The organism is Chengkuizengella sediminis (assembly GCF_010078385.1).
Lineage (GTDB): Bacteria > Bacillota > Bacilli > Paenibacillales > KCTC-33759 > Chengkuizengella > Chengkuizengella sediminis.
Map to the genome: position 1 here is coordinate 1 of NZ_SIJC01000014.1, position 57,671 is coordinate 57,671.

The 57,671-nt window shown below is 33.8% G+C and carries 57 protein-coding genes and 1 riboswitch (1 of these 58 running past the window's edge); of the genes, 10 read left to right on the forward strand and 47 right to left on the reverse strand.

Going from position 1 to position 57,671, the window contains the following annotated elements:
- Positions 1-352 precede the first annotated feature (352 nt).
- The 36 genes from EPK97_RS18940 to spoIIR all read right to left on the reverse strand — a co-directional run bounded on the left by EPK97_RS18940 (position 353) and on the right by spoIIR (position 32,680).
- Complete coding sequence (locus tag EPK97_RS18940; protein ID WP_162038203.1) at positions 353-610, reverse strand: pro-sigmaK processing inhibitor BofA family protein; 258 nt, start codon at positions 608-610, stop codon at positions 353-355.
- A gap of 12 nt (positions 611-622) precedes the next feature.
- The gene (locus EPK97_RS18945; RefSeq protein ID WP_162038204.1) at positions 623-877 is read right to left on the reverse strand and encodes a DUF2508 family protein; all 255 of its coding nucleotides are present in this window, start codon (positions 875-877) and stop codon (positions 623-625) included.
- Positions 878-1,089: 212 nt separating this feature from the next.
- The gene (murA, locus tag EPK97_RS18950; protein WP_162038205.1) at positions 1,090-2,421 is read right to left on the reverse strand and encodes a UDP-N-acetylglucosamine 1-carboxyvinyltransferase; all 1,332 of its coding nucleotides are present in this window, start codon (positions 2,419-2,421) and stop codon (positions 1,090-1,092) included.
- Between the two features lie 156 nt (positions 2,422-2,577).
- Positions 2,578-2,814, reverse strand: coding sequence for a DUF1146 domain-containing protein (locus EPK97_RS18955; RefSeq protein ID WP_162038206.1), 237 nt, complete (start codon positions 2,812-2,814; stop codon positions 2,578-2,580).
- Positions 2,815-2,829: 15 nt separating this feature from the next.
- Positions 2,830-5,601, reverse strand: coding sequence for a S8 family serine peptidase (locus EPK97_RS18960; protein WP_162038207.1), 2,772 nt, complete (start codon positions 5,599-5,601; stop codon positions 2,830-2,832).
- A 341-nt stretch (positions 5,602-5,942) separates the two neighbouring features.
- The gene (locus tag EPK97_RS18965; protein ID WP_162038208.1) at positions 5,943-7,481 is read right to left on the reverse strand and encodes an NADH-quinone oxidoreductase subunit N; all 1,539 of its coding nucleotides are present in this window, start codon (positions 7,479-7,481) and stop codon (positions 5,943-5,945) included.
- A gap of 3 nt (positions 7,482-7,484) precedes the next feature.
- The gene (locus EPK97_RS18970) at positions 7,485-9,083 is read right to left on the reverse strand and encodes a complex I subunit 4 family protein (RefSeq protein ID WP_162038209.1); all 1,599 of its coding nucleotides are present in this window, start codon (positions 9,081-9,083) and stop codon (positions 7,485-7,487) included.
- Positions 9,084-10,949, reverse strand: coding sequence for an NADH-quinone oxidoreductase subunit L (gene nuoL / locus EPK97_RS18975; protein ID WP_162038210.1), 1,866 nt, complete (start codon positions 10,947-10,949; stop codon positions 9,084-9,086). It abuts the gene before it with no gap.
- 277 nt (positions 10,950-11,226) lie between these two features.
- On the reverse strand, positions 11,227-11,529 hold the full coding sequence (nuoK, locus tag EPK97_RS18980; protein ID WP_162038211.1) for an NADH-quinone oxidoreductase subunit NuoK: 303 nt from the start codon (positions 11,527-11,529) through the stop codon (positions 11,227-11,229).
- A 5-nt stretch (positions 11,530-11,534) separates the two neighbouring features.
- Complete coding sequence (locus tag EPK97_RS18985) at positions 11,535-12,059, reverse strand: NADH-quinone oxidoreductase subunit J (protein WP_162038212.1); 525 nt, start codon at positions 12,057-12,059, stop codon at positions 11,535-11,537.
- A gap of 2 nt (positions 12,060-12,061) precedes the next feature.
- Positions 12,062-12,529 (reverse strand): NADH-quinone oxidoreductase subunit NuoI, encoded by a 468-nt coding sequence (gene nuoI, locus EPK97_RS18990; protein ID WP_162038213.1) that lies wholly within the window; start codon positions 12,527-12,529, stop codon positions 12,062-12,064.
- Between the two features lie 26 nt (positions 12,530-12,555).
- Positions 12,556-13,557 carry an NADH-quinone oxidoreductase subunit NuoH gene (nuoH, locus tag EPK97_RS18995; protein WP_162038214.1) on the reverse strand — a complete coding sequence of 334 codons (1,002 nt, stop codon included), beginning with the start codon at positions 13,555-13,557 and terminating at the stop codon, positions 12,556-12,558.
- Positions 13,557-14,657: an NADH-quinone oxidoreductase subunit D gene (locus EPK97_RS19000; protein ID WP_162038215.1), complete on the reverse strand. Its 1,101-nt coding sequence runs from the start codon at positions 14,655-14,657 to the stop codon at positions 13,557-13,559. Before EPK97_RS19000 ends, nuoH begins: the two co-directional genes overlap by 1 nt.
- Positions 14,658-14,665: 8 nt before the next feature.
- Positions 14,666-15,241 carry an NADH-quinone oxidoreductase subunit C gene (locus EPK97_RS19005; RefSeq protein WP_162038216.1) on the reverse strand — a complete coding sequence of 192 codons (576 nt, stop codon included), beginning with the start codon at positions 15,239-15,241 and terminating at the stop codon, positions 14,666-14,668.
- Positions 15,238-15,756: a NuoB/complex I 20 kDa subunit family protein gene (locus EPK97_RS19010; protein ID WP_162038217.1), complete on the reverse strand. Its 519-nt coding sequence runs from the start codon at positions 15,754-15,756 to the stop codon at positions 15,238-15,240. The genes EPK97_RS19005 and EPK97_RS19010 overlap by 4 nt, the downstream gene beginning before the upstream one ends.
- Positions 15,741-16,112, reverse strand: a complete 372-nt coding sequence (locus tag EPK97_RS19015) for an NADH-quinone oxidoreductase subunit A (RefSeq protein ID WP_162038218.1) — start codon at positions 16,110-16,112, stop codon at positions 15,741-15,743. Before EPK97_RS19015 ends, EPK97_RS19010 begins: the two co-directional genes overlap by 16 nt.
- 504 nt (positions 16,113-16,616) lie before the next feature.
- Positions 16,617-17,021 (reverse strand): F0F1 ATP synthase subunit epsilon, encoded by a 405-nt coding sequence (locus EPK97_RS19020; RefSeq protein WP_162038219.1) that lies wholly within the window; start codon positions 17,019-17,021, stop codon positions 16,617-16,619.
- Positions 17,022-17,076: 55 nt separating this feature from the next.
- Positions 17,077-18,483: a F0F1 ATP synthase subunit beta gene (gene atpD, locus EPK97_RS19025; RefSeq protein ID WP_162038220.1), complete on the reverse strand. Its 1,407-nt coding sequence runs from the start codon at positions 18,481-18,483 to the stop codon at positions 17,077-17,079.
- Between the two features lie 45 nt (positions 18,484-18,528).
- The gene (gene atpG, locus EPK97_RS19030; protein ID WP_162038221.1) at positions 18,529-19,392 is read right to left on the reverse strand and encodes an ATP synthase F1 subunit gamma; all 864 of its coding nucleotides are present in this window, start codon (positions 19,390-19,392) and stop codon (positions 18,529-18,531) included.
- Positions 19,393-19,446: 54 nt separating this feature from the next.
- A complete protein-coding gene (gene atpA / locus EPK97_RS19035; RefSeq protein WP_162038222.1) occupies positions 19,447-20,961 on the reverse strand; it encodes a F0F1 ATP synthase subunit alpha in 1,515 nt (504 codons plus the stop codon).
- 16 nt (positions 20,962-20,977) lie between these two features.
- Entirely contained in the window at positions 20,978-21,526 is a 549-nt protein-coding gene (locus EPK97_RS19040; protein ID WP_162038223.1) for a F0F1 ATP synthase subunit delta, read from the reverse strand.
- A complete protein-coding gene (atpF, locus tag EPK97_RS19045; RefSeq protein ID WP_162038224.1) occupies positions 21,523-22,005 on the reverse strand; it encodes a F0F1 ATP synthase subunit B in 483 nt (160 codons plus the stop codon). Before atpF ends, EPK97_RS19040 begins: the two co-directional genes overlap by 4 nt.
- Positions 22,006-22,099: 94 nt before the next feature.
- The gene (atpE, locus tag EPK97_RS19050) at positions 22,100-22,321 is read right to left on the reverse strand and encodes a F0F1 ATP synthase subunit C (protein WP_162038225.1); all 222 of its coding nucleotides are present in this window, start codon (positions 22,319-22,321) and stop codon (positions 22,100-22,102) included.
- 89 nt (positions 22,322-22,410) lie between these two features.
- Entirely contained in the window at positions 22,411-23,196 is a 786-nt protein-coding gene (gene atpB / locus EPK97_RS19055; RefSeq protein WP_162038226.1) for a F0F1 ATP synthase subunit A, read from the reverse strand.
- A 33-nt stretch (positions 23,197-23,229) separates the two neighbouring features.
- Positions 23,230-23,607 (reverse strand): ATP synthase subunit I, encoded by a 378-nt coding sequence (locus EPK97_RS19060; RefSeq protein WP_162038227.1) that lies wholly within the window; start codon positions 23,605-23,607, stop codon positions 23,230-23,232.
- A complete protein-coding gene (locus EPK97_RS19065) occupies positions 23,600-23,833 on the reverse strand; it encodes an AtpZ/AtpI family protein (protein ID WP_162038228.1) in 234 nt (77 codons plus the stop codon). The genes EPK97_RS19060 and EPK97_RS19065 overlap by 8 nt, the downstream gene beginning before the upstream one ends.
- A 163-nt stretch (positions 23,834-23,996) precedes the next feature.
- The gene (gene wecB, locus EPK97_RS19070; RefSeq protein WP_162038229.1) at positions 23,997-25,139 is read right to left on the reverse strand and encodes a non-hydrolyzing UDP-N-acetylglucosamine 2-epimerase; all 1,143 of its coding nucleotides are present in this window, start codon (positions 25,137-25,139) and stop codon (positions 23,997-23,999) included.
- A 20-nt stretch (positions 25,140-25,159) separates the two neighbouring features.
- Positions 25,160-25,789 carry a uracil phosphoribosyltransferase gene (gene upp, locus EPK97_RS19075; protein ID WP_162038230.1) on the reverse strand — a complete coding sequence of 210 codons (630 nt, stop codon included), beginning with the start codon at positions 25,787-25,789 and terminating at the stop codon, positions 25,160-25,162.
- A gap of 271 nt (positions 25,790-26,060) precedes the next feature.
- Entirely contained in the window at positions 26,061-26,462 is a 402-nt protein-coding gene (locus EPK97_RS19080) for a hypothetical protein (RefSeq protein WP_162038231.1), read from the reverse strand.
- A gap of 358 nt (positions 26,463-26,820) precedes the next feature.
- Positions 26,821-28,068 carry a serine hydroxymethyltransferase gene (gene glyA, locus EPK97_RS19085; RefSeq protein ID WP_162038232.1) on the reverse strand — a complete coding sequence of 416 codons (1,248 nt, stop codon included), beginning with the start codon at positions 28,066-28,068 and terminating at the stop codon, positions 26,821-26,823.
- A gap of 23 nt (positions 28,069-28,091) precedes the next feature.
- A complete protein-coding gene (locus tag EPK97_RS19090; protein WP_162038268.1) occupies positions 28,092-28,664 on the reverse strand; it encodes a TIGR01440 family protein in 573 nt (190 codons plus the stop codon).
- A 61-nt stretch (positions 28,665-28,725) separates the two neighbouring features.
- A complete protein-coding gene (gene rpiB, locus EPK97_RS19095; RefSeq protein WP_162038233.1) occupies positions 28,726-29,184 on the reverse strand; it encodes a ribose 5-phosphate isomerase B in 459 nt (152 codons plus the stop codon).
- Between the two features lie 90 nt (positions 29,185-29,274).
- Positions 29,275-29,356, reverse strand: a riboswitch (ZMP/ZTP riboswitch).
- Positions 29,357-29,472: 116 nt separating this feature from the next.
- Positions 29,473-30,051, reverse strand: a complete 579-nt coding sequence (locus EPK97_RS19100; protein ID WP_162038234.1) for a low molecular weight protein arginine phosphatase — start codon at positions 30,049-30,051, stop codon at positions 29,473-29,475.
- Positions 30,052-30,085: 34 nt separating this feature from the next.
- A complete protein-coding gene (locus EPK97_RS19105; protein WP_162038235.1) occupies positions 30,086-30,646 on the reverse strand; it encodes a manganese efflux pump MntP in 561 nt (186 codons plus the stop codon).
- A gap of 242 nt (positions 30,647-30,888) precedes the next feature.
- Entirely contained in the window at positions 30,889-31,968 is a 1,080-nt protein-coding gene (locus EPK97_RS19110) for an L-threonylcarbamoyladenylate synthase (protein ID WP_162038236.1), read from the reverse strand.
- Between the two features lie 61 nt (positions 31,969-32,029).
- A complete protein-coding gene (spoIIR, locus tag EPK97_RS19115) occupies positions 32,030-32,680 on the reverse strand; it encodes a stage II sporulation protein R (RefSeq protein WP_162038237.1) in 651 nt (216 codons plus the stop codon).
- Positions 32,681-32,858: 178 nt separating this feature from the next.
- Here spoIIR and EPK97_RS19120 point away from each other — a divergent pair, with 178 nt between their 5' ends.
- Together EPK97_RS19120 and EPK97_RS19125 are read left to right on the forward strand one after the other, a co-directional pair.
- Positions 32,859-33,545 (forward strand): GntR family transcriptional regulator, encoded by a 687-nt coding sequence (locus tag EPK97_RS19120; protein ID WP_162038238.1) that lies wholly within the window; start codon positions 32,859-32,861, stop codon positions 33,543-33,545.
- A gap of 52 nt (positions 33,546-33,597) precedes the next feature.
- Entirely contained in the window at positions 33,598-34,290 is a 693-nt protein-coding gene (locus EPK97_RS19125) for an aspartate/glutamate racemase family protein (protein ID WP_162038239.1), read from the forward strand.
- A gap of 104 nt (positions 34,291-34,394) precedes the next feature.
- Here EPK97_RS19125 and prmC read toward each other — a convergent pair whose 3' ends face one another.
- The 4 genes from prmC to sda form a co-directional block, all read right to left on the reverse strand.
- A complete protein-coding gene (prmC, locus tag EPK97_RS19130; RefSeq protein WP_240903890.1) occupies positions 34,395-35,282 on the reverse strand; it encodes a peptide chain release factor N(5)-glutamine methyltransferase in 888 nt (295 codons plus the stop codon).
- Position 35,283: 1 nt separating this feature from the next.
- Positions 35,284-36,354 carry a peptide chain release factor 1 gene (gene prfA, locus EPK97_RS19135; protein WP_162038241.1) on the reverse strand — a complete coding sequence of 357 codons (1,071 nt, stop codon included), beginning with the start codon at positions 36,352-36,354 and terminating at the stop codon, positions 35,284-35,286.
- A gap of 117 nt (positions 36,355-36,471) precedes the next feature.
- Positions 36,472-37,569 (reverse strand): redox-regulated ATPase YchF, encoded by a 1,098-nt coding sequence (gene ychF / locus EPK97_RS19140; protein WP_162038242.1) that lies wholly within the window; start codon positions 37,567-37,569, stop codon positions 36,472-36,474.
- Positions 37,570-37,789: 220 nt separating this feature from the next.
- Positions 37,790-37,930 carry a sporulation histidine kinase inhibitor Sda gene (sda, locus tag EPK97_RS19145; protein ID WP_162038243.1) on the reverse strand — a complete coding sequence of 47 codons (141 nt, stop codon included), beginning with the start codon at positions 37,928-37,930 and terminating at the stop codon, positions 37,790-37,792.
- A gap of 288 nt (positions 37,931-38,218) precedes the next feature.
- Here sda and EPK97_RS19150 point away from each other — a divergent pair, with 288 nt between their 5' ends.
- From EPK97_RS19150 to EPK97_RS21440, 7 genes are all read left to right on the forward strand, one after another.
- Positions 38,219-40,471 carry a sensor histidine kinase gene (locus tag EPK97_RS19150; protein ID WP_162038244.1) on the forward strand — a complete coding sequence of 751 codons (2,253 nt, stop codon included), beginning with the start codon at positions 38,219-38,221 and terminating at the stop codon, positions 40,469-40,471.
- The gene (locus EPK97_RS19155) at positions 40,468-42,702 is read left to right on the forward strand and encodes a sensor histidine kinase (RefSeq protein ID WP_162038245.1); all 2,235 of its coding nucleotides are present in this window, start codon (positions 40,468-40,470) and stop codon (positions 42,700-42,702) included. The genes EPK97_RS19150 and EPK97_RS19155 overlap by 4 nt, the downstream gene beginning before the upstream one ends.
- Before the next feature lie 335 nt (positions 42,703-43,037).
- Positions 43,038-45,356, forward strand: a complete 2,319-nt coding sequence (locus EPK97_RS19160; RefSeq protein ID WP_162038246.1) for a sensor histidine kinase — start codon at positions 43,038-43,040, stop codon at positions 45,354-45,356.
- Positions 45,353-45,994: a response regulator transcription factor gene (locus tag EPK97_RS19165; protein ID WP_162038247.1), complete on the forward strand. Its 642-nt coding sequence runs from the start codon at positions 45,353-45,355 to the stop codon at positions 45,992-45,994. The genes EPK97_RS19160 and EPK97_RS19165 overlap by 4 nt, the downstream gene beginning before the upstream one ends.
- A 22-nt stretch (positions 45,995-46,016) precedes the next feature.
- Positions 46,017-46,937 (forward strand): polyprenyl synthetase family protein, encoded by a 921-nt coding sequence (locus tag EPK97_RS19170; protein WP_162038248.1) that lies wholly within the window; start codon positions 46,017-46,019, stop codon positions 46,935-46,937.
- Positions 46,938-47,116: 179 nt separating this feature from the next.
- Positions 47,117-47,581, forward strand: a complete 465-nt coding sequence (gene tadA, locus EPK97_RS19175) for a tRNA adenosine(34) deaminase TadA (protein WP_162038249.1) — start codon at positions 47,117-47,119, stop codon at positions 47,579-47,581.
- A gap of 72 nt (positions 47,582-47,653) precedes the next feature.
- A complete protein-coding gene (locus EPK97_RS21440) occupies positions 47,654-47,830 on the forward strand; it encodes a hypothetical protein (RefSeq protein ID WP_338075738.1) in 177 nt (58 codons plus the stop codon).
- A gap of 73 nt (positions 47,831-47,903) precedes the next feature.
- On the opposite strand, the gene EPK97_RS19180 is transcribed toward EPK97_RS21440, so the two are convergent.
- The 3 genes from EPK97_RS19180 to EPK97_RS19190 form a co-directional block, all read right to left on the reverse strand.
- Positions 47,904-48,869: an aldo/keto reductase gene (locus tag EPK97_RS19180; RefSeq protein WP_162038250.1), complete on the reverse strand. Its 966-nt coding sequence runs from the start codon at positions 48,867-48,869 to the stop codon at positions 47,904-47,906.
- Positions 48,870-48,888: 19 nt separating this feature from the next.
- Positions 48,889-49,962 (reverse strand): SAM-dependent methyltransferase, encoded by a 1,074-nt coding sequence (locus tag EPK97_RS19185; protein WP_162038251.1) that lies wholly within the window; start codon positions 49,960-49,962, stop codon positions 48,889-48,891.
- A gap of 859 nt (positions 49,963-50,821) precedes the next feature.
- Positions 50,822-51,994 (reverse strand): hypothetical protein, encoded by a 1,173-nt coding sequence (locus EPK97_RS19190; protein ID WP_162038252.1) that lies wholly within the window; start codon positions 51,992-51,994, stop codon positions 50,822-50,824.
- Between the two features lie 190 nt (positions 51,995-52,184).
- Here EPK97_RS19190 and EPK97_RS19195 point away from each other — a divergent pair, with 190 nt between their 5' ends.
- Positions 52,185-53,294 carry an LCP family protein gene (locus EPK97_RS19195; protein ID WP_162038253.1) on the forward strand — a complete coding sequence of 370 codons (1,110 nt, stop codon included), beginning with the start codon at positions 52,185-52,187 and terminating at the stop codon, positions 53,292-53,294.
- A 133-nt stretch (positions 53,295-53,427) separates the two neighbouring features.
- Here the strand turns inward: EPK97_RS19195 and EPK97_RS19200 are convergent, their stop codons facing one another.
- The 4 genes from EPK97_RS19200 to EPK97_RS19215 all read right to left on the reverse strand — a co-directional run.
- A complete protein-coding gene (locus EPK97_RS19200; protein WP_162038254.1) occupies positions 53,428-55,308 on the reverse strand; it encodes an HBL/NHE enterotoxin family protein in 1,881 nt (626 codons plus the stop codon).
- A 24-nt stretch (positions 55,309-55,332) separates the two neighbouring features.
- Positions 55,333-55,608 (reverse strand): hypothetical protein, encoded by a 276-nt coding sequence (locus EPK97_RS19205; protein WP_162038255.1) that lies wholly within the window; start codon positions 55,606-55,608, stop codon positions 55,333-55,335.
- Between the two features lie 87 nt (positions 55,609-55,695).
- Positions 55,696-57,204 (reverse strand): HBL/NHE enterotoxin family protein, encoded by a 1,509-nt coding sequence (locus EPK97_RS19210; RefSeq protein WP_162038256.1) that lies wholly within the window; start codon positions 57,202-57,204, stop codon positions 55,696-55,698.
- Between the two features lie 44 nt (positions 57,205-57,248).
- Positions 57,249-57,671: the 3' end of an HBL/NHE enterotoxin family protein gene (locus EPK97_RS19215; protein WP_162038257.1), read on the reverse strand. 777 nt of this gene lie beyond the right edge of the window; only the last 423 of its 1,200 coding nucleotides appear in the window; the start codon falls outside the window, past its right edge; it ends in the stop codon at positions 57,249-57,251.

The window sequence follows — 57,671 nt, forward strand, 5'->3', positions numbered from 1 at the left end:
CTTTGTTACATGTTATATCCGGGTTCCCAAAAGTTTAAAACTTTTGAGCTATTTGTTTGGATTCCTGAAAATCTTTCAGGTCTCCTTAAGTTCACTCGTTATTCAGTTTTCAAGGTGCAAAGAATGCCTTATTATCAAGCATTTTCTTTTGTTTTTGTCGTCCGTCTCAGCGGCGACTTGATAAATATAACACATATAAAACTATCATGTCAACACTTTTTATTTTTTTCTTTCAGAACATAAAAAACCTTTCTAGTCACTGAGCTCAGCTACGATTATGACAAATTTAAAGTTCATTTTAAATACTATAATATAGTATAATTTTGTTTCTAAAGAAGAGAGGTAACTATTTTCATATGATTAAGAACTTTACACCTATTACTCCTAACAATCCAGGAACCCCCAACAGACTACTTGTAATAATAACTACATAATTAATCGATAAAAAATCACCTTCTACTATTAAATTAACTATATAAATAAAAATAGCAGAAGTAATAATATTTATTAATACATAATTCATCCATTTTGAAACTTTCTGATAGTTTATAACTCCCAAAATTAGTAAAAAAACAACAAATACAATAATTAGGTACGATATAAATCCCATTTTAATCCCCCGTTATTTTTTCTTTTCTTCCAACTTAGTAATCTGTAACTCCTTAGCCTGTCTTAATAACATTTCATACCTTTTTTCCGCTGCCTCCAATGAAAATATAGCAAAATCAATCTCGTCCTTATCAACAGCGTAATTAAACTTTTTACCTGCTGCAATCCAATCCTGTTTAGCTTGTTCTATTTCCTCATAAATTGATATCACACTATTATCTACTACATTGGTGCTACGTTTGCTTAGATACTGCTGTAAACTCGTCATAAAAAACCTCCTTAGGTTATCATTCTCTCGGGAAGCATAGTTAATATAATATATAAATTAAAACTATAAATTAGAACTTCATAGTCCAAATTAAATCAACTCCAAATCAAAAAACGATATTAAAACATTAGTGAAAAGTTGAAATTGTACGCAAAAAAAGCCACCTAATGGTGACTTTTATAAATATAAGTAGTGATATTATGAATATATGATTATGCCAATGTAGGTTGAATAGGCAGTACACGTTCAATCTTTGTATTTAGATCGTGTACTTCCACATTTTCCTGATATTGAACCCTGCCAATATCTGCACCTAACTGTTTTAATTTTTCAGTTACACTTACATACCCACGATCTATATGATGAATATCAGAAATTATTGTCTCCCCTTCAGCTGCTAACCCTGCTAAAATCAATGCTGCACCTGCTCTTAAATCTGTGGCATTAACTTTAGCACCAATTAATTTAGTATTCCCATTTACTACCGCTGTTTGTCCCTCTACTTTAATTTTCGCATTCATTCGTTCAAATTCAGATACATGCATGAAACGATTTTCAAATAAAGACTCAGAGACAATACTTGTTCCATCTGAAATCATTAATAAGCTCATCATTTGAGATTGCATATCCGTAGGAAATCCTGGATAAGGTAATGTTTTCAAGTCTACAGCCTTTAATGTAGCTGGGGCAGAGACTTTTATTCCTTTTTCGGTAATAAGAATAGTGGTTCCCATTTCTTCCAACTTTGAAATGACAGGTGTTAAATGATCTTCAATTGCACCTTCTATAAAAATGTTTCCTCTGGTAATAGCTGCTGCAATCATATATGTACCTGCTTCAATACGATCAGGGATCACTGTATGATCCACACCTGATAACTGTTGCACACCTTCTATTCTAATCATTCCTGTACCTGCACCTCGAACCTTCGCTCCCATTCCATTTAAGAAGTTTGCTAAATCAACAATCTCTGGTTCTTTGGCAGCATTTTCAATGATTGTAGTACCATCAGCTAGTGTAGCAGCCATCATGATATTCTCAGTTGCTCCGACACTAGGAACATCTAAATATATTTTAGCACCTTTTAATCTCCCGTTAGATCTAGCCTCAATAAAACCTTGCCCAAATTCAATCTGAGCACCCATGGCTTCAAAACCCTTTAAATGCTGATCTATGGGACGCGTGCCTATTGCACATCCTCCAGGTAAGGATATTTTAGCATAACCTTCACGACCTAATAATGAGCCAGCAACTAAAAAGGAGGCTCTCATTTTGCGTACCAATTCGTAAGGTGCTTCATGTGCTTTTACTTGTTTAGCATCAACTGTTAAAACTTCATTCTCATACTGAATATTTATCCCCATTGCCTCTAATACTTTAGCTATGGTAAAAACATCATCAAGAGGAGGAACATCGCGAATTACACTTACTCCATCTTTTGCTAAAATTGAGGCAGCTATAATAGGTAATACAGCGTTTTTGGCACCGCTTATTTTGACTTTACCAGATAATGGTATGCCTCCGCGGACGATTATTTTTTCCATTGTTTGGCCTCCGCGCATCAATAATATAGTCTGCAATCTTTACAATTTTACACTACTATCCAATTTGTTACAACTAACTTTTATTTCCTTTTTTGTTGTCGAGTAATCATTTATTTTACATTGTTCGCATTTGTAGCTAATGTTATTCTGTTACACTCATTGAAATAAATATTTTATTGCAAGGGACCAGTTATAATACTGAATGATAAAATTTCCTAGCTGATTACCAATCACAATTGTAATGATGACCTTTAACAATTTGGCTTCAAAGCTTTCCGGGTTTTTCATGAAAATATCAAATCGAAAAGATTGCAGCACTTTCCAGCACAATAAAATACTTAACAATACAATAACTATATTCGTAATATTGTTTACAACTGCTTCCATCAACATGAAGCATTACATCTCCTAATCTAATAACAAATTATATATTAATGTAGCAAATTCAGCACGACTTGTCTCATTTTCAGGTCTAAATGTACCATCATTATAACCACTTATAATTCCATTCAATTTTAATTGCGTTAAAATACCCGATGCCCAATACCCTTGAGGTATATCACTAAAAGGAATTTCACCTTCAACACCTTCTATATCAAGAGCATTTGCAATAATTTTTGCTGCTTCAACTCTGTTTAAATTATCGTTAGGAGCAAACGTTCCATCAGTATAACCACTGATTAAACCAGCTTGATTAGCTAATAATATAGGTTCATATGCCCAATATTTATTAGTTATATCTATAAATGGTGATGAAGTCGGTTCTACTCCAGTTAGCTCCATCGCCCTTACGACCATAGTGATTGCTTCGGCACGTGTAATATTCTCATTTGGAAGAAACCTTCCATCAACTCCGTTGACTACCCCCTGCTCCCAAAGTTCTTTAATTTCTTCTTTAGCCCAGTGTGTTTCAATATCTGTAAAAATGGTGTCAATATTTCTCTCTGTAACTTTTAATGAATACATTTGATAGTCAAAAGCCTGATCTGATGCAAGTTTGACATAATAAGTACCCGCATTTAAACCCTCTAATTGTTTATTGATGTTCGTTTGTCCTTCGTTTGTAGTAAGAAATACTAAGCTCTGTGTCGAATTTAACACACTTAATGTAACATTTCTATCTTGTGGCAATTGACCTAAATCAATACTTATGTCACTTGTTTCATCAATGCTAAATGAAAACCAGTCTTCGTCTGTTCCATGATCAAAAACTCCATTAAGTTCTATATTCAAATCTAGTTTTGTAGTTTGATATGCTTTATCATTAGGTTCATTTGCATCAACGAATGTAGGAAGATAAGTCACTTGAAAAAGATAATTACCTATAATGGGTAAGGACTCCATACCTTCTTCCTCATAGTTCTGTACTTGAAAATAATATTTCCCAGGTAATACAGAACCAGAATAAAATTCAGCTTCTCCAGCATTTCCTCTATCTATAAAAAGAGAGGTGCCATCCGGCTTTTGCAGTATTAATTGTGGATCCATACGATTCGTATCTGTAGATAATTCGATTCTTAAGTTCCCTTCTTGTACAACCTCTAGTACATACCAATCTTTATCGCTATCTTGATGAAATGTACCTAAAATATTTTCTCCCGTTTCCGGTAAAACAAATGCTGTAGCTTGAGTATCATTATCTTCATATAAATCCGCCTCGATTACAAATTGCGAAGTAAATTCATATGGCAACAAGTCATGATTTGTTTGATCTTTATACCTTAATTGAATATAACCCTTTTGATCTTTTTTTACTGGTAATGATATAGGCTGTGATAAATCATAAACGGAAACTTCCTCATTAAAATGATAGATCAATTCAACATCCACTACATCAACTTCCCCTGTTAAAGTTGATTCAAATTCAAATTTTAAATTTCCATCGTATAAACTATCTAAATAAAACCAATCCTCATCACTTTCTCCTGTTAAAGCACCAGTCATCATCGCGTCCATTTGAAGCGGCTTCGCCTCATCTTTACTATTATTATCTTCATAAATATCTTCAATAGCTGGTTCAACTAAAGCTGAATCAACTCTTAACAATCCATACCCAGTGTGTTCATCCCATCCACTGTTGTATACATCTTCCGCAGTTTGTCTAATTAAGTTCCTAATTTGAGCAGGCTCCAATTCAGGATATTGAGACCAGATTAGCGCTGCTGCTGCTGCAACCTGAGGAGCAGCCATAGAAGTTCCAACATTATAAGTGTAACTTCCACCAAGCCCTGTGGTATAAACCTTCCAAGGTGCTACTACATCAATCTCTTGTCCAAAATTTGATTTCTCAGGGATGGTCTTATCATTATATAAGCCACCCACTGCTAAAACTGTAGGATAGGCAGCTGGATATTGAATTGAGTGCTGCCCATCATTACCAGATGCAGCTACAACTAATACTCCATGATTCTCTGCATATTGAACGATTTCTTGTAAATAAGGTGAAGCACTATGTAATCCCAACGATAATACTACAATTTGTGCTCCATTCTCTACCGCATATTGAATACCTTCTCCAAGATCAGTTTCATTACCTTTCCCTTGTTCATCCAATGCTTTAATCGGCATGATTTGAGCATTCCAAAGTATACCTGACACTCCAATTACATTATTTCCAGAAGCTCCAACAATTCCAGCCACGTTTGTTCCATGTCCGTTATCATCTTGTGGAGGAACACTTTCATCTAGAATATTTATACCTTCTACTAAATTATCTATTAAATCGGGATGATGCAAGTCAATCCCTGTATCAACAATTGCTATTTTTATTGCAGTATTTTCATTCGTAATATCCCATGCTTCAACAGCACCAATATTCGCTAAATAAGACTGTTGTGATATAAATTCATCATTTGGCGCAGAGGAAACTTCAACTGTATGGTTTACCTGAAAATACTGAACATGCGAAGATGCATTTAAACTAGACAACCATAAATGTATATTTTCACCTTGATTTGGTCTCAATACACTAATGTTAAAGTCAGCATACTCTTCAATCACTTCACTTTTTGATAAAATTTGCTCATCCTTTTCATCAATCCATCTAATAATCCAGCTTTGATCAGCATGATATTCAGATGATTGCGCATAAATATAGCTCTGCGTATATATAGTTTGTACAACTAATGTTGCAAATAGAAAAGAGACTATTACAAATGCATTTGTTATATATTTTTTCATGATTGTCCCTATCCTTTGTTTTATATTTATAATCTATAAACTAAATCTATCATTTTTTATATCATTAATAAAGTAAATCTTTCTATATTTTTTATTTAACTTAAATGGAAAATAATTCTGGATGGCCAATGGAAGAGTTTTTTTATAGAAATAAAAAAAATCACCCCTACATCATCAAGTTATACTTTAAACTTTCAAAATCATAACTTGATATTATGAGAGGTGAAAATAATATGAGAAATGTAAGAAAATCACTTATTGACGACACATATGATTCCCGTCAAATTCTCCACTATTTCAAAATTTGTTTATGGAAGATATATGACAAAACTTACACCTTACTATCTGATAAAAAAGTCTATCCCGATTGAAAAGATGTTGTTGATGTAGCTTAAAACATATTGAGGGAAGAACCCAAGAATAATCGTAACCACAGTGCTAATCCATATTGTAATAGATATAGGAGCTGTTAGTTTTAACTTATTCGAACCTGCTTCAAAATTTGTTCGCATAAACATTTGACGAATAATAGAAAAATAATAATAAAAGGATATAACACTGGTAAGAATCATAACGATCGCTAACCAATAAACTTTGACTTGCAATGCAGCTAATAAAATAAATATCTTACCGATAAATCCTCCTGTAACAGGTAATCCAGCAAGTGACAAAAGAAGGATCACAACCGCAAATGCTGTATATGGAGCTCGATAATATAAACCTGCAAATCCTTTTAGCTCATCATTCCCAGTAGTCCTTTCAATTGCCATCAACACTGCAAATGCGCCAAGGTTCATAAACAAATAAGCAATTAAATAAAAATACAGTTCAGAAAAATTAGATGAATGTGGAACTTGACTATGTAATCCAATTCCAATAGGAACTAATAAGTATCCTGCATTCGCTACACCAGAATAAGCTAAAAGACGTTTCACATTTCGTTGTTTTAATGCTAATGCATTTCCTAAAATCATTGCAGTAGCAGCAATGATTAAAATGATCATAAACAGGTCAATAAAGATTGGACTCTGCTCTTGTCCCCCAACTCCGTAATAAACTAAATATACCAATCTAAATAACATCGCAAAACCAGCCGCTTTGGAAACGGTAGCTAAATATGCGGTTACAGGTGTTGCTGCTCCTTGATATACATCTGCTGCCCACGTATGAAAAGGAGCTGCAGCAATTTTAGTCCCTAATCCTGCAATGATTAACATGAAACTAACAAAGATCATCAACTCAAAGGAACTATCGCTGAATTGCAATGCTTGATTAATTTCAGTTAAATTTGTACTACCTGACAGACCATATAAAAATGACATTCCGTATAGTATGAACGCTGAAGCTATACCTCCAACGACTATATATTTAAATGCGGCTTCATTTGTCTTCGTATTCCCTTTCCTTATCCCTACCATAATATAAGAAGTGATACTAAGTAACTCAAGACCAACGTATAAAGTAATTAAGTCTCCTGAGGATGCCATAATCATAGCACCTAATGTCGCAGGTAAAAATAAATAATAATATTCTCCTCTGTGATGAATGTCTTCCTTTTTAATGGAGCCAATACTCATGAAGAGAATGAAGATCGTTCCGACAAGGAATATCAGTTTAAATAAATTTGCAAAATCGTCTACTCGATAACTTAGATTTAATAATTGTACAGGAACTAATGGATCCTCTGAAAGATTCAACAATCGCATATAATAAATGACAAATGCGGTTGAAATCATAAGAGATACAATCGATAACCACCCTAATATCGTACGATTTACCTTGTTAGGTAATATCAAATCTAAAACCGATATGATGACTGCAGCGATGACTAACGTGAGCTCTGGTGATAAATATACTAAATCAGATAATTGAAGACGCATTGGTTAACCCCCCATCTTCGTGATTATACTTAGAATCGTTTCTTGCATCGGTTCAATTAAAACAGCAGGATATATTCCTAGAAGAAGAATAAAAGCAACCAAAGCAATCATTGGAACAGCTTCAACTAATCTTGCTTCATTCATCTTGGTATATTGTGCTGGCAATGACCCAAATGTCATTCTCAATACCCCTCGCAACACATAAACGGCTGTTAACACAATTCCAAGTGTACCTATGACAGTAACAATTGGCATCGTATCAAACAATCCTACAAAAGCTAAAAACTCACTGATGAAACCTGATAAACCTGGCAAACCTAGGGAAGCCATACCGGCAATTAACAAAATTCCACTTATAAATGGAATGGATTTGGCTAAACCGCCCAATTCATCAAGCTTTGTAGTTTGTGTGCGTTCGTAAATACTACCGACAATTAAGAACATTAATGCCGATATAAAACCATGTGAAACTAATTGATATACCGCTCCTTGCATTCCAGCCACATTAAATGCCGCAATACCAAGAAGCACAATGCCCATATGACTTATACTTGAATAGGCCAAAATCAGCTTGAATTCATTTTGTACAAATGCCAATATGGCACCGTACAATATATTTATTATTCCTAGTATTGCTAAAACATAAGCCCATTCTTTAGCTTGCTCTGGAAATAATACAACGCCAAAACGAATGAGACCATATGCACCCATTTTAAGCAGTAAGCCAGAGTGAATCATAACAATGGATGGAGGTGCTTCTGTATGTACCCTTAACATCCAAGTATGGAACGGGAATATCGGTAGTTTAATTCCAAATGCCACAAGCAACATAATGAATATAAACCATCTCATGTTTTCACTTAAATAAAATATAGTACCTTCAAGATTAACTAGAGACTGTGTGTTGTTTAACTGATCTGATATGACACCAACATCAGATGTATATCTCAATAAATTAGAAGCTTCATCAAAATAAAAACCTGCAGTATTAATTAATATCAATATCGCTATCAACATGATAGCAGAACCAACACCATTGTAAATTAAAAACTTATTTGCAGCTCGCTCTCGATCCTTGTAACCCCATATCCCAATTAAGAAAAACATCGGGATTAAAGTAATTTCAAAGAAGATAAAAAATAACATTAAATCTTTTGCAAAGAAAACACCCAATATACCTACTTCAAGAAGTAAGAACAAAATATAAAAGGTCTTCCATCTTTTTTTAATATATACAGAAGCGAGTGCTGCCATTAAACAAACTAAAGCAGTTAAAAATGCTAATGCTAACGATAAACCATCTACACCCATTAAATAATTAAATTCGTAAGCATAGTCAATATTTGCTGTACCAGATGGTGATATTAATTCACTATTTAATGGTATTTCTAAAAACTTCATTTCTTCTGTAAACTGCATGCCAGAAGAGGTGTTATCAAACTGTATATATAATAAAGCTGACAATATCAATGTTAATATCGTTGTAGCTATAGCAACCCATCTAATCGCTTTCCCATTTTGACCTGGAATAAACAACATAATCAATATACCTATCAAAGGAGAAAATGTGATTAAGGAGAGTAAAGGTAAGTTTTCTAACATTTAAAAATACCTCCTTCCTAGCATAGCTGCGATAATAATGATAAATCCAATCAATGTAACTAAACCATAAGTTTGTACTTGTCCATTCTGTACCTTAGTACTCGTTCTACCTGTCTCCAAAACAATATTGGCAGTTAATTTAACTAATCCATCCACGATAAATCGATCAATTGTATTTAGAATCAGACCCAATACACGTAATGGTTTCACAATGGTCCATTCATATATCTCGTCTATATAATATCGATTGGCTAGTAAATGATAAGCCCAGTTTCTTGAATTTCCGTTTTGAGAAACTGATTTTTCACCAAACATGATCCAACCTGATACAATACCTGCGACAGCTACTAAGGTGGATAAAATCATGACAATCCAATTCGTATGTTCTTCGACTACATCACCTGTTAACCATTCACCTAACCAAGGACTTAATGGTGTAAACACAAAACCTGAAATGACAGCTAGTATGCATAAAACAATGAGTGGTAACGTCATCACTATAGGTGATTCTTTTGGAGCATCCGATGAACGATTATTTCCCATAAAAGCAATCTTAAACAATCTCGTCATATAAAATGCAGTGAAAAATGCTGCAGTGATACCAATGACAAACAAGACAATGTTGTCATGATACGCTTCTGTTAAGATCGCATCCTTAGACCAAAAACCTGATAACGGGAAAATACCAGACAATGCTAAAGCCCCGATAGCAAAAGTTATTGTCGTAATCTTCATCGTTTTCCAAATGCCGCCCATTTCTCTAATATCTTGTTTATGCAATGCATGTATTACACTACCTGCTCCTAGGAAGAGAAGCGCTTTGAAAAATGCATGTGTAAATAAATGAAAAACTCCTGCTGTGTAAGCTCCGATTCCAAGTGCCATCATCATATATCCTAATTGGCTGACAGTAGAATAAGCCAAAATACGTTTAAAATCATTTTGAGCAATCGCAATCGTTGCTGCAAATATCGCAGTAAAGCCACCTACATAAGCTACAACCTCCATTGCTATGGAAGAAGCTAGGAAGATATCATAAGTACGTGCTACTAAATACACACCTGCAGCAACCATTGTAGCTGCATGGATCAAAGCACTAATTGGCGTAGGACCTTCCATCGCATCTGGCAACCAAGTATGTAATGGAAATTGACCTGATTTCCCCATTGCCCCAACAAATATTAAAATTGCGATTGTGGTGATAACCCACGCTTCAATTGGAATGCTGTTTGTACTAAACGCATTATGTATATCTGTAAAATCTAGAGAATGATTTGGCATATACCAGAATAACATTAAGATCGCGATAAATAACCCTACATCCCCAACTCTGGTAACAATAAAAGCTTTTTTCGCCGCAGCTTTAGCTGATTCTTTTTCATACCAAAATCCAATAAGTAAAAAGGAACAAACACCTACCAGTTCCCAGAAAATATACAACTCAAGTAAGTTTACAGATATAACAAGCCCTAACATAGAGAATGTAAATAATGATATATAACTATAAAATACCGTTATTCTATTATCATCCTTCATATATGCTTTTGAATATAAATTGACTAATAAACTAACGAGGGTGACAACGATTAACATCATCGCGTTTAAATTATTTATTTCAAACCCTAATCGAATAGAGATATTACCAAATGACAGCCAATCAAACTCATTCCAAGTGTAAGCATCCATGGTCCCATTCAGACGTTCAAGTAAAACTAGAAATGCAAATATAAATGAGAGTAGTGCAAATCCAATGCTGATGTAAGCACTCCATTTATTTCCTTGCTTACCAATTGCAATCAGTATAACAAAAGCAATCAGTGGAAAGAGTGGTATAAGCCAAGCTAATTGAGAGAATACCGATTCCATAGTACCCTTCCTTTCCTTTAATATTAATTCCTGTTCAAAAAGTTCAGTTTTCAGCACCAAGAAGGTGACATGAACCTGCAGAAGCTGGAGCGGAGTGTAGAGTATTTCTACATGAGCACCGGACTTCAAAGGTGAATGTCAAATTCGACGTCGAGTAGACCTCCTCGAGATACTTCGTGATCACTACTTAAAACCAGTCACTTCCATGTGACTAATGTAGTACCAGCACGTCCTATGCTGGCAAAAGGGGACTTTTTGAACAACCTTTATATCCTAGTTATTTTTTCAATGAATTCATTTCAGTAACATTTGCCGTTGCTTTATTCCGATACAATGCAATTAAAATGGCTATACCAACTGCCGCTTCAGCTGCAGCAATCGTGATATTAAACAATGAAAAAATTTGCCCGTTTAAGGAAGGATTTATTCCAAATTTCGCAAAAGCAATCAAATTCAGATTTACTGCGTTTAACATCAATTCAATACATAATAATACGATAACCGCATTCTTTTTTGACAATGCACCATAGAGGCCGATCACAAACAACACAGCAGCTAATGTAAGATAAGAAGAAATCATGTTGTTTAATCCTCCTCCCTTTTAGCCACAACGATGGCTCCGATGAAAGCTACCGTTAATAACACAGATACCAATTCAAAAGGAATGACATGCTTAGTAAAAAGCTCAATTCCTATCATTTTTGTATTGTCTTCAGTAGAAGTAAATTCTTGAATCGGAAAAACTGCATCTTGAATCGCTAAATATAAAATGACAAAAAAACCAATGCTTCCCACGAGCAATAATACGTTATGCAAAGGTCTTTTCGGCTCATCATTTTGTTTTTCATGTTTCGTCATCATAATTCCAAAAATCATTAATATCGTCATTGCACCTGCATAAATTAAAATTTGTACAAAGGCTAAAAACTCCGCATCAAGCATAACGTATAAACCTGCAAGGCTGATAAAAGTAGTAGCAAGAGCAATAACCATATGGACAACTCTTTGGAGATTTATTAAAAAAACTGCGCCTATAATAATGAGCATGGAAAAAATGATAAATAATAAGTTTTCTCCATTCAATAAAAAATCTATAAAATTCTCCAGCATAACTACTTCTCCTCCTTCTTCGCCTTGGATGGGATGGATTTTGGTTGTAAATTAATACTGTTTTCTTTTCTGACATTAGTATTGTTATCATTTAACCATTCCATATTTTTAAACAGATCATCCCGACTATAAGTTGCTAATTCAAAATTATTAGTCATAACAATGGCTTCTGTGGGACAGACCTCTGTACATAAATCACATAAAATACAAATTTCAAAGTTGATATCGTAGGTGTCAATTACCTTCCCTTTTTTCTCGGGGTCAGGATTTTTCTTACCTATAAGATCAATACAATCTGTTGGGCATATATTCATACACTGATTACACACGATACATTTTTCAGGATCAAAATGCTGCACACCACGAAAACGATCGGGCATCTGTAAAGGAACATCAGGATATTGATGAGTTATTTTTTTCTTCGTGAGATTTTTTAAGGTAACACCCATTCCTTTAACTATACCTTTCAACGGTTTCACCTCATTTCAAAGTTGCATTATTTAAATATTTCTATAAAAATTGTCGTTACAAATATATTAACCAAAGCCAAAGGTAATAAAACCTTCCAACCTAATGCCATTAAGTGATCCACTCTTATTCTTGGCAACGTTGCCCGAATCCAAAATAGGAAAAAAACGATGGATGAAAATTTTAAAATAAACCATATTATTCCTGGGATAAAATCAAGAAATGGCAGTGGAGAATGCCAACCACCTAAGAATAAAATTGTTGTTAGTGCTGCAATAGCATACACATATACATATTCAGCTAGCATAAAAAAAGCAAATCTAAAACCACTGTATTCTACATGATAACCTGCGACTAATTCTGATTCTGCCTCAGGCAAATCAAATGGAGTACGATTTAGCTCTGAAACCGCAGCAATAATAAATATAATAAACCCTACGATTTGTGGAAGAATATTCCAATTCCAAAAACCGCCAGCTTGACCTTCTACGATGGTATTCAAGCTTAAACTTCCACTTAAAAGAATAACCCCAACTACGGACATGACTAAAGGGACTTCATAACTAATCATCTGAGCAGCTGAACGCATACCGCCCAACAATGAATATTTGTTATTTGAAGCCCACCCACCCAGTAGTATCCCGATTGTTGAAATACTGGATAAAGCAAAATAGTATAATAACCCTACATTTAAATCTGCAAATTGCAATTTTGCTGTGTAAGGAATCGTAGCCAACACTACAAACGCTGGTACAAACGTAATGACAGGGGCTATGATAAAAAGAAACCGATCTGCCTTTTTCGGAATTGTATCCTCTTTGATCAACAACTTTAATACATCCGCAACCGTTTGAAATAAACCCAGTGGTCCAACACGGTTAGGTCCTTTTCTCAATTGAATCCAACCTATCACTTTACGTTCAAAATAAATGGCATAGGTTACAAAACCAAGTACAACTAAAAGAAGAACAGCAGACCATAATAAAAACCAACTAAAACTAGACAATGTTAGTTCCTGGAGCAGATCCATTAGCCATCTACCTCCCCTAATACAATATCAATACCACCTAGTATCGTGACTAAGTTTGTCATGGTTTCACCAACTAGTAATTTAGGTAAAATTTGCAGGTTTACAAATGAAGGTCTTCTAAACTTTAAACGATAAGGTTGTGGTTTTTTCTTAGATACAATATGACAACCAATTTCTCCTCTAGGAGATTCAATACGTGTATAAACTTCTCCTTCTGGAGGTCTGATTACTCTTGGTACCTTCGCCATAATTTTCCCATCTTCAGGAAACTGTTCTACAGCTTGTTCCAAAATACGCAAGCTTTGTTTGATTTCTTCAAATCGAACTAAGTACCTAGCATAGCAGTCCCCTTCTGTTTGAACAGGAACATCAAACTCAAAACGATCATATATACTGTATGGCTGGTTTTTACGAAGATCAAACTTTACCCCAGTTGATCTTAAATTAGCACCACTTAGGCCATACTCTATTGCGGTTTGCGCGTCGTATGTCCCAACACCTTTAACTCTAGCTAGAAATATTTCATTTCCACTTACTAACTGCTCATATTCATCTAACTTTTCTCTCATATATGGTATGAAATCACGAACTTTGTCAATCCATCCTTCAGGAGCATCCCATTTCACTCCGCCTACTCTCATATAGAAATAAGTAAGTCTGGCACCACATAATTCATTAAACATATTTACGATCAGTTCTCTTTCTCTAAAAGCATAAAGAAATGGACTCATAGCACCGATGTCTAATAAATAAGTTCCCCACCATACTAAATGGCTAGCAATGCGCTGCAACTCCATAACAATTAAACGCAAAAATTCTGCTCTTTCTGGGATTTCAAGATCCATCAAGGTTTCAACTGCATGACATAACACGTAATTGTTTGTCATTGCAGAAACATAGTCCATTCTATCTGTATAAGGGATAACCTGAGTGTATGTTAAATTTTCAGCTAGTTTCTCAGTACCTCTATGTAAATATCCGATAACAGGTGTTGCTTCAGTAATAACTTCTCCATCTAACTTTACGATAATTCTAAAAACACCATGTGTACTCGGATGTTGTGGTCCTACATTTAAAAGTAATTCTTCTGTACGTATCATCTGGTTTGTTACACCTCCGGATCTATTGGTTCATAGTCTTTTCTTAAAGGATGCCCTTCCCAATCATCAGGCATCATGATCCTTGTTAAATTAGGATGACCCGGAAATTGAATACCTAACAAATCATAGATTTCTCTTTCATTCCAGTTCGCCGTATTCCATACAGGTGTGACTGATGGGATAGAAGGATTTTCTCTATCTGCTTTGACTTTAATACAAGCATCGTGTTGGTTGTCTGTTGACATCGATAGTAAATAATAAACAACCTCAAAATATGTCTCATAATCTATACCTGTTACATTACGTAAATAATTTAGTTTTAATGCTTCTGATTCTTTTAGCAACATGGCAGTTTTAACCCAATACGGACTTCGAATCACAATGCACGGCAAGTCCCTATCTAACTCATTAATATAAGCTTCCTCCACAGCATCTTCAGATACATTTGTTTTTATTAACTCAACCAAACGATCTAATCTATCTTGATTTGGTGATGGTTCTACAACTTCTACTGTTTCAGTTTCTTGTAGTTCCTTTTTTGCTTCTTTAGGGTCCATTTCAGTAACTTGTTTTTGATCACTCATACCTCTGTCACCCTTTTCCCCGTTTTTGCTTCGTATTGTATCTTTTCTTGTAATTTATTAATACCATAAATTAAAGCAGCTGGATTAGGAGGGCATCCTGGGATGTATACATCTACAGGAACAATTTGATCTACCCCTTTGACTACAGAGTAGGACTTAATGTATGGACCCCCAGCAGTAGCGCATGAACCCATTGCAATGACCCATTTTGGTTCAGGCATTTGATCATATAAACGTCTTAATAAAGGAGCCATTTTTTTAGTTACTGTACCCGATACAATCATGACATCTGATTGTCTTGGTGAGGTACGGAATATAACTCCAAAACGGTCTAAATCGTAATGAGATGCACCTGTTCCCATCATTTCAATGGCACAACAAGCTAAGCCAAAAGTTAGTGGCCATAAGGAATTACTCCTTGCCCATGCCTTTAACTGCTCTAAGGTACCCATAAACACGTTACGTTGTAATTCTTCTTGTTCCTCTGGTGAGATCTTTGCTAAATCGAGTTCCATTGTAACACCTTCTTTTTCCAAGCGTAAGCTAATCCTACAACTAATAATGATACGAAAATCAACATTTCGACTAAAGCAAAAAGTCCTAGTTTGTCATAAGCAACTGCCCATGGATATAAAAAGACAGTTTCAACATCAAAGATAACGAACATTAAAGCAAATAAATAATAGCGAATGTTGAATCGAACTTGACCTGCACCAACAGGTTCATTCCCACTCTCATATGTGGTGTATTTCTCTTCCGTTGGTTTGTTAGGTCTTAATAACTTACCAAACGTAAGCGCTGCCACAGGCAAGAAAATACCGAGCGCAATAAAAATAGCGACGATAACATAGTTATTGATGTATGTTTCCATCGACTTATGCCCCTCCATTCAATGAAGTCCAATTTATAAGTTTTTCTTATGGACAATTTTATATTCAATAATAAATGTCGTGAACATTATAACAAAAGCTTACATCGAAGTCTATTGTACAATTAATGTATTTTCAAGGAAAACTAATGTTGTTAATCGATAATGCTTCATTACAGATCATGGACATTCATCAATCCAAAAGCTGTTATCTATTTATCATGTACAAACAGTGTGTTTTCAAACAAAAACATCTGTTGAAAAGCATAGATAATACATTACTGCTCTTGTTTTTTTAAAATATATTGATTATTATATTTTCTTATAACGACTATAAAATGTGATGTTTTTCACAATCAACTATGATATAAAAGAGTGAATTTCTCTATACACTATGATGCTTTCGAATATTTTGTGCTTAATCATATAAAATATCACACAAAAATATTCTTCTGATCTTATAGAAAAAACTGCCGACATATGATGTGCGACAGTTTTTACAACATTTTAAAATTGTTTATCAGTAGAACTGATTCGATTGATCGCTTTCTGCAATGCCATCTCTGCACGACGGAAATCATAATCAGCTTTTTTATCAGCCATTCTTCTTTCCGCGCGTTCCTTTGCAGCTTGGGCACGTTCAACATCAATTTCTCCTGCACGTTCTGCAACATCAGCAAGAATAACCACTTTTTCTTTACTTACTTCCATGAAGCCACCATGTACTGCGATGGTTTCTTCATCTTTTCCGGTTTTTACTTTCATTGGTGCAACTTTTAAAGCTGTAACTAACGGAATGTGATTAGGTAAAATCCCTAGCTCACCTTCCACACCTGTGACAACAATCATATTCACGTCCTGAGAATAAACTTTTCTCTCGGGAGTAACGATTTCTAATGTAAAAGTACTCATAACTTCCTCCTACAAGTTTCATTTTTAGAAACTTAGGATTTTTGATTCAACCCTATTATAAAGTTTTGGCTTTTTCCACAGCTTCTTCAATTGTACCAACATACATGAAAGCTGCTTCTGGTAATTCATCATGTTTACCATCTAAAATTTCCTTAAAGCTGCGAACTGTTTCTTTAACTGGTACATAGATACCTTTTATACCTGTAAACTGCTCAGCAACATGGAATGGTTGTGATAAAAATCTTTGAATCTTTCTTGCACGTTGTACTGTTACTTTATCATCTTCAGATAACTCATCCATACCTAAGATGGCAATGATATCTTGAAGTTCTTTATAACGTTGTAAAATTTGTTTAACACCTTGAGCAACTTCATAATGCTCTTGTCCTACAATTTCAGGATTTAGAATACGCGAGCTTGATGCTAGAGGATCTACTGCTGGGAAAATCCCTAACTCAGCAATTTTACGCTCCAAGTTTGTTGTTGCATCCAAGTGAGCAAACGTTGTTGCTGGTGCTGGATCTGTATAATCATCCGCTGGCACATAAATCGCTTGAATGGAAGTTACAGAACCTTTTTTCGTTGAAGTTATACGCTCTTGCAACTGACCCATTTCAGTGGCTAATGTTGGTTGGTAACCTACCGCTGAAGGCATACGCCCAAGTAATGCAGATACCTCAGATCCTGCTTGGGTGAAACGGAAAATATTATCAACAAACAACAATACATCCTTACCTTCTTGGTCACGGTAATGCTCTGCCATTGTCAATCCTGTAAGTGCTACACGTTGACGAGCACCAGGAGGTTCGTTCATCTGTCCAAATACCATTGAAGTTTTTGGAAGAACGCCAGAATCTTTCATTTCGTGATAAAGGTCATTCCCTTCACGCGTACGCTCACCAACACCGGCGAATACAGAGATACCACCGTGTTCCTGTGCGATATTATTGATTAATTCCTGGATCGTAACCGTTTTACCAACACCGGCTCCACCAAACAATCCAATTTTTCCACCTTTTGCGTAAGGAGCTATTAAATCAATAACTTTAATTCCTGTTTCCAAAATTTCTTCTTCAACAGATAGTTCTGTAAACTCAGGTGCTTGTCTGTGAATTGGACTTGAATTTTTGGTTTTAATTGCCCCAGCATTATCAATAGGTTCACCTAATACATTTAACACTCGACCTAATACAGCATCGCCCACTGGAACAGTAATCGGATTACCTGTGTCAACAGCTTCAGTTCCACGAACTAAACCGTCTGTAGAAGACATTGCAACACAACGTGCTACGTTATCACCTAGATGAAGAGATACTTCTACTGTAAGGTTAATATCCTTTTCTCCAGAGGACTCCGCTTTTTTTTCTATTTTAACTGCATTTAGAATTTCAGGTAGGTTGCCACGTTCAAATTCAATATCAACTACGGGACCTGTAACCTGTAAAACGCGCCCTTTGTTCATGCTTTTACCTCCTTAAGGTTTTCAAAGTTAGTGCATATATTTCAACTATCCCTGAGCATTGGCTCCAGCAATAATTTCTGATATTTCTTGTGTAATTGCAGCTTGACGAGCACGGTTGTATACAAGCGTAAGACCAGAGATTAAATCAGTCGCATTATTCGTTGCATTACCCATTGCCGTCATTCTTGCACCAAATTCACTAGCTTTACCTTCTAATACTGCACTATAAATTAAAGTCTCAGCATATTTAGGTAATAATACATCTAATACATCTTCTGCAGAAGGCTCATATTCATACAAAGCCGTATTACCATTAGATTCGGAAATATCACTTAATGGTAATAGACGTTTTTCTACAGGGATCTGTGTAATTGGGTTAATAAATTCGTTATACGCTAAATATAACTCATCATATATACCATCACTAAAGTTCTGCACTGCGGCTTTAGCAATTTCTTGAATGTCTAAGTACTGAGGATTATCAGGCAATCCCGTTACTTGAGATACAATCGGCATATTTCTTCTTTTGAAAAAATCCCGACCTTTCCTTCCGATAACAAATATAGAATAGTCATCAGTGGAATTATGTTTTTCTTGAATCGTGTTCATTACCATGCGCAAAAGGTTTGCATTGTAACCTCCTGCCAATCCACGATCCGAAGTAATCACTAGATAACCCGTTTTTTTCACTTCTCGGTTTTCTAACATCGGATGTTTTAAATTCTTTGTAGCAGAAGCAATGTTTGAAATTACTTCTTTTATTTTATCTGAATAGGGTCTGGCAGCCTCAGCATTTTCTTGTGCTTTCCTTAATCCTGAAGCAGCTACCATTTCCATTGCTTTTGTAATCTGTTTTGTATTTTGAAACCCACTGATTTGGCGTTTTATATCGCGCATACCTTTAGCCATTTAGTTCACCACCTTATAGGCTATTTGAAAAAACACTCTATTTTTATCAAAAGATTATACAGATGTAGCAAACCCTTTTTTAAAGCTTTCAATGGCTTTATTAAGTGCTTCTTCTGTATCCTTAGATATTTCACCTGTTGTTTTAATCGCGTTTAGAATATCTGATTGATTCGCATCCATATAGGATAGGAATTCTTCTTCAAATCTTGTAATATCCTTCACTGCAATCTCATCTAGATGACCTTTAACTGCTGCAAAAATGCTTACAACTTGTTTTTCAACTGGTAATGGTTTATTTACACCTTGTTTTAAAATTTCAACTGTACGTTCTCCTCGGTTCAATCGAGCTTGAGTTGATTTATCAAGGTCTGAACCAAACTGAGCGAAAGCAGCTAGTTCTCTATATTGTGCAAGATCTAGACGTAAAGTTCCTGCAACCTTTCTCATGGCTTTGACTTGCGCAGCACCACCAACACGAGATACGGATATACCAACGTTAATCGCTGGACGCTGTCCTGCATTAAATAAATCAGCTTCTAGGAAGATCTGTCCATCTGTAATGGAAATTACGTTTGTTGGAATGTATGCTGATACATCACTTGCTTGTGTTTCGATAAATGGAAGAGCGGTTAAGGAGCCTCCACCAAGATCATCGTTCAATTTCGCAGCTCTTTCTAATAAACGAGAGTGTAAGTAGAATACATCCCCTGGGAAAGCTTCACGACCTGGAGGTCTTTTTAATAACAAGGATAACTCACGATAAGCTGATGCTTGTTTAGTTAAGTCATCATAAATAACTAATACGTGTTTCCCTTGATACATAAAGTGCTCACCCATTGTACAACCTGTGTAAGGTGCTAAGAACAATAAAGGAGCTGGTTCAGACGCACCTGCAGTAACAACAATGGTATAATCTAAAGCGCCATTTTTACGAAGTGTTTCAACAACACCTGCAACAGTGGACTGTTTTTGACCAATCGCTACGTAAATACAAATCATATCATTATCTTTTTGGTTAATGATCGTGTCTATAGCAATCGTCGTTTTACCTGTTTGACGGTCACCGATAATTAACTCACGCTGACCACGACCGATAGGAACCATAGAATCAATGGCTTTAATTCCCGTTTGCATCGGTTCATGTACTGATTTACGATCAATAACACCCGGTGCTGGGGATTCTATAGCTCTAGTTTCTTTTGTTTCAATAGGACCTTTACCATCAATCGGTTGTCCCAATGGATTCACAACACGTCCAAGTAATGCTTCACCTACAGGAACTTCCATGATACGTCCTGTACGTTTTACTTGATCTCCTTCACGGATATCCGTGTAAGGCCCTAGGATTACGATACCCACATTATCTTCTTCAAGGTTAAGAGCCATACCCATAACGCCGTTAGAGAATTCTAATAATTCACCAGCCATGACGTTTTCAAGACCGTGGGCACGAGCTATACCATCACCCACTTGGATAACAGTACCTACATCAACCACTTGAAGTTCAGATTTATAATTTTCAATTTGTTTTTTTATCAACGTACTGATTTCTTCAGGTCTGATACTCAATGAACCTCACCCCTAACTATATTGCTTGCTGTTTTAATTCTTGTTCAAGTGCAGCTAATTTTCCTGATAAGCTGCCATCATATAAACGATCACCAATGCGAACTTTTAATCCACCTAAAAGGCTTGGATCAACTTTATTTGAAGCCTTGATCTGTGTGCCTGTTAATTTCCCAAAACGTTCTTCAACTTCTTTTAATTCATTATCAGATAACTTAGATGGTGTAAATACCACCGCATCCGCTTGGCCTAAAAATTCATTGGCAACCCCAACATAATATTCATAAATCGCTGCTAAGATTGAACCTCTTCCTCTTTCAATAAGAAGCTGAACTGTATGAAGCACAATGTCAGATACTTTACCTTCAAATACTTTGCTTAGAAGTTCTTTTTTTGTGTCCACTCCAATGTTTGGATGAGAGATAAATTTATTAAAATCCTTATCTACTTCTATGAAATGAACAATTGCTTTTAATTCTCTCTCAACTTCTGTAATCACTTCTTGCTCTCGAGCAACTTCAAAAAGTGCCTTTGCGTATCTTTTTCCTGCTAGTGTGTCGGTGCTCATAGTTTTCCTCCTACCTCTTTCAGGTATTTGTCAACTAATTTTTGTTGTGATTGTTCATCAAGTTTTTGCTCAATAATTTTGGAAGCAATCATAATGGACATTGCTCCTACTTGCGCACGCAACGTTTGAGCTGCTTTTGATCTTTCGTTCTCAATATCTTTAAGCGCATCCTCTTTTAACTTCGTTGCTGTTGCTTTCGCATCTTCAACGATTTCTTCAGCTTGTCTCGCACTCGTTTGTTTGGCTTGCTCAATAATTTGATAAGCTTCCTGACGAGTTTCTTGCATGGACGCCTCTTGTTCTTTTAAAAGTTTGTCTGCTTCTACACGGTTGCTTTCAGCCGTACGCATTTCATCTAATACGTGCTCTTTACGCTTTTCCATAACACCCATCAAAGGTCCAAAGGCGAACTTGTGTAACAATAAATACAAAATGAAAAATGCTGCGATCTGAAATACTATTGATCCATCTATACTCAACTTTTAGTCACTCCCTTCTCAGAGATTAATACGTTATAATCTGACAAAACGAAGGCGTGGTGGCTTGAACCATCCGCGCCGAACTTAAATAATATTATTCTCCTAGTACAAAAACAAACAATAACGCAAATACAAGTGAGATAACTGGTAACGCCTCAACTAGACCAATACCGATAAACATTGTCGTTTGTAAAGTTCCGCGAAGTTCTGGTTGACGAGAAATCCCTTCTATTGTACGTCCAACGATTAAACCGTTACCAATACCTGCACCTAGTGCACCTAAACCAATCGCAATTGCTGCTGCTAAAAAACTCATTGAGAAATCCTCCTTAGATAATAAATAAATTATTTTTAATTCATGTTAAAATTTATAATCTCATCTCAGTGATAACTGAGTTAGATTCATTAATGATCTTTGGCAATACTTTGTGAAATATACACCATTGTTAAAATGGTAAATACAAAAGCTTGGATTGAACCAACAAATATACTAAATGCCTGCCATGCAATTAATGGAATCATCCCACCAATACCTGCTAACACACCTGCAGAGGCAGTCATTAAAATAACCCCAATCAATACCTCACCCGCATAAATGTTACCGAACAAACGTAGTCCAAGTGTTAAAAATTGTGATACTTTTTCGATTACGTGAAGCGGAAAGAACGCTGGAACTGGATCAATATAATGTTTAAAGTAATTTTTAGTGTTTCTAGTAATCCCTAAATAATGTACCATTACAATTATAATTAAAGCTAATCCCATCGTAGCACTCATACTTGCTGTAGGTGACTTCCAAAAAAGCAAAGATACATCATCTGCATGTGCTGCTTGTGCGTATAAATCTGGAGAAATTGGAATTCCGAAAAAAGTCGGTGCTTCGTGGAAATGAAAGGACAAAGCAAACGGAAGACCTAACATGTTAGCTACAAAAATATACATAATTAAAGTGATCCCTAGCATAATGAAGCTTTTTCCCTGTTTCATATCCATCGTGCTGGAAATCATATTATGTATGAATTCAACCACCCACTCAAGAAAATTCTGCATTTTCCCTGGGTTTTCGACAGACAATTTCCGAGTTCCTAATACAGCAATAAGGAATACAATCAAACAAGTGATCGTAATCATAATCAAGTTGGATAAATCAAATGGAATTCCAAACAATTCAATCATTGGTGATTCATGCATATCGTCATTTTCCCTCCCTTCTGTTAATCCATATTATTTACTGTTTTTAATAGAAATAATGCCGAGTATAAATGTTAGTGATTGTACAAAAAACAATCCAGCTAATGTTGTAGAAAACGCGATGTGTTGTTCAAACTTGATTGAAATGACTACTGCAATTAAAGAAAGTGATGCTCTAGTCATAAATCCGTCATTTACTCTGCGTTTCAATTTCTTGATGGCAACTTCAGACATCAGTTCAATTTTCCACTGTAAATACCTTGCATTGATTAAGCTAACTAAAATACCCAAGATCAAACCTGCACTATAAACTCTGTAATGAGGTAGCAGTGCCCACGTTACAAAACAAGCTACTAAAACATATATTGTTATTTTGTAAGCGTTTTTTGTAAGGGCCGACAAATTATTCATTCGAGTCCCCCGTGTACTTTTTAATGATCATCATGATGCTTAAGACCCCTACAACAAATCCCACCATTATACCAACAACAATCCATATAGGATTATCGTCTAAATATTTTGTTGCTAGAGTTCCTAGACCATATCCGGCAAACATACAGATAACCATATCTAATCCAATTGCACTGACCAACGCAACGGCTTTCCATGGATTATCTTTAGGATTTGAATTACTCATTATACATTTCCCCTATTTAAATCCCCATTTATTTTAACGAAGCGAAGCATTGTTTGTCAATTGGGTAAAATTCAAACATTTCGTGAACAAAATGGTGAAACCCTTGATATTAAAGGTTTTTTTGATTTAAAAACTATACAGTACAACTGTATGCTGTAAACTTTTATGTTGAGAATGGTTTGGGTTTTTCTAGCGTTTTTCCAAAATGATGCAAGATAGACTCTACAATTCTTTTTGATGCTTTACCATCACCATATGGATTTGCAGTACGACTCATTTTTTCATATTTATCAATATCTACTAATAAGTCCTTCGTTTTTTGATAAACGTCTTCTTCAGCAGTTCCGACTAACTCCAACGTTCCTGCTTCTACTCCTTCAGGACGCTCCGTTGTTTCTCTTAATACTAAAACAGGAATCCCAAAGGAAGGAGCTTCCTCTTGTAACCCACCTGAATCCGTTAATATCATATGAGTATGATTATAAAAATTATGTAACTCAACAACATCTAACGGATCAATGAGTTTAATTCTAGGATGGTCGCCTAATATTTCATTAGCCGGCTCCCTTACTGCTGGGTTCAAATGAACGGGATAAACAACAGCAACATCTTCAAATTCATCCACGATTCTTCGAACAGCATTAAAAATCTGTCGATGAGGCTCACCTAAAGATTCTCTTCGATGTGCTGTCATTAATATTAATTTTTTTCCTTTAGCCCAAGATAATACAGGATGAGAGAAACCCTCTCTCACAGTATATTGAAAAACATCTGTCGCTGTATTCCCTGTAATATACACATTCTGATCAGACTTATTTTCCTTAAATAAATTATTAGCTGACCAATTTGTAGGGGCAAAATGAAGGTCAGCAATCACACCTGTGAGCTGACGATTCATTTCTTCAGGATAAGGATTCAGTTTATTCCAAGTTCTCAATCCCGCTTCCACATGACCTACTTTGATTTGTTGTAAAAAAGCAGCATAACTAGCTAAAAATGTGGTTAATGTATCTCCATGCACTAAAACTAAATCTGGTTTTGCTTCTTGAAGCACTGACTCTAGACCTTGTAGCACACGTATTGTTATCTCATTCAGCGTTTGTCTATCCTTCATCACATCGAGATCATATGCTGGTTGAATCCCAAATACATCTAACACTTGGTCAAGCATTTCTCTATGCTGCGCTGTTACACACACCTTTGAGTCGATTAAATCAGTATGTTTTTGTAACTCTAATACAAGTGGAGCCATTTTAATAGCTTCAGGTCTAACCCCGAATATCGTAAGTACTTTTAACTTATCCATTCAGCTATCATCCTTTAACGTTACTTTGTTCCAAATAAACGATCCCCTGCATCCCCTAGTCCTGGAATGATATAACCTTTTTCATTTAGATGACTATCAATTGCAGCAATATAGATATCTACGTCAGGATGTGCTTCTTGCACTGCTTTAACTCCTTCTGGGGAGGCAATTAAACACATTAACTTCATTTGACTGCAATCGTTGTTTTTTAATACTTGTATAGCCGCGTTCGCTGATCCACCAGTAGCAAGCATTGGATCAATTACGATTAGCTCTCTTTCTTGAACATCAGTTGGTAATTTAGTGTAATATTCAACTGGCTGTAATGATTCAGGATCACGATATAAACCTACGTGACCTACCTTCGCAGTTGGGTGTAGTTTTAAAATACCATCTGTCATCCCTAATCCAGCACGAAGTATTGGAACCAAACCAAGCATTCTCCCAGATATCACTTTGCAATTTGCGGTTGCAACAGGAGTTTGAACCTCTACTTCTTTTAGAGATAAATCTCTAGTAATCTCATAAGCCATTAACATGGCAACTTCATCTACTAATTGACGGAAGTCTTTCGTTTTCGTTTCTTTGTCTCGAATATAAGTTAGTTTATGTTGGATCAAAGGATGGTCACATACAAATACCTTTCCCATTAATTCCTATCCCTCCTGAAAATAAAAAATCAATTTCTTTATCCCATATTTACAGTTTACAGTTCACCTAAATATATAGATGAAATTACCAAACTGTAACAACCGGATAAAGGAATACCTGTTTAAACCTTAACTATTATAACATTTTGTTCTTGTTGTTACACCTCATATATTTGTTATCTTTTCCCAATCATAAAAAAACATCCTAGATTCAATCATCTAGCATGTTTTAAGGTTTATTTTGTTTTAACAAAACTGTCACCACCGAAATTTATTTGTATGATTTGAATAACTCTTCAATTTGACTTTCTGCTTTAAACAAACGTTTATTAAGTACGCCAATATGATTATAACAGGAATCAACTTTCATTGTTGTATTATTTTTGAGTAGAGCGTAAATGTTTTTAAGTTGGCTTTCTTCAAGACGATACACACTTTGTTTTATATCCGATATGTCTGAACGCATTTCGTTCATTTCAATATGTATAAATTTTAATTCTGATTGAAATTCATTTCTCATTTCGCTTATATCATTCTTTACTGTTCCTATCTCTGTGCGCAGTTCGTTTCGAATCGACTCTGTTTCTGTTTTGAATTCCTTTCGTATTGCTTTTGTTTCTGATTCTAATGGATCTAACTTATTAAGTATAAGATTTAGGATTTTATCAGACATAACCAAAACTCCTTTTAGTGGACTACTTCCAATTTCACTATTCATTTTTAATTAAAGGAATCCGATCCCCTTACTCACTATATTAATAGTACAATAAACTTGAATATAATTCAAGTTTTATTTTTAGATTGCCTTAAATTCATTTTTTTAATAAGACCAATTAAGGACTGACCTGCCACTTTAATCAATTTTAATTATATTTTTAAGAGAAAAAAAACATAAAAAATCACAATCTAAGATGCCGTAGAATCCTTCTTTAGAGATTGATTTTCTCTTGAATTATATGAATTTATAAAATAAAAAGGTGATGATTTTTAAAAACCAACACCTTTTATTTCATAATCTTTAATATATTTAATTAATAAGTCAAACCTTCATACAATGGATACTTAGCATTTAACTCTTTTACTAAGCCTCGAGCTTTTTCCAACACTGTCTCATCTTCAGGGTTTTTCAACGTCATCGCCATGATTGTCGCGATTGATTTCATTGCTTCCCCATCCATTCCTCTTGTTGTTACAGCTGGTGTACCTATACGAATACCACTTGTTACAAATGGGCTTGTTGGGTCAAAAGGAATCGCATTTTTGTTCACTGTAATTTGGACTTCATCTAACACTTTCTCAGCAACCTTACCCGTAATATCTAAATTACGAGTATCTACTAAAATTAAATGATTATCTGTCCCACCTGAAATGATGTTTAACCCTTCTGCTTGTAAACTTTCAGCTAAGATCGCAGCGTTCTTCACAACATTTTCAGAGTAAGTTTTGAATTCAGGTTGAAGAGCTTCACCAAAAGCAACGGCCTTAGAAGCAATAACATGCATTAATGGGCCACCTTGTGAACCAGGAAATACTGCTTTGTCTATTGCTCTTGCCCAAGGTTCTTTACAAAGAATCAGGCCACCTCTTGGTCCTCTTAAAGTTTTATGTGTAGTTGTTGTTACAAAATGAGAATGAGGTACTGGATTTGGATGTAGTCCTGCGGCTACTAATCCTGCAATATGCGCCATATCCACCATCATTAACGCGCCAACTTCGTTTGCAATTTTACCTAATATTTCAAAATCAATGATTCTAGGATATGCACTTGCACCTGCAACGATCATTCTTGGTCTATGTTTAAATGCTAATTTACGTACTTCATCATAATCAATCATAAAATTATCTTCACGCACACCATAAGCTACAAAATTATATAAAATTCCTGAAGCATTCACTGGACTTCCGTGTGTCAAATGGCCCCCATGTGCTAGATTCATACCAAGCACTGTATCACCAGGTTTTAAAGCTGCTAAGTAAACCGCCATATTGGCCTGGGCACCCGAATGAGGTTGAACATTGGCATGTTCAGCGCCAAAAATTTGTTTAGCGCGGTCTCTAGCAATATCTTCAACGATATCAACATGCTCGCAACCACCATAATAACGTTTACTTGGATATCCTTCAGCATATTTATTGGTCAATACTGTACCCATTGCTTCCATAACTGCTGGAGTGACAATGTTTTCTGAAGCAATTAGCTCTATATTATCTCGTTGCCTACGCAATTCTAAATTTAAAGCTTTTAATACCTCTGGATCTTGACCACGTAAATTTTCCATCCTCATAACATCCCCTTAAAATTTTATTTACAACGATTAGTGTTGTTATTTATTTCATATACGGCTCTTTGTCCGCCAATTAATTTTGGACGAGTGATCGCCATATTTACACGAGCTTTTCCAATTTCACGAATATTGGGTCGTAAAGGAACTGCTACTTGTTTCAAATGCATCCCAATCAAAGTTTCTCCAATATCTATCCCTGCATGTGCTTTGATTTCTTCAACTAGTACAGGATTTTCAAAATGTTGATAAGCGAAAGTGGCCATCGATCCACCAGCTTTAGCGACAGGAATAACGGAAACCTCTTCAAGATTATACTGTTGTAAAACTTCCCTTTCAACAACAAGTGCTCGATTTAAATGTTCACAGCATTGAAAGGTAGCATAAAAACCAAATTCCTCTTGAACAGCTTTGATACCTTTATAGATTTCCGAAGCTACCATTTCAGCACCTGACGTTCCGATGTGCTGACCTAATACCTCACTGGTACTTGTTCCTATCACAATAATTTGCTGAGGTCTGATGTGCCCTGCTGTAATGAGCTGCCTAGTTATTTCTTCAACCTGTTTACTCATTTTCTCTAGTTTATTCATCAAGATTTTCACCACCATAGTTGATGAGTTTCTTATTTTAAGTTTTCACGCACCCTAATCATTAAGGATGTATAGTGGATCCCTTTTCTATTACATTCATTTTTTGAATTCGATTCACATGTCTTTCTTCATTTGAAAATTCTGTTTCAATCCATATTTTCACAATATCTAAGGCTAATCCAGGACCAATAACTCTTTCTCCCATAGCGAGCACATTAGTATCGTTATGTTCCCTTGTTGCTTTCGCAGAAAACGTATCATGAACTAACGCGCAACGAATACCTGGATATTTATTCGCTGCAATGGACATTCCAATACCCGTTCCACATACTAAGATCCCTTTGTTTGCTTCACCGTTCAATACCTTCTCACAAACGGGAATTGCGTAGTCTGGATAATCAACTGAATCAGAACAATCACAACCTACATCTATCACTTCATGACCAAGCTTGATGATAAAATTTTTAATATCATTTTTGAGATGGTATCCACCATGATCGGCACCAATTGCTATTTTCATTATGATCGTTCTCCTTTAACAAAAGTTCGTGAATGATAGGGTGTATGATCCCAAAGTGCAAAAAAAGAGCAGCAGACATAAATATGTCTATGCTCCTGCCCAGGCGACCGGCCGTATTACTCGATGCTCCATTGTGGTGATTTCCACTTTGCCGCCAGTTACACCGAATTCTTCACGTATAATGTTATCATAGCGTAATTATTTGACAATTACAACCGTATAATGCAACATAATGGAGCCTAAATTTCTTTTGATTGAATCCCATTTTACGAAATAACCGTGCCTTATTTAATCCGTTTTTAATTTGATTAAAAGTTTATTCAAGTACTCTTCAATTTCCTCTGCAACCATTTTATAATCAACAATCGACCCTCCATAGGGATCCGCAATATCATAGTTAGGTAAGTTTGACTCCAATTCCAGTAATTGTTGTTTTAAATGATTTGGTATTTCTTGACCTAGAGATAATTTCATCTGTAAATCAGCTATTAACTTTTCTCTTTCTACAATACGGTCCATCACTTCTACACTATCTTCAACATACTCTTTTAAAGTAAACGTTTTTTCCGCTGCTTGTGGGTAGTATTCTATGATATGGCGTTTATGATTCATCGTCATTGCAAAAATATAATCTGCCCAATTCACCCATTCATCTGTTACTTTATTAGAGATAATATCATTTGATAAACCCTTATCCTCTAATATTTTTGCAGCATTTTCAGAAATGGTGTAATTGTCCATAGCAAGAACTCCAGCCGAACGAATTTCTATATCCAATCCTTCTCTCTGAACTAATCCAGCAAAAATACCTTCTGCCATGGGGCTTCGACAAGTATTTCCAGTACAAACAAATAAAATATGTTTCATAAAAGAAAATCGTCCTCCTAGTCTGTTCAAAGTATTATATTAAAAACTTAATTCCAAATACTAACAAAATAATACCCCCTATAGCCTCACCATATTCACCTAAGCTTAAGGAGATGGATCTTCCTAATAATAATCCTAATATAGAGAGTGTCCCTCCAAATATACCAAATAATAATACCGTTAGTATAATATCTGAGGAGAATAATCCAAGGGAAATTCCTACTGAAAATGAATCAATACTCACGCTTAATGAAAATATCAATAGTCCCCACAATGTACTGTGATCAAAAGCCTGAACCTTCTCTCCCCTTATAGAACTATATAACATATGTAAGCCTAATAATACAAGTAAAGTCCCACCCGCAATTAATGCCACATCACCTAAAATCGTACTCACATATTTACCAGTAAACATTCCCATAAGCGGCATCATGATGTGAAAAGAGCCAACTATAATACTAATTTTAAAAATATCTAATAGCCGTATTCCCCTCATTCCGATTCCTACGCCTAATGAAAAAGCATCCATTCCTAATGCAATTGCCATAATTAAGATCGTTATAAATTGGCCTAATTCAACTGAAACGGCTGTCATGTTATCTCCCCCATGTCCACTATTTTCAAGTGAGTGTTCAAAAAGTTTATTTTTGAGCACCGAGAAGATTGTGCGAACATGCAGAAGCCGGAGCGGAGTGTAGTAATTGGTTACATGAGCACCGGACTTCAAATGTGAGTGCAATATTCGATGTCGAAATCTCTCATTAGAACTACTTCGTGATCAAAAGGGGACTTTTTGAACAACCTCTATAACAATATGCGGACATGAAGTGAAACATGCTATACTTGTACCACCTGATTTCCAGATGCTTTCATCAAACGATTCATGACAGCTAGCCCCATCCCTTCTTCAGAGCAAGCTTCAGCAAATATAGTTGTTACTTTATTTTTATCAAACATTCTTAATGCTGCGTACAAATCATGTGCAGTTTCATCTATTCGGCTTCGACTACCGTAAGTTAGAACCAGATCTGCATCATAGTCTCTTTCACTTTCTATAAAAGTGAGTATACCTGTTTTTTCACCACGCTCTGTCGCTTCATCAATTGCTGACTGAATGGTTTGCTTCACTTTTTGTTTATTTTCTCCTTTTACAATGGTTAATGACCCATTTGGAGCATAATGTTTATATTTAATACCTGGTGAGCGGGGTATTTGTTCATGAATCGGAGATTTCTCTGAATTCTCTTTTTCATATGAAAACTCAACAGAAGGAGTAATGTCTTGCAACTGCGATTTTGTAATACTTCCTGGCCGTAAAATATAAATATGGTCTTCGTTCATTTGTATCACAGTAGATTCTATACCAACACCTGTTGCACCTCCATCAATAAGCCCGTTAATACGTCCATCTAGATCCTCTTTCACATGTTTTGCTTCAGTTGGACTTGGTTTACCTGAGCGATTCGCACTAGGTGCTGCAATGGGACAATTTGCTTCTTCAATTAATTTCAAAGCGATAGGGTGATCTGGCATTCTAATGGCAACTGTGTCTAATCCAGCAGTTACTTTATTTGAAAGCTTAGCATCCTTTTTTAGTGGGAATATAACTGTTAAAGGTCCAGGCCAAAAACGATCCATAATCTGTTCTGCCTTGTCACTAACAGAAGCCACTAAATCTCGTAATTGTTTTTTATTTGAGATGTGCACGATTAATGGATTATCAGAGGGTCTGCCTTTAGCTTGGAATATATTGCTAACGGCTTCAGTAGACGTAGCATCCGCTCCTAATCCGTATACCGTTTCAGTTGGGAAAGCAATGATATTTCCCTTTTTAATTTCTGATGCAGCTTCTTGAATAACGGAAGCAGCTTCTTTTTCTTTTATTTCCTTATTTAATTTCCAATAAATTGTTTCCATGCTTTATAATGTCCTCTTATTAAGTAAATATAATATAGAATTATACTTTGTATGTTGCCATTTAAGCAAATACCTCTTTAATAGAGTTTGTAATACTTACAATTAAATCCCAAAGAAAAAACCGAGCCTCAGGTTGTTCTTTTGTTTCTGACGAACTGCTTATTTCCACTTCATCCTGATTTTTATTTACATCTTCTTGTGGTATGGCTTCCCCAGTTGTTACATCAACAAAACATAAAGGTGGAAAAAGAACACACCACCAATTCTGACCTTGTCCTTCACCTATAATGACTCGTAACGCTTCATAATCTCCAGCAGGGTACACTTTATTACCATACATTTTCGTAGGAAAATCAAATTGTCCTAACTCAACAGAATATGATTCTCCAAATCCGTTTTCTTTTAATACCTTCCCTACAAGTGCTTCTATTTGATTCATATGGGACAAAACCATTTCTCTTGCATCCGTAATTTGGTTGGGTTTAATCACCCAATCATTCATATAGTTTACAATTTCATTACGAATCTCCCCTTTAATCCACTGATCCCGAGGTGAATCTGAATTCGCTAAAATTCTTAGTCGAATGGACTCCTCTGGAATTGTGTTTTCAATTAAAGTTGCATGAGCCTGTTGATACTCCCAATTCATAAATAACATAATAAGGACAAAACTAAGATAAATATATGATTTCCATTTGGAGGGTTTTAACATTAGAACTTCGCTCCCTTTGTATATGATCTATCACTTAGTTTGTCCATTGAAAGACAGAGTTAAACCTATGAATCTATGAATCTATCGATTCAATCAATTATGAATAAATTGATGCGTTGACATAAATATATATATGCGATATATTGCATATAACAGCGAAAAAGGAAGTGTTAGTTCGATGCCAATACCAAAGAATTTTGCTTCTCCATCACGGATCACAGCTAAAGAAAGAGCGCTTAATCAAATTCAGAGATGGATCATAGAGGGTACACTGGAACCCGGTGAAAAAATATACGATGCTGAAATTTCTGAAGCATTAGGTATTAGCCGAACGCCTGTAAGAGAAGCCTTATTATTGCTTGAAACACAAGGACTCATTGAAATGCGTCCTGGGAAAGAAACTAAAGTAACAACAATCACAAAAGAGGATGTTAAAAAAATATATCCCCCTTTAGCTACTTTACATGCATTAGCAGCAGAAGAAATAGCAGAATCCATATCGGTTGAAAAAATTGAAGAACTAAAAGAAATCAATCATCAGTTTGAATTAGCCATTCAATTAAAAGAACCATATAAAGCGATGGAAACAGATGAACAATTTCATAATTTTATTATTGATCTAGCTGATAACTCATACATTACTCATTTTTGTTCTATCCTGGACCTTCATGTTCGCCGATTGAAGTATTTATTTTTAAGACAAGATATCGTGTCAAAGGAAGATTCAATCAATGAACACAGATTACTTATTGATGCCTTTCTTGAACATGATAGGGAAAAAGCATCCAACATTATGAAACAAAACTGGATAGGACCTTTACAAAATGTTTATAAATTAATGGAACTCCAAGAACATGATGAGTAAATCTTACAATTTTTTATTTTGAATCAACAATTTCATTAGAGGAGGAAAATGGATGAAAACGATAGGGTTACTTGGTGGTTTGAGTTGGGAATCATCTGCAATTTATTACAAACTAATTAACGAAAGAGTAAAAGAAAAACTAGGTGGTCTTCATTCTGCAAAAAGTATGATGTGTTCTGTAGATTTTCAAGTTTTTAAAGATTTGCAATATGAAGGAAAGTGGGAAGAGGCAACAACGGAACTTATCGATGCAGCTAAACAATTAGAAAGAGGTGGCGCTGATTTCCTAGTCATCTGTACGAATACGATGCACAAAATGGCACCTGAAGTTCAGGATTCCATTTCAATACCTTTATTGCATATTGCGGACTTAACAGGTAATCAGATTAAATCGGCAGGTATAAAAAAAGTAGGATTATTAGCTACAAATTTTACAATGGAGCATGATTTTTATAAAAACAGACTATCTAATTATGACTTAGAAGTTATCGTTCCAGATGAAACGGATAGAAAAATAGTTCATGATACGATTTACAATGAACTTTGTTTAGGAAAAGTCGATGAAAACTCCAAAAAACAATACTTAGATATTATTAAGAAACTTATAAATAACGGTGCAGAAGGAATCATTCTTGGATGTACTGAGATCACTATGTTAATAAATGAAGATGATATAAACGTTCCAGTGTTTGATACGACTAAAATTCACGCGATAAAATCAGCAGATTATGCTTTGCAATCATGAAATTCAAACCATTAATCTAGTGGGGAATAAGCTTATCTTTGAGTTGATTACATTTTACGGACGCGGTATAGAGAATAATACTCTTTTCTGCGTTCTTTGTTTTTTTAATAAGGTCCGCTTGCTACCACATGCCTCCCTATACCCGCTAAATCATTTACGATATAAACTTCATTCCATTGATCCAATGACTGTAACCATTCTGCTACTTGATTTGCTTGTCCTTGTCCAACCTCAAATCCGATGATTTTTGGATATACAGACAAATCACTTAACTGTCTAATCATTTTTTCGTAGAAATACAGTCCATCTCCGCCTCCATCCAATGCATTTGAGGGTTCATAATCCTTTACTTCTATTTGTAATTCTTTCATATCCTGTGAAGGAATGTATGGAGGATTAGAGATAAGAACATCAATCTTTCTTTTATTTTCAATAAGCGGACGCAGCAAGTCACCATGTACAAATTCTATCTGATCCATGACATTGTGTTTTATGGCATTTTGTTTTGCAACCTCAATCGCCTGATCTGATATGTCGACAGCTACCAATTTCCACGAAGGATTGTGTACAGCTAAAGTGATGGGAATTATACCGCTACCTGTACCAATATCTGCTATAACAGGTTCACTATCTGGCCATAATTGTCTACATTCTTGCATCAATTTTTCAACTAGAATTTCCGTTTCTGGTCTTGGAATTAACACCGATTGGGTAACCTTAAAGTCTAGTCCATAAAACTCTTGGCTTCCTGTAATATATTGAACAGGTTCGCCCTCTGCCTTTCTATTCAACATGTCCTTCCACTTCTGTTTTTTGTCTATTGGGAAAGGTTCGTGCCAACGCAAATAAAAGTCATTATGTTTCCATTCTAACAATGCTTCTAACATCCATCTGCAAACCTGTGAAGGTTCTTGCGTATTTTTACTATCTGTTTCCTTTAAAAAAGAAGAAGCCTCTAAAAAGGCTTCTCTAACGGACATTTGTTGACTCATATTAACCTTCCTCATTTTCCATTAATTCCGCTTGTGCTTCTACAGTAAGAGCAGCAACAACCTCTTCTATTTCACCTGATAAAACTTGATCCAACTTATGCAAAGTTAAACCAATACGATGATCTGTTACACGACTTTGAGGGAAATTATAAGTGCGAATTCTTTCACTTCGATCACCTGTTCCAACTTTGCTTTTACGCTCATCTGCATATTTCGCTTGCTCTTCTTGTTGGATTTTATCTGAAATTCTTGCTCTTAATACTTTCAAAGCCATTTCTTTATTAGAGTTTTGTGATTTACCATCCTGACAGGTTGCCACGATGCCAGTAGGCACATGTGTAACACGCACAGCAGATTTAGTTGTATTTACGGACTGTCCACCTGCTCCACTTGAACAAAATGTATCCACTCGAATATCATTGTCCTTAATATCTATTTCAACATCTTCCGCTTCAGGCAGCACACCTACTGTTGCTGTAGAAGTATGAATACGTCCACCAGATTCAGTCGTTGGTACTCTTTGAACACGGTGCGCACCACTTTCAAACTTCAGTTTGCTATATGCGCCTTTTCCTTTTACCATAAAAATAATTTCTTTAAATCCACCTAAATCGTTGACATTGGCTTCAAGTATTTCTGTTTTCCATCCTTGTAAATCAGCATATCTTGAGTACATCCGATAAAGATCTCCTGCAAATAACGCAGCTTCATCGCCACCTGCTGCTCCACGAATTTCTACAATAACATTTTTATCATCGTTAGGATCTTTAGGAAGTAAAAGAATTTGAATCTTTTCCTCTAGTTCTGTTTTTCTAGTTGAAGATTCATCAAGCTCCATTTTAACTAAATCACGCATTTCATCATCTAGTTTTTCATTGAGCATGGACTTGGCTTCTTCATATTGTTCTATTACAGATTTATATTCTGTGTATGCTTCATACACTTCTTGTAAATCAGATTGTTCTTTAGACAATTCTCTTAATCTTTTCGCATCATTGGCTACGTCTGGATCACATAATAATTCACTTAGTTTCTCATAGCGATCAGCCAAAGACTGGAGTCGATCTAGCATAAATGTCCACCCCTTTTTAGCGTATTAAATATCTATTCACTTTAACATTAATAATGTAAAGCAACCATTTTTCTATTTATTCTAAAAATTTTATTAAATTGGGTTCATGATGTCAACTTACACATTAAACCTAAAATGCATAATATCGCCATCTTTGACAACGTACTCTTTACCTTCTAATCCTAACAAGCCTTTTTCACGAGCAGCTCCCATGGAACCACAAGCTACTAAATCATGATAAGCAACAACCTCGGCACGAATAAAACCTCTCTCGAAATCCGTATGAATAACACCCGCTGCTTGAGGCGCTTTTGTCCCTTGACGAATGGTCCAAGCTCTTACCTCTTGTTCACCTGCTGTGAAATAAGTTTCTAACCCAAGTAATCGATACGCTGCTTTAATTAAACGATCTAACCCTGATTCCGTAATCCCAAGCTCTTCTAAGAACATCTCTCTGTCTTCGCCTTCAAGCTCAGCAATCTCAGATTCAACCTTCGCACTGATCACTACTACTTCAGCACCTTCTTGTTCAGCCAGTTCTTTCACTTTGATTACAAATTCATTATCTTCTTGACCTACTTCATCTTCACCTACGTTTGTTGCAAACAATACAGGTTTCATTGTTAATAAATGAAGGTCACGAATCAATAATTTCTCATCATCCGTTAATTCTATACTTCTGGCGGGTTTATCCTCATATAACACAGCTTTTACTTTCTCTAAACATTCTACTTCAGCTGCGTACTGCTTATTCCCACCTTTCATATTTTTACGTGAGCGATCGATTTTTCTTTCCACAGATTCAATGTCTGCTAAAATCAATTCCAAATTGATCGTTTCGATATCACTGATTGGATCAATCGTTCCAGATACATGAGTGATATTTTCGTCTTGAAAACAACGAACAACATGTACAATCGCATCTACTTCACGGATGTTGGCAAGAAATTTATTTCCTAAACCTTCACCTTTACTTGCTCCTTTTACTAGTCCCGCTATATCTACAAATTCAAATGCAGTTGGAACCACCTTTTTCGGGTTAACAAGCTCTGTTAATTTGAATAACCTTTCATCAGGTACTTCCACCACACCTACGTTTGGATCGATCGTACAAAAAGGGTAATTCGCTGATTCCGCACCTGCTTGCGTAATTGCGTTAAATAGTGTCGATTTACCAACGTTAGGTAATCCAACAATTCCTGCTTTTAAAGCCATCTATGTCAACTCCATTCAATTTATAAACAACCCACAAAATCACTTCCACTATTATATAGTAGTCAAAGTGTATTGTCATCTTTACACAGCCCATAAAACTTAACAATATGCCAAAACATATAAAAAGACAAAAAAATAGAAGATGAAGCGATTCCCTCAGTCGCTCCATCTCCATCTATGGGAGATACATCCTTGCTGGTAGAACTTTCAAAAATTAAATTTAAACGCACACCTCATCATGAATATTGATATTTCTTCTTTTTATTTCTTCATACAGAAGGCAAATAAAATTCTGATCTAAATTGAATTCCTTAGCCTCTAAGAAACATTCAATTAAACGTAGATCACTTAAGTTATGCATTGTCTTGTATTCCTCCTTCAAAGAAATAAAAATTAATAACGGTTTGTATGTGCTTCAAATTAATTCCTGTTAATGGTAATTATAAGTAAAGTAGGACGAAAATTCAGCGTAAACTTGTTTCATTAAAATGCAAACTTTGCGTTATTAACTTTCATTAACTCGTATATCCAATATAATATGATTACAACATCTACCAGTAGATTGACTATTTAGTTTATTATTAAAGTCTATTAAATTTTTAAAAATATATTACAATGAATATTTTATATCGTTATGGAGGTTTATTACATGCCGAAAAAGCTCATCGTCATATTACTAATAAGTTTAATCTTCATAACGCAAGCTTGGTTTATTTATATTACTTTTAGTTATCCTTTCACAGGTGTTATTTTAGAAAAAACAGAACAGAATGAGTGGGTAATTGAGAGATTTGAAAGTGAAAATGTTGATATAGGATTAAAAGTAGGAGATATCATCGTGGAGGTGGATCACAAAAATGTCAACGATCATTTTTCTATTTATAAATTCCACGGATTGGAGCAATTTAAACAAATTTTAGTGTTACGTGATGGTGAAACATTGGAGGTGCTTAATCATACATTCCTAAGTTTATCAACTTATGACATATTACCTCTTATTAGTTTATTTCCTTGTTTTCTATTAATCTTTCTACTTTACAAGTATACATTCCATTATGAATCTGCAAAATACTTGTCCTATCTTCTTATGGTTATTGCTATGGCATTTATTAGCACAGGTGCTTCTAGTCGTGGGGATGCAATTGGATTGATATTTGTTTATACGTTAGTTATGTGCCTACCAATATTATTTATTAATTTTTTGTCGGTTTTTTTGAAAGAGAAAACAAATATAATCTTATCTACAAAATATAATAAATTTTTAATATTTTTTATTTTCATCTCTATATTCCCACAACTTATTTTTTTTACTGATTCATCTGTAATATATTTCATGTACGACATCATTGGATTTTTCGTGATGTGTTATGTTTTGTTTGGTTTGTTATCTATTTTTATAATATTGACAAAACTTTACTTTATTCATCGAAAAGAGAAAACATATGCTTCTACTTTAATTAAATCAATATGGGTATCATTATTTTTATCATTTGCACCCCTTAGTATTTTTTCTTATCTTCCGTTTATAATTACAGGAAAAGCCATCATTGAACCAATTTATACGACTTGGTTTATTCTTTTTTTTCCTTTTTCATTTTCCTATTTAATTATTACCAAACAAGTATACGATCTAAATGTCATTACACGTAGAATATTATTTATTATTTGTTTTTCACTTCTTCCCAGTACTTTCATTATTACAATAGTTATGTATTTATTCAAACCTGATTTGTCTACTCATCAACTGGCCTTAGCTCTCACTTCAACTTCTTTTATTTTATTTCTGACCTTAGCTTTAACAAGTTATATTACAAATAAATTTGAAAAATGGATTTATCCCAAAAAACATACTTTAAAAATGAGATTAAATCGTATTGTTGAAAAGTTAGGTACAATCACTAACTTTCACGAATTTAAATCCATCATATTACCCGAGATTATTCAATTGTATAAAGTACATGGCGCCGCTCTTATTTTAATTTATAAAAATAATTACGAATCAATCAGTGAAGGGACAATTGATGTAAAAGAAATTAAAAACTTATTAAAAACTCCAAAAAATTTAGATGAACATCCCTTCTATACTAGTTATGAAATAAATCGACATAACGAATATACAAGTTATTTAGTTTTAACCAAAAAAACAAATAATACTGTATTAGGGCTAGAGGAAAAACAATGGTTGTTTCTAATATGTTCCTACTTAAAAATATGTTTGGAGAATACTTATTATTTACGCAAATTACGCTTTGAATTACAAGAAAAAGAAAGATTTCGAATTGCTACAGACCTACACGATTCTACAATGCAGGATTTATTCTTTTTAAAACGAAGGTTAGGGGCAGTAGTTGGTAATGAAAACACAAATACTGAAGATAAAAAAGAAATAGCTAACCTTTTAGATTATATAGATATCATCAACTTGAGTTTAAGACAAGGGTGTTTTGAATTGTATCCGTATACTATTCAGGATATGGGGTTAAATCAAGCCGTTCATAAACTTATTGATCAACTTCATTTAACCCATGATCTAGAAATTAACTTCATAGAAATCAAGGAGATAGAAAATTATAATATAGAAGAAAAACGTCAACTATTCCGCATTATACAAGAACTTCTTAATAACACCATAAAACATGCTCAAGCTGCTAAAGTAAATATTACTTTTAAAACAAAAGAACAAATTCTTCGATTGATTTATGAAGATGATGGAATTGGTTTAGATGTTAAACAGAGATCAAAAGATTCTACTAAACGACCTGAATCAGGTTTAGATCAAATTCGATACCGTGTCATAGATTTAAATGGTAAATTAAAAATAAAGTCCAATGTAGGTAACGGTGTTCAAATTCATATGACGTTTCCAATGGAAGAGGAACAGAAATGGGGACTATCCAGTTGAATAAAAAGATATTAATCACAATATTAATTACAATATTTATTGCCATTCAATGTTGGTTCGTTTTTCTGACCATTAAATATCCTTATACTGGAATTGAAGTAGAAAAAAATGATAATAATCAATGGATCATTACAAATGTAAGGATTAAAAATATAGAATCTTTAAATGGTATTAAGATTGGGGATAAAGTCTTACAAGTAAATCATGAGGAGGCTAGTGAACACTATTCTATTCAAAAGTGGAAAATTGTAAGACAATTTGATCATTTGTTATTATCAAGAAATGATCGTGTTTTTGAAGTTAAAGCCAGTCAAATCTCTAGCTCTGCTCTTTATGGCTTAGTACCTTTAATATGTGGGATTTTTTGTTATTTTCAAGCTATTCTACTAATGATAAAAATGCCCCAATTAAAATCGACAAGATTCTTGTCATTTATATTTTTTACCAGTGGTCTGACATTTATTGCAGTCAATGCTTCTATAAGGGCAGATATACTTGCAAAAATAGTACTTGTTTCTAGCACAATGACTATTCCTATATTATTTTTACAGTTCCTATTTGTACTAATTAAAGAAAAAACTGAAGTACAACAAACACCCACAAAAATTTTTAAATATTTATATCTTGTTATAATATTAGTTTTTCTCTTTCAATTATTAGATTTTTTTTACACTCCATATACATACTACTTCTATATAATAACAAGGAACTTTGCAATGATATTTTTTTTATTAGGCTTACTAATAAACTTTATATATTTGTTAACCATTTACTTTAAATATCGTAAAGAAGAGACTTATACCTCTACATTAATTAAAATCATTTGGTTTTGTTTATTTATTACTTCGGCCCCATTTAGTTTGCTTTCATTTTTACCTGACTTACTATTTGGAGTATATTGGGTTAATCCATTTTATACAGTCTTCTTTTTCTTTTTCTTTCCCACAACATTTGCTTATCTAATTCTTTCAAAACAAATTTTAGATATTGATGTTGTTATAAGAAGAATAATATTCACACTAGCTTTTTCTATTGTACCTAGTATTTTGATCGTGTTTTTCATATCAATTATATTCGACCTAAGAATTACAATTCAATATGTAGTAATAGCTTTTATTTGTACTTTAATCACCTTATTTTTATCATTGTTTTCAATAAAGTTTATCCTTTTAAAATTAGAAAATACTATATTTCCACATCGTCGTGGTTATCAAAAATCATTGGATCATATTCTTGAAAAACTTGCTTCTATTACAAACTTTCGTGATTTAAAAGAGCAAATCTTAACAGATATTATCGATCTGTTTCAAGTACATGGAGGAGTTATTATATTAAAATATAAGGATAAAACTGAAACCATTCATGTAGGTAATATTAATATTAACGAAGTGGAAAAATTATTAGATTCAGCTTTAAATGAAGAATCTCCTGAATATTCTATATTTCAAATAAATCTACATCAAGAATATACAAGTTATATGATACTTACAAAGAAAAAAAACAACTCAATATTAGGATTAGAAGAAACACAGTGGATGAATCTTATTATTTCCTATATGAAAGTTAGTTTAGAAAATATATATTTTATTAGAAAATATGCTTTTGAACTACAAGAAAAAGAGAGATTTCATATTTCTATTGATTTACATGATTCAACCTTGCAGGATTTATTACTATTAAGGAGAAAAATATCTATATTAGTCGAAAAAAATACTTCAAAAGAATTGAATCAAGAACTGAAAAATATTATTAATTTTGTAGACATGATAAATATAGGTTTAAGACAAAACTTTTTTGAACTCAATCCTTACTTAATTAAAGAAACAGGTTTAATTAATGCAATTGAGCAATTAGTAGATCAAGAAAAAGCAATGAATACTTTCATTATTAAGTTTATAACTAAGAATGCTGATATTATAGAAAGTAGTAAAATAGAAGTAAAACAACATATTTTTCGTATTATTCAAGAGCTTATTAATAATACAAAGAAACATGCAGAGGCATCAAATGTATATCTGGAGATTAAAGGACTAGATCAACTACTCACTTTAATATATGAAGACGATGGGGTCGGTTTTGACTATAACCCTTCAAAAAGCAATTTAAGTAAATTAAAAGGAATGGGTTTGGAGCAGATTAGATATCGAGCAAGTGATGTAAATGGCCATTTAAAAATAATATCTACCATGGGAAATGGAGTTAGATTTTCCATCAAAATACCTAATCTATAGAAAATACATTAATAAATAAACTATGTTGGCCAAAAATTATTCACTTTTTTATCTCCCTTCATAAATATTTCTATTATGGAATTTTTCTCTTTATTAGGTAAATGCAAACTATCAATTATAACTTCTAGTTGTTGGGTTTCACATTTCTTTAATTTATTAATTATAATGTGTAATTCTGGTGACCAATTAATATACAAAATAATCACTTCACTTTCTATGTATAGATTCTATTATACCTTATTCCAAGGAATTAACTATCAACATAATTTTAATGAATAATGATATATTTCATATTTCCACATAACTGAAATAATATTTATCTAGGAGGCTCAATAATGTTAAAAAAACTATCTAAAAAAACACTCATTATCTTTGTTTTAATATCTCAAATTTGGTTTTTTTACATAACTCTTAATTTCCCTAATAGTTCTATTATTATAAATAAATCATTAGAAAACACATGGTATGTAGAACAAATAAATTCAATAGGTAATAATTTTGGATTAGAAGTCGGAGATATCATCCATAAAGTCAATAATAGTGACTCTAATAACTATTATACGATTCAAAAGTGGAGGACTGTTGAACAATTTGAAAGTATATTAATTATAAGAGATGGAGTAAAGTTTGAAGTAATACCTACTGACTATTACCATCTTTCAAGATTTGATATTATTTCTTTTATCAGTGTATTTTTTTGTTATTTAGTAGCTTATATTTTATATAAAAATGTATATAATTCAAAAGCAGCAAGATTGTTATCATTAATTTTCGTAACAATAGCAATTATTTTTACCAGCTTAGGAGCATCGACTCGTGGAGATACTTTAGGGATAATATTTAATTTAACAACCGTAGGACTTATACCTATATTATTTCTTCATTTTTTATATATTTTATTTAAAGAAAAAGCAGATACTATACTTCCTATCAGAAAAATACACATATATCTATATTATTTTATTATCATTACAATTTTTCCACAAATTATGTTTTATTTACCTCTTTCAAATATTTATGAAATGTTTAGTATTATTCGAAACATAATAATGTTATATTTTTTATTTAGTGTTTTAATCATTTTTCTTAATCTAACAATACTCTACTTAAAATATCGAAAAAAAGAAAAATATGTTTCTACCCTAATAAAAACTATCTGGATTTCTCTTCTAATATCTACTTTTCCATTCAGTATCTTCTCATTTTTGCCAGATTTATTATCAGGTAAAGAATGGATAAGTTCGATTTACACTTGTTGGTTCGGCTTGTTATTCCCCCTATCTTTTGCTTATTTACTTATATCGAAAAAACTCTACGATATTGAAATTATATTCAGACGTTTTTTATTTACAATTATTATTTCAATCATTCCTAGCGGAATTATAGTATTTTCTAACGAACTTACCTACACTAATAGCCTTTTAAATTCACATTACATAGTCAGTTTTATCATTACTACTTTTATATTATCATTACTACTATATTCTTTTGAATACCTTACTACTAAATTTCAACGAATTATTTTTCCTAAGAGATATTATTTAAATAATGCACTTAAAAAAATATCACAAAATCTTAGATCTATATCTAGTTTTCATGAATTAAAAGATATTACACTCGTGGATATTGTTAAAACAATGAATGTATTTGGTGGGGCTATTATATTTAAATATAATGATTCAATTGAAACCATAAGCGAGGGAGATATCGATTTAAACAAAGCAACAAAAATGATAGAAACTAGTGAAGTAAACCATGACTACATATGTTTTGAAATTACTGACCACGAGGAATACACAAGTTACTTAGTTCTAACAAAGAAAAAAACAAATACAGTGATTGGGATGGAAGAAAGCCAATGGATAAACTTAATCATAACTTACTTGGCCGTTAATTTAGAAAATCTCTATTTGATACGTAAACTAACGATGAAGCTAGAACAGTTAGCCGTACAGATTCCTGATGAAAAAACAGCAAATGAATTTTTATGGTTTCGTAAATTTATGTTTGAATTGCAAGAAAAAGAACGTGTACGAATTGCAACTGATCTTCATGATACTACGATGCAAGATTTATTTTTCTTAAAAAGAAGATTAAATGCATTAATAGAAACGAACGATATAAATCATAAACATGCCAATGAAATTAAAAACATAGTTAGTTACGTAGAAATTATTAACGTCAATTTGCGGCAAAGTTGTTTTGAGCTGCACCCTTATTTACTGCAAGAAGCTGGTCTAATTCATGCTATTAGAAAACTAATTCAACAAGAATCGGAGATGAATACATTTGAAATTGAGTTTAGTATAGGGGATGAATACCAAATTGAAAAAAGAAATAGCGATACTAAAAGTCATATCTTTCGAATGATTCAAGAAATGATTACAAATACAAAAAAACATGCACAAGCTACAAAAGTAAATATATCACTTCAGATTATGAATCATGAAATACAACTTCAATTTGAAGATAACGGAATCGGATTTAATGAACAAATAAATAAAGAACAAGACACACTTAAATCAGGAATGGGAATGGAACAAATAAAAAGTCGTGTTTTATATTTAAATGGTCAATTTAAGGTTGAATCTAGTATCGGTAAAGGGGCTAAATTCTGGATTACCCTGCCAAATAAGGAGGAGAAATCAGCATGAATACAAATAAAAAAAATGTTTTAATCGTAGATGACCATCCTTTAGTTGCAAAAGCTACAAAAAATTTACTAGAAAAAAATGAATTCATTCAAGTCATTGACATGGCTTATAATGGTAAACAATGTTTAGAACTGATGGCATTACATCAACCAGAAATTGTCTTTTTAGATTACCGACTCCCTGATATGACAGGTGTTGAAATTGCTGAACAAATTAGAGAAAAATTTCCAAATACATTAATCATCATTTTCTCTGGAATCGACATTACGGATCTCACTAATAAATTAATTGAATTAAAAGTATGTGGAATTATCTCTAAAGAATCCAGTGAAACCACAATTATGAATATGGTTAATTGTATTTTAGACGGGCATACGATGTTGCCCATTTCTATGTACCATCAAATGAGGATGATGAGTATAAATCATAATCCTATTGAAAGTAAATTAAATGATGATGAGATTAAAATTATGACCCTTATAGTTAAAGGGGCTACGCATGAACAAGTTGCAGATGAAATCCATCTCAGTAAACGTTCTGTAGATAATTATTTAAAAAAAATATATGGAAAATTAAATGTAAAAACAAAAGTACAAGCGATAGAAAAATTCGTTCAAATGAAAACAAAGAACAATTAACGTAGGGGGATAGTACTGATTCATGTTAACAAAAGTACATAAAGAAATGAGCGAAATGATTTCTCAATACGATCACGTATCAGAATTAAAAGAATTAGTATTATCATTCATAAATGAACAAACTAAATATGATATGCACTGGTCAAAGCTGACCTTATATAGTCACAGAATGTTTGGTGGAAAGTCTGATCATATTTATAAAGTGGCTGCTATTACAGAATTGATATTTTTAGCCTCTGATATTTTAGATGACATTCAAGATCAGGATCATTTAACTAAACCATGGATGCAGCATCCTAAGGATTACATGTTTAATACCGTATTAACAATCGTGTTGAGGGCAATTGGAGAACTAAATAAAATATTTGAGGGCAAACCTACAGCTTTGTCAGTTAGTAAAGTAAACGACCTTATTATTCAATCTATTCATGGTCAACAATTAGATATCCAAAACACTATATCTACTGAAGAAGAATATTTCTTTATGCTTGAGCAAAAATCTAGCTCATTAATTAGATTGGCTTGTTATATGGGTTATTCATCTATAGAAAATAATGATTCAAATCTTACAAAAATACTAGATGAATTAGCAGCAATCGCTGGTATTATCCATCAGTTAGAAAATGATATGAACGATATACTTATTACGGATCAAAAAAACGATTTACTCCACAAAAAAAGAACACTACCAGTATTATATTTGTTAAAACATAACGATGAATTTCCAATTATCAAACAATATTATGAAGGTGAGATAACTAAAGAAGAATTTCTTGTAAAAAAAGACGAAACAAATCAGATCATCCAAGACTCGGGATGCATTGAATACGCTAGAGTAATACAAACACTTTACATAAATAAATTCGATGAGGTGTTTGAAACTTTAGATGCTGTGTCTCCATGGAAGGAAAGATTTAGGGATTTAGTCTACACTACAAAGTAATTGCATTCTAATGGTATTGTCATTCCATATTTGATTTTCCACACAGCTTTCCAATAAAATATACACAATACTTATTACTTTATTCACATCTTTCACCTACTATTCAGTGGTTGTCCACAGCTTTATCCACAACCTGTGAACAATTGTACATAATAGACTATCAGAATTGAGGTATCCACATGTTAACAAATACAAATCACCATCAGCAGTTTATGTTGGAGGCAATTAAAGAAGCAAAAATTGCTGAATCCAAAAACGAAGTCCCTATTGGAGCCGTGGTGGTGTGGAAAAATAAAATTATCGGCAGAGGACATAACTTAAGAGAAACAAGCTTTGATTCCACTGCTCACGCTGAAATGATAGCTATTCGTGAAGCAAGTGATTATTTGCAAGCTTGGCGATTATTAGATTGTTCCCTTTATGTTACATTAGAGCCTTGTGCTATGTGCGCGGGTGCGATAGTACAATCCAGAGTTGAACAAGTTATATATGGTGCCTCCGATCCAAAAGCAGGTTGTGTAGGTACTTTGATGAACCTACTGCAAGAAGAACGTTTTAATCACCAAACAGAAGTCATTACAGGTGTGTTGCAAGAAGAGTGCAGTGATTTATTAAAAAAGTTCTTTAGACGATTGAGGAAATAATAATGTATAAAAAAAATGATGCTAATCCACTCTATACTAAGAACTATGAAAATTTATAGTGGAGGTTTTAAAGTGACAAAACAGAAATCCAATTTAGATAAAAATTTAGAAAATGTTATTGAGGATTTAGAGGAAAATCCAGTCAACAGCTTCCATGCGCAGCAGTTACATCAGAAACATGAAGATCGCAAACATGAAGATTTAAAAAGAGATAAAGGTTACAAAGGTGATGAATCAAACCCTCAATAACGAATTAACGACAAATATTAAAAAACTGGATTCCTTATATCGGAAACCAGTTTTTTATTTTGCTAATAATCAATTAGCTTGCCCAAAAGTTTTTATCCCATTTATACTTTTTCAAAATGTTTAATTGCTCACTTGATAATGGTCCTAATTCTGAGAGTACACAATTTTTCTCTACATTTCTTAACGATCGCATACCAGGAATCATTGTAGATACGGCAGATTGACTTAAAATAAATCGCAACGCAATTTGAGGAATATCCTCAATCGTTACATTTAAATCTGCAGCCATGTTTTGAACTTTTTCAAATACTTGACGTTTACGGTCTCCTTGGAAGTAGTTATTTCTAAAGTCATCTTCTGCAAAAGTAGACTCAGGTGTAATTTTTCCTGTTAAACCCCCTTCGTCGAGCGGTACACGAACAATAACGCCAACATTGTGTTTTTCACAAGCAGGGAATAGTTTCTCTAAAGGTTTTTGCTCAAAAACGTTAAATATAACTTGAATCGTATCCACTAATCCAGACTCAATTAACTTAATTGCATTTTCTGGTTGATGGTCATTGATAGATACACCAAAATTTTTAATCTTTCCTTGTTCTTTTAGCTTACGAACACCTTCCAACCAGTCCCCTTGATTCACCCACTCATCTGACCATACATGGAATTGTTGAACATCTAACGTTTCCAATCCTAAATTTTTCAAACTTTGTTCCGTACATTCGATAATGTGTTCACTTGGAAAAGCTTCCTCTGCACTTCCCCTTGATGGCCACATCATATTTTTAGGTGGTATCTTAGAAGCAACATAAACAGTCTCAGATCTTTCCCTAACCACTTGACCAATTAGTCTTTCACTATGCCCTTCCCCATATCCTAATGCCGTATCAATGAAGTTTAAACCTAAATCAATGGACTTATGTAATGCCTTTAGAGAGTCATCATCATTTGCACCAATCCACATAAAATTACTAATTCCCCAAGCTCCGTAACCTACTTCAGAAACATCTAGTCCCGTTTTACCCAACTTCCTATAATTCATCACTCATCCTCCTCCATTGTTATGATTTATTTTTCATATATACAGTAACTTCAGAACGATTATGAAATAATTGTTTTACACCTCGAATTTCAAACCATTTTTCTAACGTAAATATAGCTTGATCCACCCTTTTTTTCATATTTTTTTTTGGCAATTTTAGTGTCAAAATCATCAAGCTATTTGATTTTAATAGTTTTTTGGCTTCTCCCATTAATTCTACAGACTCTATGGTGTCCATTTTCATGTCATTTACGACTACATCAAACTTAGTGCTTTCAATGCGAGTGAAAAAGACTTGCGCCGTTTCTTTAAAATGTTTTACTTTCTTATGATTTTTCAGAGATCGATCAAGATTAGCTGGATCTACAGCATATACCATAGCATTATACTGCAATAATATCCGTGTCCATCCCCCTGGTGCCGCTCCCAAATCAAGTGCTACACAATTCTCAGGGAGTTGAATATCAAATACATCCATCGCTTCAAGCAACTTAAATTCAGCTCTAGATATTTGGCCTTCTTCTTGTGCAAAACGATGTTGTCCTCCTGACCAATCACTTAAATTTGCTTCAGCTGTTGAAATTCCTATATAAACTTGTGATTCATAAAATGCGATGGAAATGATCTGCTCAGGTTTTTGAATATGTAATGTATAACCCATTTCTTGAACCGTTGTCGAAACGACTTTGTTCACTTCAAACCTTTTATAAGGTCGTTCCATTGAAGGATCAATAAAACGTGTTTGAACAGAAAAGCTTTTATTTTTATCCAATAGAGAGGATATTTGATTCACATGTTTAAGTATAACTTGTAAATCCTCTTCTGTTTGTGTTAACTCTACCTCAGTATGTATTGGAGAAATATGTTGAATATAAATCGGCTTTTGAAAACGAAAGTGTTCTATCAACCTGTTAAAACCTATACTCAATTGAATAAGCCCTATTCCTTGATCCAACCATTTGATAAGTTTTCCCTCAGGGTCTGCTGATTTAAACTCCTGTAATCCAATAGCACTAAATTCAGGTTTAATTGTAATGATTATTTGTTTTGTACCTTCTATTTCTATGCTTGTAACCTTATTTTGTATGCTCATATTTATCACCATTCTGATCTTATCATAATGTATTTTGTATTACTATCTTAGTGAACTACGTGAGGAGAATTTGTAATTACGTTTATTACATATAGCTTATGTAAATAATATAATAAATACAAGCTTATTATCATATGATGATATTGTGTGAATGAAACAGGTTGTATTTTCATAAAAAAAACACAAAATATTTGATATATACCCATTTACATTTTTTTCTTGAAAAAGTATAATAAAGAAAGTTGAGAAAAAAGAAAAAACCGCAGGTGTTACAGCACCCGCGGTTGGAAGTACAATAGCCGTCTAAACAAGGCGGTAGGATAACGATATTGAACGAATAGACCGCAACCTATTGGCATGAGGGCGGTCTCTTTTTCCGTTTTCTGCGGAATTCAAGAAATGAGATAATTAACCTTCCAATACTGATCAAAAGATTGAAAATCTCCATTTGGCCTCACCCCCTTTCAGGGTTGTAGCCCACCGCCCATATATAAACCAACTATTATACATGTCTATTTTACCATATTTTTCATAAAATTGTAAAAAGAATTTCACATTTATTATTTTTATTGCTTATTCGAATATGATTATGTTTTTTAATACAAATATAAATTCACGAATAGTTTTTATATGATTAAGTAGATAAAAACATTATAATCTTGGGCTATTTCGATAATTTATCCTTTAAGATAAGTTCAAACATTATGTGATTGAAAGAACTGCATTTGGATAGTTTGGCATGTAGATTAAATAAAAATTATTATTCTCGTCATTACATTAATTTACATATTTTAGACTTGGTATAAAAATTCCCATTGAATTTAATCATCCAATGGGAATTTTTTATTTATTCTTTTTATTAGTTAGACGTAGATTCTTCTATAAGAGCTTCGATTTCTTCTTCTGTAAGACCTAAATCTTCAAGACCTTCTATATCGAATTCACCTGGTTCAGGAGTTGCTTCAAATGCTCCATATGCAGAATTCATAATTTCCTCTAACTCTTGTAATTTAATGATATTCTCACTGGACACTTCAACTGTAAATTCAGGATTTTCATTAATTTGATCCATAGCCATTGATAAATCAACTACAACATTAATTGTCTGTCCTTCAGTGATAGCATCTACATCCATTTTTACACCTTGGTAAGAAATGTAGTTGTCACCATTGATTCCATTTAAGAATGTAAGATCGTTCACTTTTAAAGTGTTTTGTTCATCTTCTAGAAATGCCATCACTTCACTTTTGCCATTTTCCATTTCTTCTTTGAACTGTTCTAAATCTGCTGATTCTATCTGTGTAACTTCAGCCCATTTAGGATCAGCTAACAATTCTAATAACTCAGGAAGCGCATCGTCCATAAATGTTACCACTGCTTTTTCAAATTTCTCATCAGTGATTTTAATTTCAACTGCTTTTTTTACGTCGGTACCTTCTGGAAGCTCAGCATCTTCAACTAAAGTAAAATATTCTTCCTCATCAAAATGTTTAAACATAATTTGAGACATTTCCATGATAAGTTCATTTTGTTTTTGAAGATCTCCGTAATTAAATGGTGCTACTTCTCCTTCTGACATTTCAGCTAACTCATTATAATCAATTTCAATAAACTTACCTGTTACTTCTTGTGGCAAAGGCACAAATGGAATAGAAGGAATTTTAATTAACATTCTTTCCTCTTCCATTACCATCGGTAGGCTCATATTAAAACTCATATCTCCGGGCATTTCTAAATCCATCACCATTTCCATTTTCATTGGATCTTGTTGGTAAACTCCCGTCATGTTCAAATTGATATTTTGAAACATACCTGCAAACATCGCCATTTCTGGTGCTGCTGCCATAGCTTCATCCGGTATGTTTAAGCTTAAATTCATATGACCGTCAAAAGAATAGGATTTCATTTCTAATGATTTTTCACTTGCTTCTTTTAACAAGTCCTTTGGACCTGGTTTCTCTCCGCATCCACTTAAAACGACTGTAAACATAAGTAATACAGTTGTTGCAATTAAAAATATTTTTCTTTTCATCCAATTTCTCCCCCTTTTAATAAAAACCTTCCTAATCATAAAACAATATAAGCCATAAAATCAATATATATTTATACCCATATTTTTATTCCAGGTTTCACATTTCTTATCATATTTAAAATAAAAAAATAAATTGTCATATCATGCAACTTTTTCATACTTATTGTCGTATAACTAATGAGGTGTTTACATGGTAAAAAAGAGTCTACTCATAGGTGTTAGTATTTTTTTAGTTGTTTTTATAAGTATTTTGTATAGGGTGAATACAAGTTTAAATGATACTGAAATTGCTGTTCCAGAATTTAATGAAATTATTGAACCAACAAATGAGTCCACAATTACAACAACTACGTCAAATAAAGAAGAAGAAAAAGAAAAACCAGAGGATTTCTATGCACTTCTAATAGGAATTGATTTTCGTATAGATCCCTTTACGTTAAATACAGATTCCATTATTGTTGCCCATATTATTCCACAAAATAAATCAGTGAAACTGGTTTCAATACCAAGAGATACAAGAGTTAAATTTGATGGTCAACTTTTAAAACTTACTTCATATAGAGATTACAACCCTGAGTATGTTAAAATTAATTCCACTTTTAGCGATGGATACCAACATACTTATATTAATAGTCAAAAAGACCCATCCATTTTATCTGGAGAAAGAATTACTGTGAATCATGTCAAACTTCCAGAGGAATACATAAGTTCAGGAATGGTTGTGTTAAGAGATGAAGTGGAGTCTTTACTAGACATTGAAATTGATTATTCATTTTTGGTTAATTTCCAAACGGTTGTTTCTTTAGTAGATGCAGTAGGCGGGATAAATATTTATGTAGATCGTGAAATGCAATATGACGACTCCGTAGATAATACAAGTATTCATCTAAGTCAAGGACAACAAGTATTAAATGGTCAAAATGCACTTAACTTTGCAAGATTTCGTCAAGATAATCGGGGGGAAGCTTTTTATTCCAGCGATTTTGATCGGAACAGAAGACAACAGGAAGTCATTCAAGCAACGTTAGATAAAATAGCAAGCTGGGAAAATATCAATCAAGTTTTTGAGTTATTAGATATTGTTACAGAAAATTTTAAAACAGATATGAATAAAACAAAAATGTTAATGCTTGTAAAGGATTTTTATGGTATATCAAGTGACTCCATTAGCACAGTACCATTTGATGGAAGTTGGCAAAGTCCATATGTTGTTATTAACGATGAGGCATTAGATAAGCTTCAAAATGATTTTAAATCAATAGAAACAATGAGTGAAAATTCAGATTTAGCTTCACAATAATTTTAATTACATATATTAAATAGAATAGGGTAACCTCTTTCATGGTTACCCTATTCCTAATGAACGTGTCCTATTCAGACTTACGACTTCCCAATTACTCATCATCTTTTTGTTGCAAGTCTTTGTGTAAATATTACTCTCCTACTAAACTTGCACCCCAAGCGTATACTGAATCAGTAGTGTAATTATAACCACCTGGCCATAAAAGTACCGTTACTTTATCACTGTGGTTCGTAAATTCTTTTGATACCTCAAAATATTGCCAATCTTTTGTTACATTAATTGAAATGCTTTTTGATTCACTGTAGTCGGCATTTTGTACTTTTATCGTTGATGTGTGCGGCTGATCCGCTTTTAACCAAATTCCAAACTTATATGTTTTTCCTACGGGGTCAATTTCAGTCTCTTGATAGATTTTATTATTTAAACCAGTAGGCGTGATTTTATTGACTGAAGTATCTGGATATGTCATAACAGGTGAAAGTTCTTTCGTTTTTTCTACTATCGTGTCTTTATACCAATAACTCAAATAACCTTTTGTAAAATCATTTGGTGAATCGAGCAATTGTTTTTTCTTTGTCAATGATACTCCAGATGCATATACATATCCTTGATTTTCAACATCATAACCTGTTGGATAGAGATATACGACTAGATGATCACTATCTAACTCAAAAGGAGCTGTGACTTCATATTTTTTCCATTCCGTTGTGACTGTAAAACTTTGCTGTCCTCCTTCTGTTTGTTCATTGTTTCTTAATCCCAGTGTTACTGTATGTTCATCATCTGCTTTTAGCCATATACTAAATGTATATGCTAGCTTTTTTGGATTTTCAATTATATTGTAATATACATTTTCATCTTGATATTTACCCTCTGAGGTTTCAACTTTCCAAACCTGTTGTCCATGCAATGATTCATTCGAGGCTGTAATCAAGGATTCATTTGTTTTAAACTGATCTAATGATTGAAAAGCTAATATATTTAATGGATCATTGTAAATTATACTATCCTGAAGAGCAAGGGCTATTTGTTCTATATCCTGCCACCTTGAATTCGCTTGATCCATTTGTGGCCTTAATAAAATAGGTTGATCTTCGACATCAGTTTTATTTAATACATTGATAAGAAGTTCAAAGTTATAATCAAGGGCTTCCCATGCATCTCTAATGTTTATTAGTGTCAGAGTATTCGCAACAGTACTGATATTGTCTATTAAGTTTTGCACTTGGCTTTGAAAGTTACGCAATAACTTTATTTTCACATTTGCATCATTTATTTTTGCCTCATCATCTGATATCTCTTGTTGCAATTGATTATTATCATATTTATCTACCCAAGTTACAGTACAACCAAAGTAGTTACAAATTGTAACAGGAGTTTGTTCTTCCATTTTAGCATTTAAATCATCAATATCGTTCTGCAGCAAAACAATTTGATTTTGTTCGTGACTGATTTGTGATTCTGCTTCATTATAATCATCTTGAAAAAGGGAAACATCTGCTGATAATGTATTGTTGAAATCTGTTAATTTTGGTTGTACCTGATCAACAGTTACCAGTTTCTCTGAAATTTCTCCTTTTAAATCAGATAGTAGTGTGATTAACTCTTGACTAGCATTAACATCATCAGGCAACTGATCAATGAGTCCTTTTGCCTGATTATACATGATATCAAAATCATTGCTGTAATCAACAATATCACTAACTACTTCAAACATTTGATTGTTAATATCATATAACCAAGTCTCAGCATGTTCTTTCGCTGCTTGTTGATGGTTGGAAAATTCAGATCCTGAACCTAATGGGTCATCAATAGATCCTTCTTGTAATACGGATATCGCATATTCTTCTAATTGTTGCATCATATTAGAAAGAACATTGACGTTATCTTGCATTTGTTTAGGATCTATTGAAACACCAGCTTCCCCAGATTCTGCAAATGTAGTCGCTGTAAACACCATATTAAAAAGTAACAAAGCAACCAATAATACACTAGTAAATTTTCTTAACACGATATTCACCTCTTCATATGTTATTTAGATCAAATTTGTTAAAATGGACCATAAACCAAATGTTAGGAGAATGATGGTAATTAACGTTTGCAAAACTAAGATTATCAATGTTTTGGAGCGATTTAGTGTGTTTTTCTTAATCAGATTGATAACAACTAATCCATAGATTACTGCTAATAAAAGAGATAAAACACCTACAGCCATTTTTTCTGCAGATATAAACGAAATGGATATGATCCATACAATAAGTAATCCATACTTTAGAGACAATAATAAGTTATAATAGTGTTTATTCATCATACCCTTTTTCTCCTCCTCACTTCATGATGAATCAGTGTCAAACACTTAGGTTTAAGGATATTAACAGGATAAATGATAGTCATTTATTTAATTTGTTATATTTATAGTAGCTGTATCTGAATATACTACACCATCGAATGCCCGTACTTTATACGTGTGTTCACCAGATGGAGCGTCAATACCTGATAATACAATACTTGTATTGGTTACATCGCTCTCTATCACCTGACCATCAAGTAAAATAACATATGTTATTTGATTTCCATTGATCTCAGAAGCAAAAGTAGGTTTATCCCAGCTTAAAGTAACATCACCACCAGCTATACTAGCTGTTAAATTTGTCGGTTCATCAAACTGATATTCGTCAAAATCACTAATCGTTTGAGCGTTTCCGAATGCAGCTAGTAAATCAGTTTGTCTATAAACCTCTCCCCATTTATCATTTGCATTATTAAGATCTGCTTTAGCTAATAATACCAATCTATCTACATTATCATCGGCTTTATTAACGGAGTTAACTAAATCACCGAGTTCATAATCTAACGTAACCCATGTTGATTTAACATCATTAAGCGCAGCTATAGCACTATCAATTTTTTCTACCATTAAAGTTACTTGTTGTTCGGCGATTTTAAAACCAGCGGCTTGTTTTTGCAAATCAGTCAACTCATCCATTGCAGCGTTATACTGTTGTCTAACGTTGTTTATTTGATCCCCGTATACAATGGATGCTGTTGCTGTACCTGCTGTCGCTGTCAACACTCCTCCAGCAACCATTCCTCCTATGATCCATGGAGATGCTTCAGGTGCAACTGCTAATACTAATGCACCTCCAATTAGTAGTGCAGTCCCTGTTCCAGCTACAGCCAGCGTCGCAGTCAATTGTTCATCTCTAAGGGAGTCTAGCTGTCTTTCATAATTTTCAATATCTTGATTCAACTGCTCAATTGCGTAACCATCTTCTCCATTTGCTCCTAAAAATTCATCAAGGATTGATTTATCATCTTTTAAATCCGTGGAGTCACTTGTGAGATCACTACTAAATGATGTCAATTGCTCAATTGTATGATCAACATTTGTTATTTTTTCATTTATATCTGACTGAATCGCATCCATTACAAGTTTGAAATCATCAATATCAGGTGTCCCATCGTCAGAGTACACCCCATCTAAATAATCAATAGCTAAATCTGAATAGGTTTGAAAATCGGATGCATAAGATCTTATATCCAAGTTTAAATCGATTAATTGGGGTTCAAGATCATCCCTCCAATACGTTGCATGCTCTTTCGCTGTTGCCTGATGTACATCAATTGGTACTGTAATTAGTGTTCCAGTACTATCCGTAAATTGAACTTGTTGAATGGTTCCTTGTGATAATATTGTATTTGCATAAATATCAAGTGCAAGCTTGTCGGCTATTAACTGTTGCGCTCTATTTTGGAATTGGGAGGTAGCATCTACTAATGCAGAGTCTTGTTCCCCAGTTTCCTCAACAGGAACCACTTCTTCCGCAAACACATTATATGGTATGGAACTCCCTGCGATGGATAATGCTAATACAGTGGCAGTAATGGTTTTTTTTGTGATTTTCATTTTAACTCTCTCCTTTTATTTTTTAAATTTTTATAATTCCTTACTTATTTTGAATCTAAATCTAATGTTTCTACAGAAGTTTGCAAATTAAGTTGGCTATTAATATAGTCTGCTTGGGCTCTACTGTTTTTCCAGCTTTCTTTTGCATCAAGCAATAGATTTCTTATTTCGTCCGTGCTTATGTTGCTTTCATCAAATTGATCCTTAAGATTTTGAATTCCTTCATATGCACTATCCCATTCTTCATACAAGTCTCTTGTAGAAGTAATAATTCCATCATTTGCATCATAGAAGTTATTTAATTGCATTTGGATGTCATTCAAAACCGCAGCTTGAATTTCAGTTCCCTGTAACCCGAGCCAAATATTCTCATATTCCTCATTTAACTCTCTGATTCTTTCTTGTTTTTCATCTAATGCTATATTTCCAGTAACAGCACCATAAATAATAGTTCCTATTGCTATGCT

Excerpts from the sequence above, each read along its gene's own strand:
- EPK97_RS18940 (WP_162038203.1), bottom strand. The coding sequence starts at position 610 with ATGGGATTTATATCGTACCTAATTATTGTATTTGTTGTTTTTTTACTA.
- EPK97_RS18945 (WP_162038204.1), bottom strand. The coding sequence starts at position 877 with ATGACGAGTTTACAGCAGTATCTAAGCAAACGTAGCACCAATGTAGTA.
- murA (WP_162038205.1), bottom strand. The coding sequence starts at position 2,421 with ATGGAAAAAATAATCGTCCGCGGAGGCATACCATTATCTGGTAAAGTC.
- EPK97_RS18955 (WP_162038206.1), bottom strand. The coding sequence starts at position 2,814 with ATGTTGATGGAAGCAGTTGTAAACAATATTACGAATATAGTTATTGTA.
- EPK97_RS18960 (WP_162038207.1), bottom strand. The coding sequence starts at position 5,601 with ATGAAAAAATATATAACAAATGCATTTGTAATAGTCTCTTTTCTATTT.
- EPK97_RS18965 (WP_162038208.1), bottom strand. The coding sequence starts at position 7,481 with ATGCGTCTTCAATTATCTGATTTAGTATATTTATCACCAGAGCTCACG.
- EPK97_RS18970 (WP_162038209.1), bottom strand. The coding sequence starts at position 9,083 with ATGTTAGAAAACTTACCTTTACTCTCCTTAATCACATTTTCTCCTTTG.
- nuoL (WP_162038210.1), bottom strand. The coding sequence starts at position 10,949 with ATGGAATCGGTATTCTCTCAATTAGCTTGGCTTATACCACTCTTTCCA.
- nuoK (WP_162038211.1), bottom strand. The coding sequence starts at position 11,529 with ATGATTTCTTCTTATCTTACATTAGCTGCTGTGTTGTTTGTGATCGGC.
- EPK97_RS18985 (WP_162038212.1), bottom strand. The coding sequence starts at position 12,059 with ATGCTGGAGAATTTTATAGATTTTTTATTGAATGGAGAAAACTTATTA.
- nuoH (WP_162038214.1), bottom strand. The coding sequence starts at position 13,557 with ATGGATCTGCTCCAGGAACTAACATTGTCTAGTTTTAGTTGGTTTTTA.
- EPK97_RS19000 (WP_162038215.1), bottom strand. The coding sequence starts at position 14,657 with ATGATACGTACAGAAGAATTACTTTTAAATGTAGGACCACAACATCCG.
- EPK97_RS19005 (WP_162038216.1), bottom strand. The coding sequence starts at position 15,241 with ATGAGTGATCAAAAACAAGTTACTGAAATGGACCCTAAAGAAGCAAAA.
- EPK97_RS19010 (WP_162038217.1), bottom strand. The coding sequence starts at position 15,756 with ATGGAACTCGATTTAGCAAAGATCTCACCAGAGGAACAAGAAGAATTA.
- EPK97_RS19015 (WP_162038218.1), bottom strand. The coding sequence starts at position 16,112 with ATGGAAACATACATCAATAACTATGTTATCGTCGCTATTTTTATTGCG.
- EPK97_RS19020 (WP_162038219.1), bottom strand. The coding sequence starts at position 17,021 with ATGAGTACTTTTACATTAGAAATCGTTACTCCCGAGAGAAAAGTTTAT.
- atpD (WP_162038220.1), bottom strand. The coding sequence starts at position 18,483 with ATGAACAAAGGGCGCGTTTTACAGGTTACAGGTCCCGTAGTTGATATT.
- atpG (WP_162038221.1), bottom strand. The coding sequence starts at position 19,392 with ATGGCTAAAGGTATGCGCGATATAAAACGCCAAATCAGTGGGTTTCAA.
- EPK97_RS19040 (WP_162038223.1), bottom strand. The coding sequence starts at position 21,526 with ATGAGCACCGACACACTAGCAGGAAAAAGATACGCAAAGGCACTTTTT.
- atpE (WP_162038225.1), bottom strand. The coding sequence starts at position 22,321 with ATGAGTTTTTTAGCAGCAGCAATTGCGATTGGTTTAGGTGCACTAGGT.
- atpB (WP_162038226.1), bottom strand. The coding sequence starts at position 23,196 with ATGCATGAATCACCAATGATTGAATTGTTTGGAATTCCATTTGATTTA.
- EPK97_RS19060 (WP_162038227.1), bottom strand. The coding sequence starts at position 23,607 with ATGAATAATTTGTCGGCCCTTACAAAAAACGCTTACAAAATAACAATA.
- EPK97_RS19065 (WP_162038228.1), bottom strand. The coding sequence starts at position 23,833 with ATGAGTAATTCAAATCCTAAAGATAATCCATGGAAAGCCGTTGCGTTG.
- wecB (WP_162038229.1), bottom strand. The coding sequence starts at position 25,139 with ATGGATAAGTTAAAAGTACTTACGATATTCGGGGTTAGACCTGAAGCT.
- upp (WP_162038230.1), bottom strand. The coding sequence starts at position 25,789 with ATGGGAAAGGTATTTGTATGTGACCATCCTTTGATCCAACATAAACTA.
- EPK97_RS19080 (WP_162038231.1), bottom strand. The coding sequence starts at position 26,462 with ATGTCTGATAAAATCCTAAATCTTATACTTAATAAGTTAGATCCATTA.
- glyA (WP_162038232.1), bottom strand. The coding sequence starts at position 28,068 with ATGGAAAATTTACGTGGTCAAGATCCAGAGGTATTAAAAGCTTTAAAT.
- EPK97_RS19090 (WP_162038268.1), bottom strand. The coding sequence starts at position 28,664 with ATGAATAAACTAGAGAAAATGAGTAAACAGGTTGAAGAAATAACTAGG.
- rpiB (WP_162038233.1), bottom strand. The coding sequence starts at position 29,184 with ATGAAAATAGCAATTGGTGCCGATCATGGTGGATACCATCTCAAAAAT.
- EPK97_RS19100 (WP_162038234.1), bottom strand. The coding sequence starts at position 30,051 with ATGAAACATATTTTATTTGTTTGTACTGGAAATACTTGTCGAAGCCCC.
- EPK97_RS19105 (WP_162038235.1), bottom strand. The coding sequence starts at position 30,646 with ATGACAGCCGTTTCAGTTGAATTAGGCCAATTTATAACGATCTTAATT.
- EPK97_RS19110 (WP_162038236.1), bottom strand. The coding sequence starts at position 31,968 with ATGGAAACAATTTATTGGAAATTAAATAAGGAAATAAAAGAAAAAGAA.
- spoIIR (WP_162038237.1), bottom strand. The coding sequence starts at position 32,680 with ATGTTAAAACCCTCCAAATGGAAATCATATATTTATCTTAGTTTTGTC.
- EPK97_RS19120 (WP_162038238.1), top strand. The coding sequence starts at position 32,859 with ATGCCAATACCAAAGAATTTTGCTTCTCCATCACGGATCACAGCTAAA.
- EPK97_RS19125 (WP_162038239.1), top strand. The coding sequence starts at position 33,598 with ATGAAAACGATAGGGTTACTTGGTGGTTTGAGTTGGGAATCATCTGCA.
- prmC (WP_240903890.1), bottom strand. The coding sequence starts at position 35,282 with ATGAGTCAACAAATGTCCGTTAGAGAAGCCTTTTTAGAGGCTTCTTCT.
- prfA (WP_162038241.1), bottom strand. The coding sequence starts at position 36,354 with ATGCTAGATCGACTCCAGTCTTTGGCTGATCGCTATGAGAAACTAAGT.
- ychF (WP_162038242.1), bottom strand. The coding sequence starts at position 37,569 with ATGGCTTTAAAAGCAGGAATTGTTGGATTACCTAACGTTGGTAAATCG.
- sda (WP_162038243.1), bottom strand. The coding sequence starts at position 37,930 with ATGCATAACTTAAGTGATCTACGTTTAATTGAATGTTTCTTAGAGGCT.
- EPK97_RS19150 (WP_162038244.1), top strand. The coding sequence starts at position 38,219 with ATGCCGAAAAAGCTCATCGTCATATTACTAATAAGTTTAATCTTCATA.
- EPK97_RS19160 (WP_162038246.1), top strand. The coding sequence starts at position 43,038 with ATGTTAAAAAAACTATCTAAAAAAACACTCATTATCTTTGTTTTAATA.
- EPK97_RS19165 (WP_162038247.1), top strand. The coding sequence starts at position 45,353 with ATGAATACAAATAAAAAAAATGTTTTAATCGTAGATGACCATCCTTTA.
- EPK97_RS19170 (WP_162038248.1), top strand. The coding sequence starts at position 46,017 with ATGTTAACAAAAGTACATAAAGAAATGAGCGAAATGATTTCTCAATAC.
- tadA (WP_162038249.1), top strand. The coding sequence starts at position 47,117 with ATGTTAACAAATACAAATCACCATCAGCAGTTTATGTTGGAGGCAATT.
- EPK97_RS19180 (WP_162038250.1), bottom strand. The coding sequence starts at position 48,869 with ATGAATTATAGGAAGTTGGGTAAAACGGGACTAGATGTTTCTGAAGTA.
- EPK97_RS19185 (WP_162038251.1), bottom strand. The coding sequence starts at position 49,962 with ATGAGCATACAAAATAAGGTTACAAGCATAGAAATAGAAGGTACAAAA.
- EPK97_RS19190 (WP_162038252.1), bottom strand. The coding sequence starts at position 51,994 with ATGAAAAGAAAAATATTTTTAATTGCAACAACTGTATTACTTATGTTT.
- EPK97_RS19195 (WP_162038253.1), top strand. The coding sequence starts at position 52,185 with ATGGTAAAAAAGAGTCTACTCATAGGTGTTAGTATTTTTTTAGTTGTT.
- EPK97_RS19205 (WP_162038255.1), bottom strand. The coding sequence starts at position 55,608 with ATGATGAATAAACACTATTATAACTTATTATTGTCTCTAAAGTATGGA.
- EPK97_RS19210 (WP_162038256.1), bottom strand. The coding sequence starts at position 57,204 with ATGAAAATCACAAAAAAAACCATTACTGCCACTGTATTAGCATTATCC.